This window comes from Agrococcus sp. Marseille-P2731 (genome assembly GCF_900117395.1).
GTDB lineage: Bacteria > Actinomycetota > Actinomycetes > Actinomycetales > Microbacteriaceae > Agrococcus.
Map to the genome: position 1 here is coordinate 228,346 of NZ_FPEG01000002.1, position 56,864 is coordinate 285,209.

Below are 56,864 nucleotides of genomic sequence, written 5' to 3' on the forward strand. Positions count from 1 at the left end.
CGGCGGCAGCCGTCGTCCCGCCGGAGGCCCGCGGCGAGCTGGTGTGGGAGCAGGCGCAGAAGCTCGCGTCGAAGGGCGTCTTCGACAACCTCGTGACGGTCGACATGCCCACCGGCGAGGAGCCGCTGGAGACGACCTTCGACGGCGTCGACAGCAACGAGACCCGGCTGGTGCTGCTGGACCCACGGCGCTGGACGCTGCTCAACGGCAAGGACTCCGCGAGCCGGGAGGACATCACCGCCCTGCTCGGGCTCGGTGACCACCCGCTGCGGGTGGACAACGCCGCCAGCTGCGTCATCGCCTGCGTCAACACCCAGCGCCGGGACATGGCGTTCAAGCGCGCCGCGGAGGTGCTCGCCTGGCGTGAGGTCATCAAGCAGCTCTCCGCCGACACCGAGGACGACCTGAAGGAGGCGAACGCCAAGCACGACGAGGCGCTGAAGAAGCTGCGCCGCGACATCGAGCGGGCCTACCAGCACTACGCCTACCTGGTCCGCGCCGGCGAGCTGCACGTGGAGTACAAGCGGTTCGACGAGGACAGCCGCACCGCGCTCAACGGCGGCCACGTCTGGACCGCGCTCGTCGACGCCGGCCGCGCGACCCAGCCTGCCGGGCTGGGCGCCGGCTACCTGGCCGCGCTGCTCGGCGAGTTCGACCGGGCACTCACCCCGCGGGAGATCGTGCAGGCCTTCTACAAGAACCCGGCCTTCCCGCTGGTGCCCTCCACTGACGAGATCCGCCGCGTGCTCTACGAGCTGATCACCGGCGACTGGGAGCTCGTTGACACCGACGGCAACCGCCTCGCCGTGGCGGGCCCCGCACAGATTTCGATCAACTCCATCAACCAGACGCTGCGCCGCCGGCAGCCCGACCTTGTGCCGCCCGCCCCGACTCCCGGCAGTGGCGACCAGCACGGGGACGGCCACCAGCCTGGCGGTGATGGTCAGCCCACCGGAGGCGACGACGACCAGCTTCCGTTGCCCGGTGGGAGCCAGTTGCCCGGTGGTGGCGGCGGCGGCCAGCAGCCGGGACGCACACCCCCGGCGCCGCCCGCCCCCGGGCCGACGGTCTACAAGCGGTACCGGATGCAGCTGAGCAACAAGAGCATCACCGGTGCGGACGCCCGTGAGCAGGCCTGGCAGCTGCTCCAGGAGCTGCGGAAGGTCATTGACCCGGCGAACCCGGCCGATCACCAACTGCTCACCCTGGACCTGACCCTGGTCACCGCCGACGGGCAGCAGGGCGCCATCGAGGCGAAGGCGCAGGCGTTCGGCGCGCAGGTCATCGTCGAGGACGACGACTTCTGACCGACGGCTCCTTGCGACTGTGGCCGGCCTCCCAACGGGGACGCCGGCCGCAGTCGTTCCTCGGCGCTGACGCGGGAGCGGCCTCGGTCAGAAGAGCCCGAGCTGTCCGATGGAATCGTCGGGCCGCAGGCTGCGTCGATGACGGCACGTGAGCGCGCGCGAGTCATCGCCCGCGAGCGTGCGTTGCTGGTCGTGGGCTACTCAATGCGCGATGAGCACATCAACGTCGCCATCACTCGCTGGCTTAACGAGAGGGAGGAGCGCGAGATCACGATTGTCGATCCCGGATTCTCTGACGGCGAAAAGGGCTCGTTCCCCTACCGACTGAAGAACGCGGCAGTCAAGTGGATCTACGAAGACCAGCGCGAGGACCGACTCATTGCCCTTCGCGTTCGGCGCGAGTACGCACGAGACGCGCTCTTGAAGAGAGGCTTCTGGGAGGGAGACCTGTACCCGCAGTCGCCGCAGTATGGGCGTCCGCGTTAGTCCTCGGAGCGGAAGATCCACCAGTGAACGTTGTCGAGAGCCCCCTTGACGGTCGACTCGGGGTTGCCCTGCGATCGACCGTTGTCGTTAATGCCCCGCTATTGCTCTGGCACGTCAGGCGAGTAAGCCGCTGCCCAGTAGCGCAGCGAGCCGGCGCCCTCACCGGTGTCGTGCAGCTCCACTCGTACTGGACGTCCGGTGATCCAAACGTCGAAGTTTCGCACCTCTGACGCCGCTTCGGCATCCTTCATAGCATTCAATAAGTCAAGTGCCTGATCCATGCGGTCACACTAGCGCCACGAGGAGATGACGCTAGAGCAGCACCATCCCGCACTCTGGACAGCGGCACGCGCCGTGCTGTGGCTTGCCGAGCGGCTCACACAGCACCAGACACTTCGGGCAGCGCGGGTGCCCGATGCTGTCGAAGGCATCCCGCTCTCGTTTCACCGTTCCAGTCTGACCGAATGCGCCCGTTCTTGCTCCTCGCCACTGCGACGCCCGCTCCGACCGCGCCCGCCCCGACCGGGGACGCAGGCACTGACGCCTGGGTCACACCGGTCGTGGCGCTGCTGTCGGTGCTGCTCGGCAGTGCCGTCGCCCCCTTCTTCATAGAACTCTGGAAGCGCGTCCTGGACGATTGGAGGATGGTGCGAGCCGAGCGAAGGGCCGGTGTCGAGCGGATCCTGGCTGCGGCTCTCGACCTGATGGACGCGGACCGCGAGGATCACGAGGCGTTCAGCAGAGCGAAGAAGCGTCTCATCACCGCGATCCACACTCTCGACCTCGGCGACGAGGAGTGGGGGAAGACTTCGGGTGTCCAGGGCCGTCTGCTCGCGTGCGTCAGCCTGGCGGATGGGGCCGACCCTGCTATCGATCCCTATGTGAATCTCTATGGCGACCTCATGCGACTCCGGCGCATCATCGCGAAGCCTGACAGGTCTGTCAAAATCACCGATGAGATCCATGCCTCGCTGAGGAAGTCGCTGGAAGAGGACACGGCGAAGATCACCAGCGACAGCAAGGCCTAGTGACAGGTGGCGCACGATGCCCGCGCTCCAGATGTACCGAGTCACAGGGTTGGAGACAGTACGGCTGCGGGCGGGAGCCCGTAGCTGGAGTAGATCCGTTCAGTGTGTAGTGCTCTAGCCCGGGTGCAAGCGCGTCGTGTCGGTCCTGGTTGCCGGTGAACAGCTGCCTGTAGGCCCATTCGGTAGCGAGCGTGCGGTTGAAGCGCTTCGCCTTGCCGTTCTGCCATGGGCAGTGGGGCTTGATGAACAGCTGGGCGGCGCCGAGCGAGGCGACCGCGTCGATGAACGCCCGGGAGTGGCGGTAGGCGAACGCGTTGTCTGAGATGACCTGCTCGATGCGTTCGATCCCGCGGCTGGCGAAGTAGGCGGCGGCGCGGCTGAGGAAGGCGGCAGCGGTGGCGCCCTTCTCGTCGGGGAGGACTTCGGCGTAGGCGAGGCGGCTGTGGTCGTCGACGGCGGCGTGCACGTCGCAGTAGCCGATGCCGTGGCCGCGGACCTCTTCGGACCGGCCGTGGACTCGCCAGCCGCCGCCGTCGGGGATACGACCGAGCCTCTTCACGTCGACATGGACCAGCTCGCCCGGGCGGGACCGTTCGTATCGGATCCCGCTCGCCCGGCTCGCGCGGATCGGCTGGCCCGGGATCTGGTCGCAGGCCGACAGCGGCGGGACGCCGTGCCGCTCCAGGATCCGAGAGATCGTGCGGGGAGGGACTCCGGTCGCCGCCGCCAGCCGCAACGGCCGCCCCTGCCGCAGCGCGCGCGCCTCGAGCGCGGCGACCTCACGATCATGAGTCGTGCGGTGCGGAGACCATTTAGGGCGCCTCGTCCGGTCGAAGCGCACCTCGGCGCCGCCGGCGCGGAATCGCCGGGCACGATGGTGGATCCCGAGTTCCACAGCGCACTGCTCGGCGTCTCCGTCAAGCCCCTCCGCACTTGGCGCGATGACCGAAGCCGATGCGCTACGCGCGCATGGTCAAGTACAAGGACGGTGAGGTCACGGAGCAGGACGACGAGGACTGAGGCATGCCCGGCCTTCAGGTGCGCCGTGGTTATGGTTCCCCCGTGAGCTACTCCGCCGCATGCGATGCGGGCGGCAACCGAGGCCCTTGCGGGCGGCGCGCGGCAGATAGACGGGTGGCTCGATACGCTAACTGAGCGCGACGAGGAGGGCCAGCAACGTGACGGACGGAACGGTCATCACGATCGCGTGTGACGAGTCGGGTTCAGAGGGAGAGAACCTGATGAGCGCGGCACACCCCGTATTCGTGCACGCGAGTGTGAACGTCTCGCGCGAGGAGGCGTTCGACATCGTGGACAGGCTGCGGGCCGCATCGGGTAGCAGGGCCTCAGAGCTCAAGTCCAAGGCTGTTCTCCAGCCGAGCAATCGGTACGCGCTATTGACAGAACTGCACCGACTCGGGATCCAAGGGAACATCGCGATCGTCGACAAGGCCTTCTACGTGACCGCGAAGATGGTCGACCTGCTCCTTGAGGAGGATGCTCATGCTAAGGGATTGCCCTCGATGGCATTCGTCGGCTTGGGGCGTGAACTGGCTTCGTCCCTGCACGCCGAAGCCCCGGCCGCAGTCGGGCATGAACGGTGGAGCACTGTCCTCACGGAGTTCAACAAACTGATCCGTTCCTATGCTCGTGCGAACTCGATGCCCCCAACAGTGCATCCGTTTTTTGATGCGCTTGACCGTGCGACCGAGAATTGCAGCAACGAGGCACTCCAAGGGGTATTGGCCACTCTGGCAGACGTCCGACACCACGCGTACGGTCACGAAGGTCCAAGTCTCGACACCTTCAAAGAGATGGATCCGATGCTGCCTACGCTCGCCGCGGTTGCGCGCACCTGGCGCTGGAGGATCGGCGATGTGCCGTTCGAGTTCGTCTGTGACAATTATCCGGCGCTGGATGAACGGATGCGCGAGTGGATCGTCCTGGCGGCCAGTGTCGATCTTCCGATACCGGGGAGTCCGTGGAGGCCAGCTCAATTGCGCGCGATCAGGATGGCGGACTCGAGGTTCGATGCTCGAATCCAAGTCGCTGACATCCTTGCCGGGGTGGGTCGCGAGATCAGCCGATTGGCCTTCGAGAATGAGTTCGATGATGCACTGCAGGTGGCGGCGCACGAGCTGCTCGACGTCAACGTAATGTCATCGGACGGCTCCCCGCTCGACACGCTCGTCCGGCGGCGACCGCACAAGTACATCGACCAATGGAACGACAGCGCGTGAGTTCCTAGTTAGTGGAGCTGCCCTGCCGTTGCGGTGGCGGCGTCCGCGGCGCAAGCCTCCGGGGCACCGTTCCGCCCGTCTGTAAAGCTCGAGACATGACGGCGGAGTTCGATTCGGAAGAGATCGTCGCGCGGGTCGTGGCCAAGCCGACCGTCAGCCATCCAAGTACGGCCGTGGCGAGGTTGAGCGGGTCACGCGGCTCGAGATCGCGAAGCTCGTGGATCGCCCCGTGCAGAACTTCTTGCTAGACGGCACGGGCTCATCGTGACTGCGGCAGCGCTCGAGCGGCGCGTCACTACAGGCGCCGGAGAGACGTGGGTCAGCGGGTCCCCTTATGGTGCTGCCCGCGCTGCGCGCGGGCCCTTTGTTGCTCTCAACGGTTTCAAAGCGCTGCTCCCAGACCTGTGTCGAGCGCGCCGCACGCTTCCGCAGATGTCCCTGACGCGGCCCTGCTGGTCGACGCGGTCGTAGCGGAGCCGGAAGTGGCCGAGCCAGCGGCAGACGGCGAGACCATGTCGTTGTCGGTCTAGGTGGCGACAAGGTCACCGTGCTGCAGGGGCACGTGGGCGACGCTGGGCTGCCGCAGCGAAAGTGCGCGGCGCGTGCGCCACCGCGCGGCGCCTGCCGGGCTTCCTCGCCGTAGGTGAGCGGATCGCACAATGTCGGCATCTCGTCTCCTGTCGAGTGAAAAAGAGGTCCGCATCCCGTCTCCGCGGCAGCCTGGGTGCTCGAGCTCCGTCAAGATGTGGGAGCCGGTGGGGCGAAGCGAACTCGTCTCATGAGAGGCAGCCGGGTTCTACAGCGAGGAGAAGCAGTGGCGCAGTACTGGGTTGACGACGTGAGTGGCTGCCCTATCGGAGGGCCGTTCGATCCCTGGCGGCCGAACTACTTCCGGGCCAACGGCGAGCCGCCTGAGGACACCTCGAAGATGTATCCCGGACTCAGCGCGTCGACCGTCAGCGAGGTAGCGATCGCGACCGTGAACGACGAAGACACACTTGACGACGTGCTGAGTGACTTCGGCAAGCGCGGGCCGGTGGAGCAACTGGTGATGGCCCATGCCTACTTCAGCGAATGGCGCAAGCGCGCGCCGTTCATGCCCGACTCGATGCAGGGCATCCCGCTGAGGCCGGCGAGGACGTCGGCCGAGCCGCTCGAGGAGTCCGTGGGCGACTGGAACGTGGGCCTGGCTCCGGCGCTGAAAAAGTTCGCGAAGCTATTCAAGAGGTGAGTTCGCCGTCGGGCCCAGATGACGTCGGTTCGCGCTTTGCGGGTCATCGACCGGTCCGGCGTCACGGCGGTCATCCCGGCGTCCGATGTCAGGTGCTCGATCGTTCCGCCGAGCTGTGCGTCCTAGAACCGGATCCAGAAGGGCCAGGACCGCTAGCGCGGCTGGCGCGTGAAGTCGGCGTCGCGCAGGAGGAAGCGGGATGTCGAGGTGGGCGGCGCGGCGACTCGGCGCCCGAGGTCTCCGCAGCTCGTGACCCACTCGGCGTCGCTGCCCGCCCCTAGCGACTCGCGCGCGAGGCGATCCGCTCGCGCGTCCCCGGTGCCGCGCACTGCCTGCTGCTGCGGAAGGCATACTTTGGCTCGAAGAAGTGACTTCGATTTGGATCGATGAGCCAAGCGAGAACGAGGTCTTCGTCCTCGGATCGGCTAAGGACAGGTACGCATTGCCGCTACTACGACAATAGGGGCGCCCGGGATTGTCGGACGCCGCCTGTACCGTTGTCTGAGTTCAGACACCCGGCCATGGAGCGCACTGTGTTCAACTCGAAGTTGCGGAAGCGCGCCGTTGAGGGCTTCAACGAAGCCGTCGAGCGGTATGCCGCTTCGACCGGCAAGTTCGAGACCGCAGTAGAGGGTCTCTACGACTTGCGCGTGGAGGCGGCGCAGCAGGTGCGGGTTGTCACTGATCATATCAACGCCCTCGCGAACGCTCCCCGCGCGTTTGCGGTGTCGCTCGAGAGGACCGCGACGGAGATCCGCTCGTTCGAGGGCAAGCGGAACGAGATCAAGAGGGCCGAGACTCAGGCAAAGCGCAACGCCAATGGCTCGGCGGCGGGGGCGTCGCTGAGCGCGTTGGGTGTAGCAGTGGCAACGATGGGGCCCACCGCGGCAATGGGCGTCGCGACGACCTTCGGGGTGGCGTCAACAGGCACAGCGGTTGCAAGCCTCTCCGGTGCAGCGGCGACGAACGCGGCCCTCGCTTGGCTCGGCGGCGGCGCGCTCGCCGCTGGCGGCGGCGGTATGGCGGCAGGCAGCGTGTTGCTTGCCGCGGCTGGGCCTGTCGGCTGGACCATCGCGGGAGCAGCTGCGCTGATCTCGGTCGGCGTCGGGACGGCCGCCGCGGTGAAGAACAAGAAGGCGGCCGAGGATGCGAATGAGGAGCGACTTGACGTTGAGGCCGCAATTCGGCGCTTCGATCGCACTGGTGCCGAAATCGACGCGCTGCGGCGAGTGACCGCAACCCAAATCGCGCAAGTATCCGGGTTGAGCCGTCGAGTCCCCATTTCGGACTACGGGTCCTTCACCGACGGAGAGAAGCAGCTAGCGGCGGCGCTGGTCAACGCGAACCTGACCCTCGCGCAATTGATCAATAAGGAGATCGCTGTTGACGCCGAAGGATAGCGCTACTGGGAACGCGGTCGCGCAGGGCATCGCCGGGCAGGTCAACTACCTGGAAGCAACGCGGCTCGCGGAGTTCGTGTCCAACTTGGAGCGGATACTCGTTAGCGAGACTGAGGGGCTGGCTACAGCCGCCTCGCGAGAGGCCCGGGCGCTCCTCGACCTCGACCTCGCACGGATAAGCGTCCAGGGCATCATCGAGGCTAACCGCGGTGGCACGACAGGTCTCCATGGTTTCATTGCGGAATATGCGGAAGCAGGAGTCGCAAACGCTGAACGCGCGATAGAAGGTATCCGCCCACTGACCCGCGTGCTCGCCGACAATGGGCGCGCCGATTTAATTTCCTGGGGCATCCCGGTCCAGATGAAGTTCTACGCGAACCCGCAGAACGAAGTCCTGCAGTCCGTGCACTACCGGGACATGAAAATGATGTTCCCGAAGGACCACTTCGAGGTCTTCGACCGAATCATGCGCGGACAGACCCTCGTCGAGTTTGATGGCTCGGCGTTGTCCGCGAAGAAGGTCGATGCAATCCGCGAGTTCATTGAACAGGAAAGCGCCGCACGCGGGGAGCCGTACTCCAGCTGGATGAGGCCCTCGAAGCTGGCCTACGCCGAAGTCCAACGGGGTGCGATCAGCGAAACGCTGGACGAGAAGTCCGCCGACCTGCGGCAGAGGGCGGAGGATCAGCGCCAGCAGATCAAGGATGACTCTGCATCGAAGCGGGCAAGCGCAGCCCAGCAGGCCGCGCCGTCCTGGGGCGAAGCGGCAAAGGTCGCCGGCACGGCGGTAGCAGTACAAGGCACGCTCTCGTTCTGTGCGTACGTCTATCGCCGACACCGCGAGGGGACCAGGATCTGGGAGTTCGACAGCAACGACTGGCGTGAGGGAGGCATCCAGACCGCCAAGGGCAGCCTCAGGGGCGGGGTCACCGGCCTCGCAATCTACGGGCTCACGCAGGTCTGCCGGATGGGCGCGCCTGCGGCGGCCGCCGTTGCTTCGGGAACGATCGGTCTCGCGACTGCTGCGGCAAACCATCGTGCAGGGAAGCTCGATGACGATGAGTTCACCGACGTGGTGTTCTTCAACGCAATCGAGGCGACCGGCGCTGCGCTAGGCGCAGGCCTCGGCCAGATCATCATCCCGATCCCAATCATCGGTGCTGTCGTCGGTTCCATCGCTGCGAGCGTGGTCCTCGTTCAGGGCAAGAAGTTCCTAAGCGAAGCCGAGAACGCAGCGATCGAGGCGCGCTCCGCGGAGATCAACGAGTACGTGGATGGCCTCGATGCCGAACTTCAGGCCGAGTACGTCCGCATCATCGCAGCGCACGACTACTATCGCGATCTTCAAAGCCGTGCCTTTGATGTCACCGCGAATGTCGAACTCCAGCTCCTCGGCACGGTCGAATTTGCCCGTTCGGTCGGCGTGGCTGAGGAGCAGATTCTCCACACCATCGAGGAAGCGGATGCTTACTTCCTCACTGCCCCGGGGTCTGACACAGTGCGTTCCACGCCGGAGGTCGAACTTTCGGAGTAGGGCAAGCCCGCGAGTCTGGAGGTCGGCCCGAGTGTCACACCACCCAGCATGATCTTCACACCCTGCGTGCGCGCCCGCCTTGCCGTCCCCGACAGAGGCCCGGCTGCGGCGCGAGCGGCAGTCCGTAGAGCCCGACGGCGACCACCGCAGCGAGGATCGCCCCGCCGATAGCGAGGGTGAAGATGACTCGGCGGGGCCGTTGTGGGATGGTCGGCAGGGACATCAGGCGATCTCCCGCTTCGCGTCGGGCTGCTCACCGCACCGCAAGCACGCAGTTCGCCGATAGGACGTGTCGGGCACTCACGGAACGACCGTCGTCGCTACGGCATCCCGCCACGACTGTGCCGCCGATCCAGACGCCGAGCAGTTGCTGCCCGATGTTCGAGGGCATCCGTCGGCGCGGACCTCACGCGCGGTCACGGTTCCTCACCTTTCCTACGTCGCGTCGTCAACGCCGCATTCTCCCGCAGATGCTGATTACTGTGACCCCAACAGACGTCCGTACCAACGAGAGCACACGAGTGCGCACCGACATCTTCGAGAAGACTCCCGGCATCCTGCTCAACAACCGGGAGGTGGCAGCGATGCTTGACCTCAGCGTCAAGACCGTCCAGCGGCGGCGCCAGCGAGGCACCGGGCCGCGCGCGATCCAACGCGAGGGGACCGTCCGCTACCTAGTGCGGGACGTCCCAGACTGGGTGAAGCAGGGCCCTGGGTATGCTGGCCCAATCGCTCGCTAGGCAGCTGGTGCGCAATCCGGTTCGAACCGACGCCTGAAGGGCGCGTTCGCGGGCGCGGGATCTTCCGCGACTTCAATGGTCGTCATGAGGCAAGCGCGACAGCTGAGGGGCGCGCTGCCGCCGCAGGATCACCCATACGCCCTCACCGCCGACCAGGCGGACGCGTTCCGTATGGGCCTCCCAAGATGGCTCGCCTCGCGCGACAAGCCGGGGCCCAGTCCCGACCGCCGCGTGGCCGACATGATTGACCTCACGGTGGTCTGCACCTCCGGCAGTCACCACTGGTACGACGGGCTCGATGAGCTCTGGCAGGTGACGTCTCCCGCGCCCCGCAGCCCCGCGGTTCGGCCGGGCATGCTTCCTGCTCAGAGGGTTTCGATGAGTTCCGCGTGCCGGCGCATGATCTCCCTCGGGGGCGCTGCCGGGGAATCGCGGCTCGATTTTCCTCGAGCAGCGAATCGATTGTCAATTCGCTCGCACTAGACTCCTAATGGCTTCGTGGGCGGTATGTGCACCGTGGCAATCAGGAGGCGAAGTTCCTTGCCGTCGCGTCTGTATCGATTGATCTTCCAACCTTGGACGGCCGAAGCTTCCTCCGCCTCGAAGCCCGGGACTGCCTTCAGCACCGGTAAGTGACGACTATAGGCGGCAACGCGATTCTGCTGTCGGAACAGCAGGAGAAGAACAGCCGCAGTATCAGCGGAGTTGAGGTAGCTGAAAAGCTGAGGGTCCAGGGCCTCGCGAACCACTCTCGACCCAGTGGCCCACTTAGTTTCGGCGATGAAGACGCGCGCTTCGCTAGAGCCATCATCCAGGGCCTTTGCCCTCACTTGAATATCGGTCTTGCCGCGCCTCGAGAAGACCTCGCGGTCTGCTCCCGGGAGTGATGCATGAAGGGTCGCGGCCAGGAGATCGCTCACACGCTCTTCGTCAAGAGCGCTGAACGCCGCGGGATAGCGCTCGACTGCGTTGGCCCAAACACGTATAGCCCGTTGAAGCTCCTCGAAGCTCGCTTCGGCCAGTCGGTCCCGAAACAACGGAGTCGTGACACTGCGTGTCGATTCTGGGTCGATCGATTCAGTCGTCGGTGTCACTTCCGGCGTCTTGAGCCTCCACTCGTTGGGGAACGCGACGCCGGTGGTCACGCTGGAGAATGCGGCCAGTTTCAGCCGTCTCGATTCGAGTGCCTCTTGGGCCAGCTTCGGTAACTTCACGTCGAAGTAGTCAGCGGTCTCTGCTCGAATTGCATCGACTATGGGAATAATGAGCGCTTCGCGATCGTCGTAGATCTTCTGTACTGAAAGCTGGCCGGCATGCACCTGCTCGAGTTCTTCATGCGTTAGGTCGATAGGCGTATAGAGCGCCCAATCATCGTCTCCATCAATCGGACGGACGATCCAGACTGCCTCACCCGCCGCCAAGTAAGGGTGCTCGGAGTCGCGGTCGATGACAGGTACGGAGCACTCGGACGGCCACCTGATCAGCAGACCGGCGGCTCCGAGGATCTGGCGCCTAAACCAAAATCGGGTAAGCGCGGGCCTCGAGCCGTCGTCGTGTGCTGGGCCCCAAAACTCGCCCTCTTGCACACTCCCGTGCCCACCGCCCGCCAGTTCCGGAGACTGTGGCCGGACTGACGCCAAGAGAACGTGCAGCGAACTTTCGATGCGCTCCAGGTCGACGAGCGTCTTGGTGGCGTGGATCGACGAGATAGCTAGTTGCCCGAACTGCGCCAACGTCGGGCCTAGCGGGCGGTGGTCTGCGATGAACTGGGTGAACGGCGGATTCGCCAGCGCATCCCCTAGTAGGTCTGAGATCATGGAGTCAGGAGTCCGCACAGGAACAGTGTGCCCGAAGCCCTTGGGAACCGAACCCACTCGTCAGGAACTCGACGCGTTCGGCGCTCGAAGTCGTTCGTGCGCTTGGCGGCATCAATGCGCAGGAGAAGTCAAGCCCTCGCAGCGCCGCGCGAGGTGTCCATGCTGGAACGGACGCTGAAGCAGTGTGCCGCTGACGTGCTCGCCCCCTTCGACCGGCCCGGCACCTCGAAGGGGCCGACGAAGGCGATCGATGGCGGCCTCGAGCATCTCTGCGGCTCCGTCCTGGGCTGCCGCAACCAGGCCAACTACATCGCCCAATCCCTGCTCGAAGCTGGCGGCTTCGGACCGCCGCTAACCCTGACTTGCGATGAGCCCCTGGTCATCATCTCCGAGATAGCACAACCCGCACTTACTGCATAGAGCAATCTGAAGGTCAACGTTCAGAGGCGATCGCGCCTGGGGGGAAGTCTTGCCACTCTCCGCTGTGATTCGACGTCTCCCGCATCAGCGGCCTGACGGAACCAGTCCCAGGAGGCGAGAGTCTGGCCGTTCATCTCTAAGAGATGGCCAAGGTTCACCATGGAATCGACCTCGCCGCTCTTGGCGGCGCTAATCAAGCAGTCGAGCGCCACCGCGAAGTTCCCGGACCTAGCCTCCAAGATCCCAAGCGCGTCCATGGCCTCCCTGTTTCCTGCATTCGACGCGCGCCGCAGCCAGACCCGGGCCTCATCCCGCCGCCCCAAGGTTGCCGCCACTCGGCCTGCATTGAAAGTGGCGATCGTGTCGTGTTCCTCTGCCGCCTTGATATACCAATGCAGTGCGACCTCCAGCTGGCCATCCTGCTCTGCCATCGCTGCTCGGTTGACCATGGCTGGCAGATACCCCATCGCCGCCGATCGCTCGAGCCACATGATCGCGTCGGAGGCGTTGCTCCTAGCTCGCGCAATAGTTCCTAGGCTGAACATGGCGCCCGAGTGTCCAGCGGAGGCTGCTCGGCGGAACCAATCTTCAGCTGTCGTGGTGTCGGACTGAGTCTGCGCTCGATGAGCCAGCTCGTGCATCGCGCCTGAATGCCCGCGCTCCGCTGCCTTCGAAAGGTGGTGCGCCGCTCCGGGCGCTTGCTGTCGCAACGCAGCGTCGACGCCGCGAGCATAAAGGCCAACTGCTTCTGCATCGTTGGATGGAATGCTAGGCATAATCAAGTTCACATGATCAACGTCGCGAAACTGCGCAGACATCCATTTCCCCTCAATCAGCCGGTCGGCCCATTCGGGTGGGCGCGCTTCCCACGGACACTAGCGCGAATATCTGCCTCGCTTGACCTTCGACTTCGTCTTACCCGATGTGCGTTGCTCGATGAGTCCTTGCGCAGCGCGTCATGGCCGTGGTGGTCAGTCTTCGTGTCCACGCCGTCAGTCTGGTGCTTGTCATACGGCAGCGCAGGGGCGTCGCGATCAGGCTGAGGCAGGTCGAGAACGCCTGGAGCTTACGCTTGCCATCGTCAGTGATTGACAGCATGTCGTGCCCTATCGCTAGACCGGCTCGTCGGTCGTTATCGACCGGCATCCACATGACCCCGTGCTTCTCGTAAGCACAGCGATCGGGTCACACTGCTTGTCGTCGTGGTGGCCGAGCCGCTCTAGACCGCAGAGTCTGCCATGCCGTAGCGAATGTCCTCGCCAGCCCGACAACGGGCATAGAGCCTTGTCAACGTCCCTTCGCAGCTCGCAAGGGCGGGCGAAACGCGGTGGGCAGACCCGCGTTGACCAGGGGGGCAAGCGAAACGCGGTTGCAGTTTGTCGCGTCGTGGGATCCGCAAGCTCCGCCCGGTCGGTTTGTGCTGAGCGGCGACCGAGGTGGCCACAAGCCGATAGATCGCCGCGATCTTCAGCGACGAGGGATCGTGCTGCCCAAATACTGCACTCGCTTCGCGGGAAGTCGCGGGCTGAGGGGCCCAGCGTGCGGCTGCACGGCTTTGTCAGCCAGATCGGGCGCTCGCCGGCCATGCCGGTCGCGAGCGCTTGGTCAATCGAGCTTGCGAGCGTGTTCTAGCGCGGCCAGCCGTTCGGTCACCGATTGCGGACCGACCATCCGTCGAGCCGGTGCAACGCGGAGACAGGGCTGTATTCGGCGCTGCCCTGCAGGCGAGGAGGGCGGTCGCTGTCGATTCCGAAGAGAGGCCCTCGTGCTGCGCATCGGCCGAAATAACGAGCGGAGAAGGTGTCCAAGAATGTGTCCACTTTGAGCGGGATCGGGCGGGATCGTGTAGGCATGGGTGGGGGAGAACGGGCCCGAAACCGGCGGAAAGTAGCGGAATATGACAGTCGAACAGCAGGCAGGGGGTCGGGGGTTCGAGTCCCCCCAGATCCACCAAGAACTCCCGTCTGACCGGGGGATTGGCATCTCCACCGAAGCGAACGCAGCGCGGATCGACACCTACGCGCGTTCGCATGGCATGCTGCCCGCGACATGGTCTCGCTCGGCATCCACCTCAGACATCGGCGCGGTTGGCTGGAACGGGTTGCCCGTGCCCGGTAGGGGCTGTTGTCGATCTGCTTCCACCAGCGACGACGAGCCCCCTGCCCCTCTGCCGAGGTGGCGGGGAACTGCTCGTGCTCACGGAGACGCCGAGGCGCGCACGCGCACCGGGCGGGCTCCAGCGCCAGGCGCGCGCCTAGGATGGAAGCGTGGTGCGCGATGACATGCCCGAGGCGACGGCGGATGTCTTGGCGCTCGAGAGTCAGGTCTGCTTCGCGCTGTCCGTAGCGTCGCGCAGCGTCGTGGCCGCGTACCGGCCGGTGCTCGAGCCTCTCGGCCTGTCCCACCCGCAGTACCTCGTGATGCTGGCGCTCTGGGGTTCGCGCTCGCTCTCGCTGCGCGAGCTGAGCGAGCAGCTGCGTCTCGAGCCGGCAACGCTGTCACCGCTCGTCAAGCGGCTGGAAGCCGCCGGTCTCGTCGCGCGGACCCGGCGAACAGACGACGAGCGCGTGCTGGACATCACCCTCACGACGCAAGGCTCGCGTCTCCGAGAGCAAGCGCTTGCGGTGCCTGCCGAGATGATGGACCGCCTCGGGCTCGACCGATCGGAGCTCGAGCAGTTGCATCGACTGATGACGCGACTGATCGCGACGGTCGACCGAGCGGCCGAGTAGCTCCGCGAGACCCCTCGTCAGCCGTTGGCCGCGACTGCGAAGCCGATGATGGCGGCGGTCGTCCCAAGGACGGTGAAGCCGGCGGCGCAGTACGCGACGACTCTCCATGCGAGCTTGTCGGCAGACGTGAAGTTCTGAGGGTCGCGGTCGTGCGGCCATCGCGGGGCGTCTGCGCTCGGGTGCTCCATGAGCGACTCGTCTCCTTGGTTGCCGTCGAAATGCTTCGTGCCCTAAGCATATCAGGCGCGGTGCGCACTCTCCTTCGATGGCCACGGCCTCGCCCGGTGCGAGCGGGGTGAGGACCTCGGAGATCGTGGTCAGCACCTCGTCCAGGAGGTCGAAGCGGGCGCGGGCGAGCGCACCATCGACGGTCTCGGGCCCGGGGTGCTCCGCGGTCTCGCCACTGCTCGTCGGTGGGACGGTGGCCGACGCTGCCGGCCTAGCCGGGTTCCTGGCGGAAGGGCACCGCCATCCGCTCAGTGCTGCGAGCGAGAGGCCGGGTACCGCGGATCCCGGGCGTAGTCCTGCTCGCGGAGGTCCAGCGCGGCGGCCACCTGCGATGGAGCATCGTCGCCGACGAGGAGGCGGAGGCGCGGATCGTCGACGGCGACGGCGTGCGCGAGGATCGCCGAGGCGGCGTCGGCTGCGCCCGTCCCGCCGCTGAGATCGCTCGCGGGCCACGGCACCTCGGTCGTCCCGAACAGGCTCTGCCGGAGATCGTCGTAGGCACGGGAGGAGTCGCTGAATCGCATGCTGCTGCCAGCCCAATCGGTGTCGAGCGCGCCGGGCTCGACGAGGGTGAGGCGGATGCCGAACCCGCGCACCTCTGCTGCCATGGCCTCGCTGAACGCTTCGAGGCCCCACTTCGTGGCGTTGTAGAGCCCGAGCATCGGCATGGTGCCGACGGCGCCCACGGTCGAGATCTGCACGATGTGCCCGCTGCCCTGGGTGCGCATGATCGGGACGGCCGCTTGGCTGAGCCACAGCGGGCCGAGCAGGTTGGTGTCGAGGATCGCCCGGGCCTCGGCCTCTGTCGCTTCCTCGATGGCGCCGATCAGGCCGAAGCCGGCGTTGTTGACGAGGACGTCGAGGCGTCCCGACGCTGCGGCAGCCAGCTGCACGGCCTCGTGCGCGGCATCCCGGTCGCGGACGTCGAGCCTCTGCACCGCGAGTCGCTCGTGGTCGGGGAGCGAGTGGTCGCCGCGCACGGTGGCGACGACGGAGTGGCCGGCGTCGAGCGCGCCGAGGGTGAGCGCACGACCGAGGCCTCGGTTGGCGCCGGTGATCATCCAGGTCTGCGAATCGGTCATGGGACCACCGTAGCCAATACTGGACGGCGCGTCTCGTTTGAGTCGGTACGATCGTCGCATGGCCCGAGCCCGGACGCGAAGCAAGGTGCACGAGGCTGTGCTGGCGCTCGCTCGCGAGTCTCGCGTGGCGACGATCACGATGGAGGGCATCGCGGCTCGCGCGGGCGTCAGCAAGCAGACGCTGTATCGCTCCTGGCGGAGCACGGGAGCGATCCTGTTCGATGCGCTCCTGGCGCGCAGCCTCGACGACTCGGGCGCGGTGGCGGTGCCCGACTCCGGCGACCTCGCCGCCGACCTGCAGCTGCTCGTGTCGTCGATGGTCGAGGAGCTCACCGAACCGACGCAGGAAGCGCTGCTTCGAGCTGTCACGGCCGAGATCCAGATGGACGAGTCGCTCGGGGAGCTGTTCCGCGAGTCGCTCCTGGCTCCTCAGCTGCGGGGCGTCGCTGCTCGCTTCCGGGTCGCCGGCGTCGAGGATGCGGATGCGGCCGCCGAGCTGCTCGTGGGCGCGGTCTTCCACCGATGGTTGCTGCGCACGCGCGAGTTCGATGGGGCATGGGTGGCGGCGCACGTCGCGCGGGTGATCCGGGCGGTCACGCCCGGCGCTCACAGGCCCGGAGCATCGATCACCGGCGTGTCCCCGGAGTCGTAGACGGGCAGCACGTGCTGCTCGAGCTCCCCGTCCGTCATCGGTCGAAGGCTGCCCGCGAGCGTCGCGATGTCCTCAGCGGTCGCGGGCGACGTGCCTCCGGCTTGCTCTGCATCGAGCTGGCTGGCGGCGTTGATCGCGATGAGCCGTCCGTCGTCGTAGGAGACCGTGGCGGTGCCGTCTGCACGCGCCCATCCCGCGTCGGTCGCCACGCACCACGGCGGCAGCGCATCCGTCGTCGTTCCGTCGGATTCGCCCGGCCGCATGATGGCGTAGCACCAGTCGTCGCTCGCGGGCTCGTCGACGCTCGCCTGCACCAGGATCGTCGCGACAGCACCGGCATCGCTTCGCACCCACGTCATCGCAGACGCGCCGGTCGGGTGGATCCGTGGATTGCTCCAGCCTTCGTGGTCGGTGACGACGGGATGCGCGCCGTCCTCGAGGAAGGAATCGATGGCCTCCTGTCGGTGCTGCGCCGCCATCTCGGCGCGCTGAGCCTCCGCGGCTTCCGCTGATGTCGGCGCGAGCGCGATGACCGCGAGCACGGAGAGCACGGCCGCAGCGCCCACCGCGCGCAGCGGCCACGGTCCGGTGAAGACACCGAGGGCGAGCGCGCACAGCGCGCAGACGAGCAGGTGCGGCGGCAGCCCTGGCAGCCAGGTGAGCGGCGTGAGGGCACCGCTCACGATCCCGTAGGCGCCCACGCCTGCGAGCAGCAGGGTCACTGCGACGCTGCCGAGGACGTTGCGGCGACCGGTCATGGCTGCGGACAGCGCAACCAGGGCCGCGGCCAGCAGCACCGCAGTGACGGGGACCCCGATGAGCATGATGGGCAGCGCGTACAAGCCCAGCATCACCAGAGACGACATCGCGTAGTCCGCGACGAGCATCACCACCGCCGCCGCGGCGATGAGGCCGAGGTTGCGACGCGCAGGCACGCGCTCGCCGCTCGGAGAGGGAACCGCGGCCGCGAGGCGGACCGCTCCTGACTCCTCGCCAGTCATAGGACGGTGCGGCGGATGCGAGGCATGACTGATGCTCCCATCGAGGCCGTCGAGAAGCGAGCGAAGACGCCTCGGTCGCGGCGCGCTACTCCTCGACGGCGATGGTGGTGATCACCGGGTTGCGTCGATGGCGCCGGGTGAGCCATCGAGCCAGGGTCCGCGTGATGACCTCTTCGACGTCGTCGCGGTCCTTGGCGGGCTTGCTGGCCACCACGGCGAGCGCTTCCTCGATCGGCTTGCTCGCGGCCTGCTCCCATCCGGGCTCCGCGACGAATCCGCGACTGAAGAACTCGAGGGGCTCGGTCAGCTTGCCGGTGTCGGGCTGGATGATCGCGAGGACGGTGATCGAGCCCTCCTCGGCGAGCACGCGGCGCTCCGTCAGCGCGTCCTCGGTCGCGACGCCCGTGGTGCCGCCGTCGACGAGCACGAGGTCTGCGGCGACCCGTCCGCTCACCCGTGCCTTGCCGGCGACGAGATCGATCGAGACGCCATCCTCGACGACGAAGACCTGCTCCTCGTCGATGCCGGTCCGCACCGCGATCGCGGCGTTGGCCGTCAGGTGGCGCCACTCGCCGTGCACGGGCAGCACGGCGGTCGGCCGGAGGATGTTGTAGCAGTAGGCGAGCTCGCCGGCGCTCGCGTGCCCGGAGACGTGGACCTTCGCGTTGCCCTTGTGCACGACGTTGGCGCCCCAGCGAGTGAAGGCGTTGATGATGCGGTAGATCGCGTTCTCGTTGCCCGGGATGAGCGAGCTGGCGAGCAGGATGGTGTCGCCCGGGCCGATGTCGATGACGTGCTCCTTGTTGGCCATGCGCGACAGCGCGGCCATCGGCTCGCCCTGCGAACCGGTGCAGATCAGCACGATGTCGGTCGCCGGCAGCTTCTCGAGCACCTTCATGTCGACGACGAGGCCGTCGGGGATGCGGAGGTAGCCGAGGTCGGCGGCGATCCCCATGTTGCGGACCATGGACCTGCCGACGAAGGCGACCTTGCGGCCGTGACGCTCCGCGGCATCGAGGATCTGCTGGATGCGGTGCACGTGGCTCGCGAAGCTGGAGACGACGATGCGGCGCGGCGCGGTGCGGAACACCTGATCGATCGCCGGCGCGAGGTCATCCTCGGGGATCGTGAAGCCGGGCACGTCGGCGTTCGTCGAGTCGACGAGGAACAGGTCGACGCCCTCGTCGCCCAGCCGCGCGAATCCTGGCAGGTCGGTCTTGCGCCCATCGAGCGGGAACTGGTCCATCTTGAAGTCGCCGGTGTGCAGCACGAGCCCAGCGGCCGTGCGGATGGCGACGGCGAGCCCGTCGGGGATCGAGTGGTTGACGGCGAGGAACTCGAGGTCGAAGGGGCCGGCATCGATGCGATCGCCCTCCTTCACCTGCCGCGTCCGCGGCTTGATGCGGTGCTCCTCGAGCTTCGCGGTGATGAGCGCGAGCGTCAGCTTCGAGGCGATGACGGGGATGTCGGCGCGCTCCTTCAACAGGTAGGGGACACCGCCGATGTGGTCCTCGTGGCCGTGCGTGAGGACGATCCCCACGACGTCGGCCAGCCGCGAGCGGATCGCCGAGAAGTCGGGCAGGATCACGTCGATGCCGGGCTGGTTCTCCTCGGGGAAGAGGACACCGCAATCGACGATGAGCAGCTTGCCGTTGTGCTCGAAGACGGTCATGTTGCGGCCGATCTCGCCGAGCCCGCCCAGTGGCGTGATCCGCATGCCGCCCTTCTTCAGGGGCTGGGGCGCGGGGATCTCCAGGTGGTGTCGTGCGGGCTTCGAGGTCTTCGGGTGTCTCATGTCTGCTCTCGATCGGGGGCGCGGTGCGAGCCGCGGGGAAGTCGTTGTCGCTCGGTCGAGCGGAAGGCTCGTGCGTCGCGGGTTCGGGCGGCGGGCGCTCGTGGCACGCTCGGCCGAAGCGCCGATGATCCGCGCGCCTCATCGCCCGACCCTACCCGGGATGACCCAGGTGCTGGCGTTCCGGTCTCATCCGATGGTGTTGTGGCACGCTCTTGCCGAGGGCGACGAGCAGCAGCGCGGCCGCCGTCCACGCCGCACGAGAGGCCGCCCATGCTCCGCTTCCTCATCTCCGTCACGAACGCCGCAGCGGCCGTGACCACCCTCACCGCAGACGGCACATCGTGACCGTCGCTCAGGCATTCGCGGCACGCCTGCACGATGAGCTCGGCTTCCCCGGCGTCGAGCAGGAGACCGGGTTCCGCCTCCTCGAGATGCGACCCATCGGTGACCACGTCGTCGTCATCGGTCGAACGCTCGGCGCTGGCATCACCGTCGGCTTCGCCGTCCACGCGCCGAGCTTCGTCGCGCTCTTCAGCGGCTACGTCGAAGTCGCGGCCAGCGCCTTCGCCTCCGAGCTGCGAGAGCCCGGAGGCTGCGGCGAGCCGCCGCCCCCGCACGTCGCGGCGGAGCTCCAGGCGCGATATCCGGGATGCCAATGGATCACGCCGGTGCAGTCCCTGCACTCCGTGCTGACTGAGGGGCGCTGACGAACCCACGAGCACCTCGCTGCGGGCGCCGTGGCGCGGGCCGCCGCAACCCGCACCACGACAGGCAACACCGTCGCTCAGGCGGCGGTGACGCTCACGCTCCAGGTGACGCCGAAGCGGTCGGTGAGCATGCCGAAGCCCGCGCCCCACGCCGACGCGGCGAGCGGCTCGACGACGACGGCGTCGACCGACAGCGCATCCCAGTAGCCCTGGAGCTCCTCGAGGGTGGCGGCACCGATCGAGACGAACAGCGCCTGATCGGTCACCGTGGTGCCGTGTTCTCGGTGCGTCGCGCCGCCGCCGGCGATCGACCCTCCGGTCTGGCCGGGAATGTCGTAGCCCATCACGCGGAAGCCGCTCTCGGCAGCGACGAGGCCGAACACGACCTTGTCGGCACCGGGCAGCTCCGCAGGCATGCCGAAGTCTGCGTAGGTGTTGATGACGGTCTGGCCGCCGAACACGGACTGGTAGAACTCGAGTGCCTGCCGCGCGTCCCCGCGGAAGTTGAGGTGGGTGGTCGTCTGGATGGTCATCGCTGCTCCTCGGTGTGATCGGCCTGCCTGGCTCGATGCGTCCAGCGTCGCAGTCGTGTAGGTCGACTCCTGTCCTAGACCGCCCCTAGGGTCAGAGCATGACGACGACCTCGCGGTTGCTGCAGGTGCTCTCCCTGCTGCAGGCTCGGCGCGACTGGCCAGGGTCGCTCCTGGCATCCAGGCTGGCCGTCAGCGACCGCACGGTGCGACGCGACATCGACCGCCTCCGCGAGATGGGGTATCGCATCCAGGCCACCATGGGCCCGGACGGCGGCTATCGGCTCGATGCGGGCAGCGAGCTGCCGCCGCTCCTCTTCGACGACGACCAGACCGTCGCGATCGCCATCGCGCTGCAGTCGGCACCCACGCTCGGCGCGGGGATCGAGGAGGCCGCGATCCGCGCCCTCGGCACCATCCGCCAGGTCATGCCCTCGCGGCTCCGCCACCGCCTCGACGTGCTCGAGGTCACGGCGATCGGCCGGCCGGGGGATGCCGCGCCCATGACCGTCTCACTGGACGTCTTGGTCGCGCTCGCGAACGGCATCCGCGACCGGGAGGTCTTGCGCTTCGACTATGCGGCCCGCGACGGAGCCGCCGGCGATGCACGGCAGCCCGTGCAGCCCCGCCGCGCGGAGCCGCACCACCTCGTCGCCTCGCACGGGCGCTGGTACCTCGTCGGCTGGGATCTGGAGCGCGAGGACTGGCGCCTCTACAGCGTGGATCGCGTGCATCCGCGCGTCCCCAACGGCCCGCGCTTCACGCCGCGGTCGGTGCCGGGCGGCGATGTCGGTGCGTTCGTCTCCGCTCGCTTCAAGGGGTCGAGCACGAACGAGTGGCCGTGCCGCGGCACCGTCATCCTGCAGCTCCCCGCCCGCGACGTCCTGCCCTTCGCCGGCGACGGCACGGTCACCGCGATCGACGACGAGACCTCCGGTCTCGAAGCTGGCTCCTGGTCATGGGGAGCCTTGGCCGCGTCGTTCGGGAGGTTCGAGGTGCCCATGCGGGTCGTCGGGCCTCCCGAGCTCGCTGCCGCGTTCGCCACGCTCGCCGAGCGGTATGCGGCGACGGCGCCGGGCGCCTCCACCCAGCCCTGAGCAGCGGGACCGTTCGGCGCTGAGGCCTCGCGCGGTGTGCGCCTCGCTGCGTCAGCGGGGCTCGGTCTCGGGCGCCTCGACCGGCTCCGCCCGAGCGCCCCGGCGCCGCAGGCCGCCAGAGGCGACGTAGGCGATGAGACCCACGATGAGGGCGATCCCACCGAAGAGCCACACGTGCGGCTCCTGCTGCGTGAGGAGCAGGATGCACGAGCCGATGCCGAGCACCGGCACCCAGCTCCAGACGCGGAAGTGCTCGTGCTCGACGCGGTCGCGACGCAGCACGAGCACGGCGATGTTGGTGCTGAGGAAGACGAACAGCAGGAGCAGCACCACCGTCTCGGCGAGCGTGCCGAGGTCGCCGATGAACGTCAGGCCGATCGCGATGGCGGTCGTGACCACGATGGCGACCCAGGGCGTGCGGCGGCGCGGGAGCACGCGGCCGAGGACGGAGGGGAGGAGGCGCTGCTCGGCCATGCCGTAGGTGAGCCGGCTCGCCATGATCATCGTCAGCAGCGCACCGTTCGCGACCGCGATGAGGGCGATGAGGCTGAAGATCCAGCCGGGCACGGGCAGCCCCGTCGCGGCGAACACGTCGAGCAGCGGCGAGGTCGATCCCGACAGCTCGTCGGAGGGCAGCGCGATGGCGCTCGCCAGGCCCACCAGCACGTAGACGACGCCGGCGACAAGCAGCGAGCCGATGAGCGCTCGCGGGTAGACCTTCGTCGGGTTCTGGATCTCCTCGGCCACGTTCGCCGAGGTCTCGAAGCCGACGAACGAGTAGTAGGCGATGATCGCCGCGGCGAGCGTCGCTACCGCCGGGTTCGTGTCCGCAGGGAACTCACCGACGCGGGCGAGGTCGCCGCCGCCGCCGCTCACCATGAGCGCGACGGCGACGATGATGAGCAGCAGGCCCGAGAGCTCGATGATCGTCATGACCACGTTGCTCGCGAGCGACTCGCGGATGCCGCGGGCATTGAGGGCGGCGACGAGCACCAGGAACACGGGTGCGACGATCATCGCGGCCACCGGCACGAGCGACTCGAAGTAGCCCGCGAACGCGAGCGCCAGGCCGGCAGCGCTGACGACGCCCGCCGCGAGCATGCAGAAGCCGACGAGGAACGACACGATCGGGCTCTTGAAGGCGCGCAGCGCGAAGACCGAGGCTCCACCGGCGCGCGGATACTTGGTCACGAGCTCTGCGTAGGAGCCGGCGGTGAGCAGCGCCAGCAGCAATGCGACCAGCAGCGGGAGCCACATCGCGCCTCCGACCTCGCCGGAGAGCTCGCCGGTCAAGGCGTAGACGCCGGCACCGAGCACATCGCCGAGGATGAACACGAACAGCAGCGGGCCGGTGATGCCCCGCTTGAGCTTCGAGGGGGCGTGCTGATCGGTGGCGGCTTCGGACGCCGGTGCATGCGCGTGGGACATCGCATCAGGCTAAGCGATCCGTGGGCAAGGATCGCTTGGAGCCAGAGCAGGTGCACAGGCGACGTACGTCGTCGCGTTCGCTGCAGCGCTGCGTGCTCCGGTCGCTGTGCAAGGGTGGGCGATATGGACGACATCGCGAAGAGGCCGGTCTTCTGGTGGGTGCTGTTCGGCTTCGCGCTGACCGTGGTCGCGCTCAGCGCTCTGCTCCTGATCTTCGACGACGGCAATGGCTCGCTGTGGTTCACGATCATCGGCTCATCCATCACCATGGCGCTGTGCGTTCAGCAGCTGCGCGCCATCCGGCGCCGCGGGCACCGGCCGCCGGAGTCGTGAACGACCGGCGGCTCACCGGTTGCCGATCGGAGCGAGACGATAACTTTACCAAGCGTCCGCGTGCGCGATAAAGTTATCGCGTGCGCACTGCTCAGACGAACCCCTTCAGCCCGGGCGCCGACATCGTGCCGGATGTCTGGGCGGGCCGGACGGAGCAGCTGAGCGACTGGCGCGATGTCGTGCGTCCTCGGCTGATCGCGGGTCTGCCCGAGCGCGGTCGCACGATCCTCGGGGAGCCCGGTCTCGGCAAGTCCTCGCTCGTGCGCCGCATCGCGCAGCACGCCGCAGCAGCGGGGGACTGGGTCACCCCGCAGCTGCGCATCCCCTCGGGATCGGATCCGCTCAAGCTCGTCGCCTCGGCCGTGCTCGCGCTCGCGGAGGAGGCGGGTCTGCCGTCATCGCGGGAGCGACGCATCGCGCAGGCGCTCGCCCGCGTGCAGACGGTCGCGGCGAGCGGCCTCTCGCTGACGGTGCGGGCCCAGGAGGGCCCGGAGCCGCACACCGCGCTCACCGCGCTCCTCGTCGAGGTCGGGCGGGCCGCGGTGGCGCGCGGCACCGTCGCGCTCATCCACATCGACGAGGTGCAGAACATCGCCGACGAGCACGCGCTCTCGCAGCTGCTCATCGCGCTCGGCGACGCGATCACGCACGAGGAGGCGGTCGAGCTGCCCGGCGGCGCGAAGGTGCGCCGCTCGCTGCCCATCGCGGTCTACCTCACGGGGCTCCCCGACTTCGAGGATCGAGCCGGGGCCCACAAGGGCGCGACCTTCGCCCGCCGCTTCAAGACCACGGTGCTCACGGCGATCGACGACGAGGACATCACCGCCGCGCTGCACGGGTTCGTGCTGCCGGGCTGGGAGGTGCCGGACGGCGACGGCGGCACCACGCGCATCCGCATGGAGGACGACGCGGCGGCCGCGATCGTCGACCTGTGCCGCGGAGAGCCCTTCCTGTTCCAGCTCGCGGGCGAGCGCGCCTGGTACGCCAGCCGCGCTGCGGTGATCACCCGCGAGCAGGTCGTGAGCGGATGGCGCGGGGCGCAGCGGGAGGCGGCCGCGCACGTCGAGCGCATCCTCACCCGGCTGCCGCAGCGCGAGCGCGCGTTCCTCGAGGCGATGGCCGCCCTGCCGGCTCGCGTGCGCAAGCTCGGCCGCATCGCCGCGGAGGCCGGGTACGCGAAGACGACGGATGCCGGGCCCACCTCGCAGCGCCTCGACACGGTGCGCGGCATCATCGACCGCGGCAAGCTCTACACGTTCCGCCATCGGGCTGTCGAGGCATACCTCACGAGCGATTGGCCGCGCGCGGAGTGATCGCGCGGTCGGAGGGCCTCTGCGGCTCGACGCGCTGCGATCAGCCGCCGCCCATGAGCGAGAGCCCAGCGGCGACCGCGAAGCCGACCACTGTCGCGAGCCCCGCGCTCTCACGAGCCTTCTCGCGCGCCTCCGGGATCATCGCGTCGATCAGCATGACGAGCAGCGCGCCCGCGGCGATGCCGTCCACGAGGGCGACCGCGAAGCCGGAGGCGGCATCGGCGACCGCGCGGCCCGCGAGCGCCGCGATGACGCTCACCACCGCGACCCCCGACCACAGGAGCAGCACGAAGCGCTTCGAGCGACCGTCGCGCAGCATGTCGGCGGATGAACCGATCGACTCCGGCAGGTTCGACACGAAGATCGACACGAGCAGGGCCAAGCTGACGCCTCCGCCGGTGGCGAGGCCGATGCCGAGCACCGCCTGCTCCGGCACCCCGTCGAGCAGGGCACCGATCGCGAGCGGGAGGCCCGCCGCGCCGCCTCCGCGGCGACCCGACCAGCGCTCGACGAGGCGGTCGGCGGTGAAGTAGGCGAGCGCGCCGATGGCGAGCCCGACCCCGACGCCGAGCGGCCCGCCCTCCTCGAACCCGGCCTCCGCCAGCTCGAACGAGACCGAGGCGACGAGCGCACCGGCTCCGAAGGCGAGCACGATGCCGATCGTGCGATCCGACCAGGATCGGGCGATCGCCAGCACCGCGCCGAGCATGAGCGAGCTCGCGGCGATGCCGCCCCACAGCAGTGCCTCCAGCACTCGTCCTCCTCGAGTCGGTTGCCCCCGAGCGCGCAGGCGCGCGTCGCATGATCGTCGAGGCGATGTCCGTGCGGCAATCCTAGGGATGTCGATCCCCGCCGATCGCGTCCAGCGCGTGACCTGGTGGCGGATCTGTGGGAGCGTCGCCGTGAACGCCCGAGCGAAGGAGCCAGGATGCCGCGGACAGTCGTCTTCAACATGACGGTGAGCATGGATGGGCGCATCACCGGCCCGGCGGGCGAGGGCGACATGGAATGGGTCGTGCCCCACGTGCTCGAGGACGTCGTGCGCGACCAGCTCGACGGCGCGATCCGCTCGGCGACGACCGCGCTGATGGGTTCGGGCAACGCCGAGGGCTTCGCGATCGTGTGGCCGCCCGTCGCCGACGACGAACGCGCGGATGCGCGCGATCGGGCGTTCGCGCGCTGGCTGGATGAGACGGAGAAGGTCGTGTTCAGCTCGACGGGCACATCCACGTGGCGCGACGCGCGCGTCGTCAGCGGTGATGCCGCCGCGATCGTGCGCGACCTGCTGGCAGAGGCCGGTGGGGACATCCTCGTCTTGAACAGCGTCAGCCTCATGCAGGCGCTGCTCGAGGCGGACCTGATCGATCGGATCGACCTCGTCGTCGTCCCAGAGATCCTGGGCGGCGGACGCATGCTCTTCGAGCAGCCGCTCCCGGCCTCCAGCTGGTCGCTCGAGGAGCTCGGCCGGGGCGAGACCGGTGTGCTGGCGCTGCGCTTCCGGAGGCGTCGCTAGCGGCCTCTCGACTTCGAGCGGTCAGCGATATATCGTTCAGTATCGCCGAACACAGATGAGCGGCGGGAACGCTGACCGAAGGGGAATGCCATGCACGGCACGTTCGATGCAGGATTCGATGCTGAGGGATTCGGCCCGAGCGGCGGGCCGCGACGACGGGGCGCTGGCCCCGGTGACCACATGTGGGATGCGATGGAGCAGTTCCGCGAAGCGTTCATGCCGCCCCGCCCCCCGCGTCCGCAGCGGATGGGCCGCGGCGACGTGCGCGCAGCGGTGCTCGCGCTGCTCGCCGAGCAGCCCATGCACGGCTACCAGATCATCCAGCAGATCGAGGAGCGCTCTGGCGGCGCGTGGAAGCCGAGCCCCGGTTCGGTCTACCCGACGCTGCAGCTGCTGACCGACGAGGGGCTGCTGACGGCGACCGAGGCCGACGGGCGCAAGACCTACGCGCTCACCGAGGGCGGCCGCGCCGAGGCCGGCGCCGCAAAGGAGCGCCACGCGCCTTGGCTCGGCGCCGAGGGCGAGCAGCAGCCGCAGCAGGGCCGACGCGACGTCGCGAAGGCGGGCTTCGAGCTCGCGCAGGCGGCGGCGCAGGTCGCGCGCTCCGGCAAGCCCGAGCAGGTCGACCAAGCCATCAGCGTGCTCGACGAGGCGCGCCGTAGGCTCTACAGCATCCTCGCCGAGGGCTGACCCGGGTGCCGACGGCACGTCGGGCACCGGTTCATCGCACACAAGGAGAGCCGATGCCCGACGATCCGCGCACGCGCGCCCGCTACCGGCGCATCGTGCGCTTCGCGGCGGCCCAGCTCGCCCTCCTCTGGTGGTGCGAGGTGGCGCTGCCGCGCATCGGGCTCGGCGCGCTCGCCGCTCGTGGCCGTGGGGCGCGGCTCCAGCGCCTCGCCCGCCGCTTCCACGCGCTCGCCGCCGACCTCGGCGGCCTCATGATCAAGGTCGGCCAGTTCCTCTCGTCGCGACTCGACGTGCTGCCGCCCGAGATCACCGAGGAGCTCGCCGGCCTGCAGGACGAGGTGCCGCCCGTGCCCTTCGCCGACGTGCGCGCGCTCGCCGAGGCCGAGCTCGGCATGCCGCTCGAGCGGGCCTACGCATGGGTCGACGAGGTGCCGCTCGCGGCCGCATCGCTCGGGCAGGTGCACCGCGCCCGACTGGTCGACCTCGATGCCGAGCACCTGGGTTCATCGGATGCGGTGGTCAAGGTGCAGCGCCCGGGCATCGGCGCGATCGTCGACGTCGACCTCACGGCGCTCCGCCGCGTCGGCGGCTGGCTCAGCCGCGTGCGCCTCGTCTCGCGACGCGTGGATGCGCCCGCGCTCGTCGAGGAGTTCGCGCGCACGAGCCTCGAGGAGATCGACTACCTGCACGAGGCGGCGAGCGCCGAGCGCTTCGCCGCCGCCTTCGCGGGCGACGATCGCGTGCGCGCGCCAGATGTCGTCTGGGAGCGCACCACGCGCCGCGTGCTGACGCTCGCCGACGTCGCCTCGATCAAGATCACCGACGTGGATGCGCTGCGTGCGGCGGGCATCGACCCCTCGGCGGTCGCGCACGCCTTCGCCGCGGTGATGTTCGACCAGCTCTTCACCCACAGCTTCTTCCACGCCGACCCGCATCCCGGCAATCTCTTCGTGACGCCGCTCGGCGGTGCCGCCGGGAGCCGCGATTGGCAGCTGACCTTCATCGACTTCGGGATGATGGGGGAGGTGCCCGCGAGCACGCGCAGCGGGCTGCGCCGGCTGCTCATCGCCGGCTCGCAGCGCGACGGCGCGGGGCTCGTCTCCGCGATCACCGAGCTCGGCGCACTGCTGCCGACCGCCGACACCGCGGCGCTCGAGCGCGCGATGACGCAGGCCTTCGCGCGCTTCGGCGGCATGGGGTTCGCCGAGCTCAAGCAGGTCGATCCCCGCGAGTACCGAGCGTTCGCGAGTGAGTTCGGCGAGGTCATGCGATCCCTGCCGTTCCAGCTGCCGGAGGACCTGCTCCTGATCATCCGCGCCGGCTCGCTCACGTCGGGGGTCTGCAGCGCCCTCGATCCGAGCTTCAACGTCTGGGACGCGGCAGAGCCCTATGCCGCAGGGCTGCTGCGCGACGAGGCCGGTGGCGTCGCGCGCTCGATCCTCGACGAGGGGGTCGCCGTCGCACGCATCGCAGCGCGCCTGCCCCGCCGACTCGACGCCCTCGCGACGCGCGTCGAGGAGGGGCGGCTCGAGGTGAGCACGCCGCGGCTGGCGGCGCGCGTCGACCGCCTGCAGCGGACGATCGGCAGGCTCTCGTCGGCGGTGGTCTTCGCCGGGCTGCTGCTGGCGGGCGCGCTCGTGCGCCCGGACGACGTGGTGCTCGGCACCGTGATCATGGTGGGCTCGGCGCTGCCGCTGCTGCAGGCGGGCCTCGGCGCGCTGCTCGATCGGCGGCGCTGAGCGCGAGCGGCGACGCGCTCAGCCGGCGAACGCGCGCACGGGCATGCCCGTGACACCGGGCTCGACGACGAAGAGCGCACCCGACTCGGGCTCGGCCTCGACGTCGATGTCCTCCTGCGAGGTGGTGATGAAGAGCCGATCGAGGTCGTCGCCGCCGAACGTGCAGGCGGTCACCTTCGTCACCGGCAGCTCGACGCGACCGTCGAGCACGCCGTCGGGCCGGTATCGCAGCACCGCGCCGCCGTTCGCGACCGCGACCCAGACGCATCCCTCGGCATCGACCGTGAGCCCGTCGGGCGCGCCGTCATCGGGGAGCGTCGCGAAGGCGCGGCGACCGGTCAGGCCCCGCCGCGCGTCGTAGTCGAAGACCGCGATCGCGCCCGTCTCGGTGTCGTCGTAGTAGGCGAGCGAACCGTCAGGGCTCCACTCGAGGCCGTTCGAGATCGTGACGCCCGCGAGCACCCGCTCGACCTCGCCCAGCGGATCCAGGCGGTAGAGGGATGCGGCGCCCTTGGTCTGGTCGTAGGCCATCGAGCCGCAGTAGAACCGACCGTCGGGGTCACACCCGCCCTCGTTCATGCGCACCGTCGGCGACGACCACAGCTCCCGGAGCGCCCGCACGGAGCCGTCGGGCTCCTCGAGCGCGAAGCCGCGCTCGACGCCGATGACCGCTCCGCCGCCGAGTCGAGGCCGCACCGCCGCCGCGACCGTGCCGACGTGCCGGCGCTCGACGCGACCGCCCTCGCCGAACGAGAGGATGTCGCCGGCGAGCATGTCGACCCAGCGCAGGCCGCCCCAGCCCTCGGACCAGCAGGGGCCCTCACCGTGATAGGCGATCGGGTCGGTGATCTGCTCGGCGCGCATCCCCGGGTCAGCGCTCCTGCGCGAGCGGCTCGATCGTCAGGAAGAGCCCGCCGTAGGGCGGCAGGCTGACGCTGAAGCTGTGCAGGTCGTCGACGGTGCCGATGCTCTCGCCCTTGGCGGCGTCGATCACCTCGCACTGCGTGGGCAGCGCCTCGGAGTGCACGGTGCCCTCGACCTGATCGCGCGAGAAGTTGAGCACCGTCACCTGCATCCGCGCATCCTCGGCGCTCTGGTCGCCGTCGTCGAGGCGGTGCACGAGCACGAGCATGCCCGGATGCGCGACGTGCGGCACGTCGAGCTGCGTCGCCGTCGCGATGCCCTCCTCGCGCCGGATCGTCAGCACCTCGGCCAGCCCGTTGACGAACGAGTCGGGCTGCTCGATCTGCACCGGCAGCGAGCCGTAGAGCGAGCGGCCGCGCGGCATGCCCGCCGCCGAGGTCACGGCGTCCGGGGATGCGTCGAGCAGGTCGTGCGCGCCGCGCTCGATCCAGCGGGTGTCGCCGGAGTCGATGAGCTCGGCGACCTCGTCGGCCGGCACCGTCAGCATGCCGGTGAGATCCCAGCCCGAGAGCGCGAAGACGCCCGGCTGCCAGGCGTTGTACTTGGCGAGCAGCAGGTGGGCGTCGCGGATGCCGGGGATCGCCTCCTCGGTGATGTCGTCGAGGTGCTCGAAGCCCTGCGTCGCGGCGATGAGCGAGGTCGTGGTGCAGGCGATGCCGTTCTGCGTGAAGACCCGGTTGTAGTCGGCGGTGCCCGTCAGCGCCTCCGTCAGCTCTGCGCGGATGACCTCGGCGAGCTCGCCGCCCGTGATCTCCTCGTGGCGGAAGGGGTAGACGTCGTCGCGGTGCCGCGTCGCCCAGTGCACGAGCTCGTAGGTGAGCTCGTCGTGGTTCTGCAGGCCGTGGACGAGGCCGACGGGCTCGACGCCCAGCTCGAGCGAGGTCATGAGCGTCAGGCGGAGGAACTCGGTCTCGCCGGTCGCCAGCGCGTGGTGGTAGCCGGGCCGGCTGACGAAGTCGTAGGACAGGTCGGCGCCGACCGCGCTCGTGTCGCGGATGTCCTCGATCGTGAGGTTGAGCTCCTGGAAGGTGAAGCCGCCCACCTTGCGCACCATGCCGGCGATGATGTGGTTCGCCGCCTGCGAGAGCGGGTGACCCTCGGACCACGCCGGCAGGCCCTCGGCGCTCTTCTCGACGCCGAGGAAGCCGTTGGCGTCGAGGCGCAGCGCACTGGTGCCGAGGTCGCCGAGCGAGTGCAGCGCGTCGCCGATCACGAGGCGCATGCCGGCGAACGTCGGGTCGAGCCAGTTGATCGAGGGCTGGCCCTGCTTGAAGTAGTGCAGGTAGACCCAGCGGCGCTGCACCCCGTCGACGCCGAGCACCGGCGCCGTGGCGCTCCAATTGGTCTCCTTCACGCCGGGCATGTAGAAGATGACGCGCTGCAGCTCGCCGATGATGTAGCCGCGGTCGCTCAGCTCGCGCTCGCTCGCGGCGTCGAGGTTCTCGGCGTCGCGCCCCTCGCGCACCTCGGGCAGCAGGTGCCAGTCCTCCGGCGGGATCTCGACCATGTGGTAGATGCCGGGGTAGTCCTTGAAGGCCATCTCGGCGAGCCGGAAGTCGGCGCCCTTGCCCGTGTGGCCTGGAACGATGTCGTCGATGACGCTGCCGCCATGCGCATCCGCCACGTCGGAGAGGCGTCGGAATGCCTCCTCGTCGCCGAACGCGGGGTCGATCTGCGTGCTGATGCGATCGAAGTGGCCGTCGACGCTGGGCGTCTCGCGCCAGTCGGTGATGCCGCCGGCGCGCTTGACGGGGCCGGTGTGGAGGCCGGTGATGCCGATGTGCTCGAAGGCGGCCCACAGCGCGTCGTCGCCGAGCGCCTCGAGGAAGGACTGGCCGGGCCGCGTGATCAACGAGATCGGGTAGGCCGTGAACCAGACGTCGGTGACGCCGATCGCCCGGCGGGCGTCGGGCCGGGCGTAGGGGTTGCGCCACATCGACGGCTGCCCGGAGAGCTGCCGGCCGAGCACGTCGGCATCCTTGAGCATCGACTGCCGCACGAGCCACTCGACGTAGGAGGGGTTCGAGGCGTTCGCCGTGCGCGGATCGTTGCTGAACCGCCTCAGGCTGCCACCGCGGATCTGATCTCGCGGGCGCAGGCGTCGGGGACGAGCGGGGTATCGCTGCTCGTCGTAGGAGATCTCGGTGCTGTGCTGGTCGGGCGCATCCACGCCTGCAGTCCTATCACGCCCGCGCCCGCTGCCGGTGTGCACCGGGCCGGTGCGGGCTGGGTCAGCAGAGCTCGCGGCGGGTGATGTCGTGCGACAGGGTGGTCTGGCTGCCGAGCAGCCAGACCCCGGGGCCGCCGAGCCGCGTGTGGGCGTCGAGGATGTGCGGCGACAGGCAGGTGCTCGGCGTGAGGTAGAGCGGGGCGCCGCGCATGCCCGCCACGGCGCCCGCCGCGAGCGCATCGGGGAAGTCCTGGCCGCTCGCGACGTAGAGCGCCGGAGGCGTGGCACCGAAGGCGCGGTTCACGAGCGCTGCGGTCTCGTAGCGGTTGCTGCCCTGGATGCGCGTGAGCGTGCGGCCCTCGCGCAGCGCCTCGCTCTGCTCGGCGCTGACGCTCGGGAGCCCGCCGACCAGGATCACGCGGCTCGTGCCGAGGGTGTCGAGCACCCCGAGCGTCGCCGGGTCGGCCGCCCGGCCCGCGAGGCCGTTCACGATGAGCACGGGTGCCGCAGCGCGCGCGGCCGCTGGGGCAGAGGCGAGCGCGTCGGCGAACAGGCGGCCGCTCGCGACATACGCGGTCGGCGCGCCGTCGGGGAAGGCGAACGCTGCGATGGCGGCACTGGTCTCGTAGCGGTTCGCGCCGCCCAGGCGCCGCACCGGCGCGATCTCCGCGAGCTCCTCCTCGACCGCCGCCGAGACCGACGCGGTGCTGCCGGTCAGCACGATGCGCGTGGGGCGCAGCCGCTCGAGCTCTGCCCTCGTCGCATCGGGCAGCCAGCCGTTCGCGGTCAGCAGCAGCGGAGCGCGGCGGTGCGCGGCAGCCGCCCCGGCGCCGAGCGCGTCGGCGAAGCCCTGGCCGCTCGCGACCCACACCTCGGTCGCGCCGCTCGGGTGGCCCTGGCGGGAGACCAGCGCCGCGGTGTCGAAGCGATTGACGCCGGCCAGGCGGGAGGGTGTCGGCATGGTGAGCGAGGCGTCGGTCATGATCGTCGCGCCGCTGGCCCGCAGGGCGGTCTCCATGTCGACCCAGCTGCACCGGTTGATGCCCACGTCGTAGCCGGAGGCGGAGATGATGCCGAGCGCGAAGACGCCGCCCTCGGGGCGTGCCCGGAAGGCGGGCCCGCCGCTGTCACCCGGCAGGCACGCGTAGCCGGCGCTCGTCGCCGGCGCGCTCGACGTCGCGCGGTAGATCGAGCAGGCCCAGTAGCCGAAGTCGAAGCAGCCCGCGGGCTCCGACGTGCGGGTCGCGGTGCGCTCGCCCTGGCGCGCGCCCGAGAAGTCGACGCGCTGGCCGGGACCGATCAGCGTGGCACCGTGCACGGGCGCCTCGCCGGAGCCCAGGCAGGCACTGCCGCGCCACATCGTCGGCCGCGCGGCGGCCGTGCGGATGACCATCGTGTCGATCCGGCTCGAGCTCGTCAGGAGGTTCTGCGAGACGGTGCCGATGGGTGCGCCGCTGCCCGTGCCGCAGAGCGCCGAGGCGTGGCCGCTCACGACGGCCATGCCGTTGCCGCCGCTGCGGCCGGGGCAGTGGCCGGCGCTCATGACGGCGGGGGCGCCGTCGGCTAGGCGGACCGCGAAGCCCGTCGTGCAGGCGAGGCCCAGGAGGCCGCCGCCTGCGCCGACGCGCACGGCGTTGCCGCCACCCCAGCCGTCGGTGTCGTGCAGGCGGCTGACGGCGGTGTCGGCGCGGTCGGCGATGAGCTCGATCGGCACCGCGAGCGCCTCGAGGCCGAGCGCGGTGACGAGCTCGGCGGCGGCCGGCGCTGCGGCCTCGCCCTCGGTGGCCTCCGGCAGTCGCTGGATCGAGCCGCGCGCAGCGGGCGCCTGCCGCGCGAGCGTCGCGGCGTCGACCCCGATGCGCAGCGAGCCCGCGCGGTGGTCGATGGCTGCCGAGACGACGCCCTCGGCGGCCCCCGTCGTGGCGAGCACGCGGTCGAGGCTGTCGCAGAGGACCCGCAGCGGCTGCTCGGCACGCCCCACGACCACGACGTCGGCTGCCTGCACGAGACCGCGCGCGTCGGCGGGGAGCGCCGGCATGACGGCCGCTGCGAGGCGAGCGGCAGCGCCCGGCTGCGTCTCGACGACGTCGAGGCCCACGACCTCGCCGGCGGCGTCGTGGCGAGGCTCGGCACCGGCCAGCTCGCTCTCCCCGGCGGTGAGCAGCGCATGCTGGAGCGTGCGCATCGCGGCGGTCCGCGCGACGGCGGGGTCGCCGGCGGGATCCACGTCGACGGGCACGATCGCCGAGCGCATCAGGCACGCGTCGATCGCGGTCGGCGTCGATGCCGCGGGCGCGGCTGCGCCGATCTCGGCAGCGGTGCCGGTCGACGCCGACGCGCTCGGCAGCGGCGCCACGAGCAGGCTGCCGAGCACGGCGGCTGCGCTGACCAGCGCCAGCGCTGCCTGCCTCCAGGGCGATCGGGAGTGCCCGGACAGCACGGGCGAGGCAGGGCGCTCGGGCACCGCAGGGCGCTCGGGCACCGCAGGGCGCCCGGGCAGGGCGGGTCGCACGGGCATCGTGACTCCTCTGTGCGCGCACTCCACCGTGCAGCGCTGCGTCCGCAGGTTACCCGCCAGCGGCGATCGACCGTGGGGGCAGCGGTCGCGCTGTGGAGAACGTTGCGAAACCGATACCGGCGCCAGCGCGGCGGCCCGATGCCAGACTTGGCCCATGCGGGTGGCGGATGCGGTGGTCGCGCACGTGCGCGGAGACCGATCGGCGGCGCACGACGCGCTGCGCGCGATCGTCGCCCAGCTCGCGGGCGTCGACGACGCATCCGCCGTCGTCATCGCGCAGCGCTGCCCCGACTGCGGCGGCGCGCACGGGCGACCGGTCGTCATGGCGCCGGCGGCCGCGCGGGGCATCGGCGTCTCGCTCTCGCACGTCGGCCCTGCGAGCGGGGCGCGGCACGTGGTCGCGGCCGCGCGGGGGCTGCGCGTCGGCATCGACGCCGAGCCGCGCGAGGCGCCGGCAGCGCGCGTCGAAGCGCTGCGGGCGCTGCTCACCGGCCCCGCGGACCCGCTGCGCCGCTGGACCCAGGTCGAGGCGGTGCTGAAGGCGGACGGGCGGGGGCTGCGCGTCGACCCGGCCGCGGTGCTGCTCGAGTCGACCGGCGACGGCCTGACCGCATCCGCGCCCGGCAGCGCACGGCGCTACGCCGTGCACGACGTCGTGCTCGAGGGCGATGCGCTGGCCGAGGCCGGTCTGGTCGTCAGCCTGGCGCTCGAGGTGCAGCGCCGCTGAGCGCCCGGTCAGCGCGCGCGGCGCGCGCGCCGGCCGCCCGTGCGCGCGCCTGCGGCCGGCAGCGGCGGCAACGCGGTCTCGAGCAGCCAGGCGTCGAACAGCGCGTCGAGCGGCTCTGCGGCAACCTTGGCGGCGAGCGCGCGGAAGTCGGCGGTCGTCACGGTCGAGTGGGGGTGCAGCGCCGTCCAATCGTGGAGCAGCCCGAAGAACCGCACGTCGCCGAGCGTGAGCCGCAGCGCGTGCACGAGCAGCGCGCCCCGCTTGTACACGCGGTCGTCGAACATCAGCGTCGGGCCGGGGTCGCCGAGCACGAGGTCCTGCGGCAGGCGTCGCAGCCGCTGGTGGTGCTCGCGGGCGAGCGCATCGGTCGTCCCGGTGCCCGCGGCCTCTGCCCAGAGCCACTCGGCATAGCAGGCCAGGCCCTCGTTGAGCCAGATGTGCTGCCAGCCGGCCAGCCCCACGCTGTTGCCGAACCACTGGTGCGCGAGCTCGTGGGCGATGAGCCGCTCCTCGCCGCCCCTGCCGTCGATGAGGTTGGCGCCGAAGACGGCGCCAGCGAGCGACTCGAGCGGGATCTCGAGGTCGTCTGCCGTCACGACCACCGTGTAGTCGTCGAAGGGGTAGGGGCCGAAGCGCTCGACGAAGCAGGCGAGCATGCGCGGCAGCGGATCGAGGTCGGCGCGCACGCGGTGCTCGAGCGCCGCCGGGTAGTAGGCGATGACCGGCACCTGCGCGTCGGTCGTCGCGCTGCGCATGTAGCGGCCGATCTGCACGGTGGTCAGGTAGGTCGCGGCGGGCGTGCGGCACTCGAAGGTGCGGGTCTTGCGGCCCGACCGCGTCGACTCCTCGATGAGCGCTCCGGTCGCGACGACCCGGTAGCCCTGCTCGGTGGTGACGCGGATGCGGTAGGTCGCCTTGTCGCTCGGGCGGTCGTTGCAGGGGTACCAGGTGGGGGCGCCGGTCGGCTGCGAGGCGACGATGGCACCGTCCTCCAGCTCCTCCCAGCCGACGAGGCCCCAGGGCGTGCGGCGCGGCGCGGGGGTGCCGGCGTAGGCGATCTCGAGCTCGAACGCCTGGCCTGCCGCGATGGGAGCGGACGGGCGCACGACGAGCCTGCCGGGGCGCTGGGCGTGCGCGGTGCGCCGCTCGCCGTCGAGCGAGACCTTGCTGACGCGCAGGCCGACGAGGTCGAGCGAGATCTCGGTGAGCTCGTGCGCGGCCCGGCCCGAGATGCGCGCGACGGCGTCGAGGCGGTTGCTCGCCATGCGGTACTGCAGCTCGAGGTCGTAGTGCCGGGCGCTCCAGGCGAGGTCGCCGGAGCCGGGTGCGTAGGGCTCGCCACCGCGGGGCGCGCCCTTCGACGGGCTCACGTGCTCACCGCGTGGTAGTCGGCGACGGTGACCTCGCGCCACGGGCCGATCGGGTTGCCGCTCCACCGGCTGCGGTCGGGGACGAGCTCGCCGCGCATCACGAGCGACGCCGGGCCGACGGTCGCGTGCTCGCCGATGCGCGCTGCCGGCAGGATCACGCTGTGCGGCCCGAGGGTCGCGCCGCGCTCGAGCTCGACCGTGTCGATCGACATGATGCGGTCGTGGAAGAGGTGGGTCTGCACGACGCAGCCGCGGTTCACGGCGGATGCGTCGGCGAGCGTCACGAGGTCGGCCTCCGGCAGCCAGTAGCTCTCGCACCAGACGCCGTGGCCGATGCGCGCGCCGAGGCTGCGCAGCCACCAGACGAGCGCGGGCGTGCCGGCCGCCGACTGCGCGAACCACGGGGCCGCGACCATCTCGGTGAAGGTGTCCGCGACTTCGCTCCGCCACACGAACGAGGACCACAGCGGTGTGTCGCCCGCCTTGATGCGGCCGATCAGCAGCCACTTCGCGGCCGTGCTGATGCCGGCGGCGATGGCGCCGGCGCCGAGCATCACGACGCCGCTCAGGAGCACCGCTGCCAGGCCGCCCCAGGCATCCACGATCCAGAGCAGCGCGCCCATCACGCCGATGCCGATGCCGACGGTGACGAGCACGGGCACGATGCGGCCGAGCTCCCACAGGGCGCGGGCGATGCGCAGCCACGGCGAGGGGGCGTAGGTGCGCGCCGCGTCGACCTCGACCGGCGTGCGGCGCAGGCGCACGGGGGGCGAGCCCAGCCACGACGAGCCCTTCTTCGCCTTCCGCGGCGCTGCCGAGAGCACCGCGACGAGCGCGTCGTTCGGGATGCGGTTGCCGGCGCTGGCCATGCCGGAGTTGCCGAGGAAGGCGCGCTCGCCGATCTCGGCGTGGGCGATGCGCACCCATCCGCCGCCGAGCTCGTAGGAGGCGACCAGTGTGTCGTCGGCGAGGAACGCGCCGGTGTGGACCGTCGTCATCTTCGGGATGAGCAGCACGGTCGAGATCTCGGCGTCGCGCCCGACGCGGGCGCCGAGCAGGCGCAGCCACGCCGGTGTCGCGAGCGAGGCGTAGAGCGGGAACAGGATCGTGCGCGAGAGGTCGAGCAGGCGCTCGGTCGCCCACACGCGCCAGCCGCTCGCGCTGTGCACCGGGAAGACGCCGGCGGTCAGGCCGACCGCGAGCAGCCGCACGACGAGCACGATGAGCCCGGCGAGCACGACGCCCGCGACGAGCGTCGCCGGCACGAGCGCAGCGAGCGAGCGCAGCGCTGCCTCGCCCAGGTCGTCGGCTCCGCGGATGCCGGCGGCGAGCACCGCGGCGCCCGCGAGCAGCGCGAGCAGGGGGATGAGCGAGAGCGCGATCGCGGAGAGCCCGTAGGCCCAGGCCCACTGCCTCGAGCGCGCCGGGCGCTCCTCAGGCCACCACGACCTCGCCGAGCCGACGCGGCGGGCGGGGGAGCCGGACCAGCGCTCACCGGAGCGCACGCGCCCGAAGACGGCAGAGCCGGGCTCGACCACGGCGCCCTTGCCGATGCGGGTGCCGGGCGCGAGCGTCGAGCGCGCCCCGACGGCGCTGCGGGCGCCGATGCGGATCGCGCCGACGCGCACGAGGTCGCCGTCGATCCAGTAGCCGGTGAGGTCGACCTCCGGCTCGATCGAGGCGCCCCGACCGACGCGCAGCATGCCGGTCACGGGCGGCACCGAGTGCAGGTCGACGTCGTCGCCGATGCGTGCGCCGAGCGCCCTGGCGTAGAGGGTGACCCAAGGCGCGCCCGCCAGGCTGACGGCGCCCGCCTGCTGCGCGACCTGCTCGGCGAGCCACAGCCGCAGGTGCACGCTGCCGCCGCGCGGGTAGTCGCCCGCCTGCAGGCCGGCGAGCAGCGTGCGGGCGGCGACGACGGCGATCGCCATCCGGCCGAAGGGTGTCGCGAAGAGCGCGAGGCCGGCGACGAGCACGAGCGGATGCGCGCTCGGCAGCGCGTCGAAGCCGCTCCACGCCTGCAGCAGCGTCGAGGCGGTGAGCGCCGCGAGCAGCCAGCGCATGCCGCTCAGGATGAACAGCGGCACGCCGAGCAGCGTCTGGATCCACTGCGTGTTGCGCGGCGTGCGCACGATCTCGTGCGTCGATGCCAGGCCGCGCGCGGCGGTCGTGGTCCGTGCCGCGAGCGCTGCCGCCATGGCGCCCAGGCGCGGGTAGGCGTAGATGTCGGCGACCGTGAACTCCGGGTCGCGCTGGCGGATGCGCGTCACGAGCTGCGCCGCGGCGAGCGAGCCGCCGCCGAGGGCGAAGAAGTCGTCGTCCTCGTCCGTGGCCGGGAGCCCGAGCACCGCCTGCCAGTCGGCGGCGAGCGACGTCAGCCCCGGGGCGCCGGAGTCGTCGTCGAACGCGCCCTGCTCCTCGAGCGGCCACGGCAGCGCCCGCTTGTCGACCTTGCCGGAGGTGCGCACCGGCAGCTCCGGCAGCAGCGCGAGCACGGGCACGATCGCGGCGGGCAGCGCCTCGCGTAGCCGCTCGTTCGCCGCCTGGCGGTCGAACCCGGCCACGTCGCAGCCGAGGTATCCCACCAGCACCTGGTTGCCCGCATCCGTCTGCTGCACGACGACGGCCGCAGCCCGCACGCCCGGCAGCGCGCTCAGCGCCGCCTCGATCTCGCCCAGCTCGATGCGGCGCCCGCCGACCTTCACCTGGTCGTCGGCGCGGCCGGCGAAGAAGAGGCCGTCGCGATCGAAGCGCACCAGGTCGCCGGAGCGATACGCGCGCTGCCAGCCGAGGGAGGGGAGCGGGGCGTACTTCTCGGCGTCCTTCGCGGGATCCAGGTAGCGCGCGAGCCCGACGCCGCCGATGATGAGCTCGCCCGTCTCGCCGTCGGCGACGGGCGCGCCGGCTTGGTCGACCACGGCGAGGTCCCAGCCGTCGAGCGGCAGACCGATGCGCACGGGCTCGCCGGGCACGAGCCGCGCAGCGCACGCGACGACGGTCGCCTCGGTCGGGCCGTAGGTGTTCCAGACCTCGCGGCCCTCGGTCGCGAGCCGCTCGACGAGCTCCGGCGGGCACGCCTCGCCGCCGAAGATCAGCAGCCGCACGTTCTCGAGCGAGGACGCGGGCCAGAGCGACGCGAGGGTCGGCACGGTCGAGACGATGGTGATGCCGCGCAGCGTCAGCCACGGACCGAGGTCCATGCCGCTGCGCACGAGCGATCGGGGCGCGGGCACGAGGCACGCGCCGTGCGCCCAGGCGAGCCACATCTCCTCGCAGGAGGCGTCGAAGGCGACCGAGAGCCCGGCGAGCACCCGGTCGCCCGGGCCGATCGGCTCGTCCTGCAGGAAGACGCGGGACTCGGCGTCGACGAACGCGGCGGCCGAGCGGTGGCTGACGGCGACGCCCTTCGGCGTGCCCGTCGAGCCGGAGGTGAAGATGACCCAGGCATCGTCGTCGGGCGTCGGCTGGGTCGGGATCGGCAGCCCCGCGGTGCTCGGATGCGCGGGAGCGCCCTCGAAGAGCGCGGTCGCGGGGGCGTCGTGGTCGTGCGCCCCTCCGCCGGCGGGCAGTGCGGCCGGGGCATAGCGGCCGCCGGCGGTCACGACGCCGCGCACGCGCGCCTCCCCGAAGACGAGCTGCGCGCGCTCCTCCGGGTCGTCCGCGTCGACGGGCACGTAGGCGGCGCCCGCTGCCATGATGCCCAGGATCGCGATGTACAGCTCCCGGGTGCCGGAGGGCATCCGCACCCCGACGCGGTCGCCGCGGCGGACGCCCTCGAGCGAGAGGCGGGCTGCGGTGCGGATCACGGCGGCCATGAGCTCGCGGTAGGAGAGGGCGCCTTCGGCGTCCTCGAGCGCAGAGGCATCCGGATGCGCGAGCACGCTCGTGCGCAGCACGTCGAGCAGCGTCCGCGGCGGCGGCGCCAGGTGCCCTCGTGCCAGGACCCCCACTGTGGTCTCGCTCACGTCGCCCCCCTGGGTTCCTGCACGCGCAGAGGCGCCGCGAACCTCGAGGGTATCGCGGCGCCTCCTGGCTGCCGGCGAACGGCAGGCGTCGATCAGATGAAGATCAGGGCACGTCTGAGCGGTCGGCAGCGCTCGCGGGCGCGCCGGTCGCGTCGGCGTCCGCGTCGCTCGCGCCGCGCGAGGTGCTCTGGGTGACGATCGCGCCAGTGCGGGTGAACTCCTCGTCGACGCCGGCGACGTCGTCAGCGGTGCCGTTCTTCAGGGTGACGAGGCTGACGACCACCGCGACGATCAGGTTGAAGAGGAAGCCGGGCAGGATCTCGTAGAGCGTGAAGAACTCGATGCCCGTGCCCTTCTCGATCGCGTCCCAGATGAAGACGGTCGCCGCGCCGACGATCATGCCGGCCAGCGCACCCCAGTTGGTGAGCTTGCGCCAGTAGAGGCTCAGCAGCACGATCGGCCCGAACGCGGCGCCGAAGCCCGCCCAGGCGAAGCCGACGAGGCCGAGGATCGTGCCGGACCGGTCGAGCGCGATGATGCCGGCGACGAGGGCGACGAGCAGCACGCAGCCGCGGCCCAGCAGCACGAGCACGCGCTGCGAGGGCTTGCCCTTCGAGAACACCTGGTAGAGGTCCTCGACGAGCGCCGAAGAGGTCACGATGAGCTGGCTCGAGAGCGTCGACATGATCGCCGCGAGCACGGCCGCGAGCACGAGGCCGGCGACGAAGGGGTGCAGGAGCGCCTGCGACATCGCGAGCACGACGGTCTCGGGGTTGATGTCGAGCGTGCCCGCCTGCTGCATGTAGGCGATGCCGATGAAGCCGGAGGAGACCGCGCCGATGAGGGAGACGATCATCCACGAGATGCCGATGCGACGAGCGGGCTTCGCCGCCGCCACGCTCTTGAGCGCCATGAAGCGCACGATGATGTGCGGCTGGCCGACGTAGCCCAGGCCCCACGCGAGCGAGGAGACGATGCCGAGGATGACGAGGCCGTTCAGGTCGGCCGGGAAGAGCCCGGTGAGCTCGACGCCCGAGTCGGCGATGCCGTCCTGCACGCCCTGCAGGCCGCCGACCGTGAAGAACGCGATGACCGGCACCGTGATCAGCGCGATCAGCATGATCATGCCTTGCACCACATCGGTGAGCGATGCGCCGAGGAAGCCGCCGAAGAGCGTGTAGAGCAGCGTGACGCCGGCGACGAGCACCATGCCCCAGACGTAGTTGAAGCCGTAGGACGACTCGAAGAAGACGCCGCCGGCGACCATCCCGGAGGAGACGTAGAACGTGAAGAAGATGAGGATGATGAGCGCCGAGACGATGCGCAGCAGGCGCGAGCGGTCGCGGGTGCGGTTCTCGAAGAAGCTCGGGATGGTGATCGAGTTGTTCGACACCTCCGTGTAGGCACGCAGTCGCGGGGCGACGAGCTTCCAGTTGAGGTAGGCGCCGATCGTCAGGCCGATGGCGATCCACCCCTCGATGAGCCCGGCGGCGTAGATGGCGCCCGGCAGACCCATGAGCAGCCAGCCCGACATGTCGGAGGCGCCGGCGGAGAGCGCGGCCGTGAAGGGGCTCAGCTCGCGCCCCGCGAGCATGTAGTCCTCGTGGCTCTTGGTCTTGCGCGCGGCGTAGACGCCGATCGCGATCATGGCCGCGAAGTAGAGGCCGATGGCCAGCAGCTGGAATGTGATGTCGGACATCGGTGACTCCTCAGGTTCGACTGATGCCCAGCCTACTCAGGGCAGAACCACAGCGCGATCTGGGCGAGTCACGATCAGGCATCGATCGCGCCGTCAGCGGATGACGATCGTGCCCTCGCCGACCGCCACCTCGAGCTCGAATCCGTCGGCCTCGGAGCCGACGACCTGCAGCGCACCGCTCCCGTCGCCCACCTCGATGCCGAGCGCCGCGAAGCGCGCCGCCTCCGCCGCGGGGTCGCGCGCCAGGCGCCGCAGGGCGACGAGCTCGATGGTCGGCAGTGCCGCCTCGAGCGCCGGATGCGGCGTGGCGCCCCAGTCGATCAGGAACGGCGGGCGGCGCTCGTCCTCGGGCAGCGCGAGGCGCCACGCGAGCTCGCGCCCGTCTGGCGTCGCGCGCGAGAGCGGCTCGGGATCGCCGTAGGCGAAGCCGGCGGCGCGGGCGTCGACGACCGCTGCTTCCAGCGACGCCGGTGCGATGGCGAAGCTGACGACCTGCGAGTCGACGCCCTCGGCCGCGAGGCGATCGATGCCGAACCTCGGCACCTCGTCCGCCGAGAAGCCCGCCTCGGCGTCAGGCCCGATGAGCTCGAGGTACTGGCGCGTTCGGGCGCCACGGTGCGTGAGCGCGACCAGGGCGTTCGCGGTGCCGGTCGGGTGCCTGCCGCCCGCCGCGGCGCGCACGCCGGTCGCCCGCTCGAAGCCGTCGACGATCGCGCCGAGCTCCGGCCCGGCGAGCACGACGTGGTCGAGCACCGTCGGCACGCCCATCAGACCACCTCCGGCTCGCCGAGCGACAGCATCAGCCGATTCGCCCAGTTGAAGAACGCGGCGCCGCTGAGCTGGTCGACGATGGCGGCGTCGTCGAGGCCCGCCGCGCGGAGGCGCTCGACGTGCTCCGCGCCGAACGACGACGGCGTCGTCGTCAGCGCGGCCGAGGCATCCGCGATCGCGTCCCAGCGCTCGTCGACGCGAGCGCCGACGCCCTCGTCGAGCAGGCGCTGCACATCCTCGGTGCGACCCGACAGCCGCGACGCCGCTCGCGCGTGCACGGAGGCGCAGAAGACGCAGCCGTTGACGCGGGAGGTCGCGGTGGCCGAGAGCTCGCGCTCCCAGCGGGGCAGCCCGCCGTGCTCGTTGCCGAAGATGTCGAGATCGGTGAGCGTGCGCGCACGCAGCGCCTCCGGGTCGCGCGCGAGCAGCCGGAAGTAGGGGCTCGCAGCCCTCCCGGGCTCGACGAGCGCCTCGCGCTGCGCCTCCGTGAGGTCGCGCTCTGCGACGGGCGGCGCCCACGGCACCCAGCCGAGGCCTCGCTGCGTGAACGCGTCGGGGCGGCGGAGGTCCGGGTGGTCGGTGATGTGCGTCATGCGGTGGCTTCTGCGGATGCGCGGGTGGCCAGCTGGGCGCCCGCGGGCGTCGCCGCGAGCACGCGGAGCCCGTGCACGAGCCGCAGCTGGAAGGAGAGGAAGGCGACGAGCTGGCTGAGCGACACGATCGCGTCGGCACCCCAGCCGGCCGCGACGAGCGCGCGCAGCGCTTCGGGCCGGGCGTCGCGCGGGTGCAGCACCAGCAGGTGCGCGTGCTCGAGCGCCGCGGCGAGCCGGGGACCGATGACGCCGCGCTCGATCGCGGCCGCGGGGCCGGCGACCGCCTCGCTGCGCAGTGCGCTCTCGCGGTAGTCGCCGTAGGGTCCGGATGCGCGGCCCGCCTCGGCCGCACGGCGCACGGCCGCGACGAGCCCGGGCTCGGCCTCGTCGGCGAGCAGCTCGAGGTAGAAGGCCGCGGCGCGCGAGCGCTCGTCGTGCAGCAGCGCGGCGTAGGCCGCGACCGCGTAGCGGTCGACCAGCCGCAGCTCGCCCGGCTGCGCAGGCTCGAGCAGGGCCAGGAAGCTCTGCTGCGCGTGCTCCCTGGCGTCGGGGCGCGCCCTGCGGATCGCGTCCAGCGGGGAGCCCGCGGCGATCTCGGCGAGATGGTCGATGACGTCACGCGACATGGCGTGCCTCCTCGGTGGTGCGCGCGCGGCCTGGGGCTCCGACGCGCCAGCCGAGCGCCGGCGCGACCTCCGTGGCGAAGAGCTCGAGCGAGCGGTGGGTGATGGATGCGGCGGGGTCGACCGAGTGCGCTTGGATCGAGACCTCGGTGGCGCCGGCGGCGATCACGTCGGCGGCGAGCGACTCGGCGACCTCCTCGGCGGTGCCGAGGTGCGTCTCGCTGCGCACGAGCAGCTCGTCGAGCGGGAGGGAGCCGGGTGCGATGCGGTGCAGCTGCTCGATCTGCCGGCCGATGCCCGCCTCGGCGCGCGCCCGCACGGCGCGCCGGTCGGCGCGGTCGACGACCACGACGCTGCGCGAGGCGAGGATGCGCGGCGCGACGCCCGCGGGGAGCGCCTCGAGGTAGGCGTCGACGAGCGGGCGCTGCACCTCCCACACGCGCGGTGGCACCTCGCCGACATGGCCGGCGGGGACCGGCTGCACGCGCGAGAGCATCAGGCCGTCCCCCTGCGCGCCGATCGCCCTCGCGCCCTCGGGTGAGAAGGTCGCCTGCCAGATCCGGCGCTCGAGCCCCGCGGACGGCGGCGGGTAGATCGCGACATCCGCCGTGCCCGCGAGCAGCGAGCGCAGCCGCACGAGCTTGGCGTCGTAGATCGCCCTGCGGTGCTCGGGATCCTCGCCGAAGGCGCTGAGCGTGTGCGGACTGCCGCCCGTGCCGAGCCCGAGCTGCGCGCGGCCACCGGAGATCGCGTCGAGGACCGCGGCATCCTCGGCCGCCCGCGCCGGATGCTCGTGGGCGAGGGTGAGGATCGCGGTGCCGAGCCCGATGCTCGACGTGCGCGCGGCCGCTGCCGCGAGCAGCACGAAGGGCGACGGCAGGCCGCCCTCGGCGCCGTCGAGGTGGTGCTGCGCCACCCACGCCGACGAGAAGCCGAGCCGCTCGGCGAGCTCGATCTGTCCGAGCGCGATGCGGTAGCGCTCCGCGGCATCCGCATCGTCGAGCACGCGGGTGAAGAATCCGATCGTCGGCGCCATCACGCCACCTCCAGCTGCCCGGTGAGGGTTGCCCGAGCGTGCTGGCCGCGGCGGGCGTCCCGCAGCCACTCGGGTGCCGGCACTGCGTCGAGCAGCGCCTGCGTGTCGTCGTGCTGGGGGCTCGAGAGCACCTGCTGCGCCGTGCCCGTCTCGATCGCGCGGCCGCGGCGCAGCACCGTGACGGTGTCGGCGATGCGGCGCACGACCGCGAGGTCGTGGGTGATGAACAGGTAGGTGAGGCCGAGCTCGCGCTGCAGGTGCTCGAGCAGGTCGAGGATCTGCGACTGCACCGTGACGTCGAGGGCGGAGACCGCCTCGTCGAGCACGACGACCTCCGGCTCGATGATGAGCGCCCTGGCGATCGCGACGCGCTGCCGCTGCCCGCCGGAGAGCTCGCGCGGCAGCCGGTCGGCCATCTCGGCGGGCAGGGCGACCTGCCCGAGAGCCGCGGTGACGCGCTGCGCGAGCGCGGCGCGCGCTCGCACGCCGCCGTGGCCGGCCGGCAGGTTCTGCAGCGGCTCGCCGATCGTCTGCCCGATCGTGCGCCGTGGGTCGAGTGCGGCATAGGGGTTCTGCGAGACGAGCTGCACGGCTCGTCGCAGCCGTCGGCTGCCGCGCTCGGCGAGCACGTCGAGGTCGCCGATCCGGATGGTGCCGGCCGTGGGCGCGTGGAAGCCTGCGAGCGCTCGGCCGATCGTCGTCTTGCCGGAGCCCGACTCGCCGACGAGGGCGTGCGTGGTGCCGCGCGCGATCCGCAGCCCGACCTCGTCGACCGCGCGGAGCGCATCCGCACCCCTGCCCGCCCCGCCTGCCCTGCCCGCCGAGCGCGCGCCGTACTCGTGCACGAGGCCGTCGATCGTCACGAGCGGCTCGGTCGCCACGAGCGGCACCCGCGGCGAGGCGTCGGAGAGCGCCGGCGCATCGGCGAGCAGCACTGCCGTGCAGTCGCTCTGCGGGTCCCGGAGGACGGCACGCGTGTCGCCGTGCTCCTCGAGCCGGCCCGCGCGGAGCACCGCGATGCGGTCGGCGCGCTCGGCGGCGACCGCCAGGTCGTGGGTGATGAGCAGCACGCTCGAGCCCAGCTCGCCGCGCAGCTCGTCGAGCAGGTCGAGGATGCGCCGCTGGACGGTGACGTCGAGGGCGCTGGTCGGCTCGTCGGCGATGATCAGGTCGGGCTCGAGCGCCACGGCTGCCGCGATGAGCGCGCGCTGCCGCATGCCGCCGGAGAGCTCGTGCGGGTACTGCGTCGCGCGCAGCTCGGGGTCGTCGAGCCCGACGCGCTCGAGCAGCTCGACGACGCGACGCCGGATCGCCTCCCTCGTGCCCCAGCGGTGGATGCGCAGGGGCGCGGCGACCGATGCGCCGATCGTCTGCACGGGATTGAGCGAGGTGCCCGGGTCCTGCGGCACGAGCGCGATGCGTGCGCCGCGGAGCTGCTGGAGCGCGCGCGGTGGCAGGCTCGTCACATCCACCGGGCCACCCGCCAGGTGCAGCCGCACGGCGCCGCGCTCGACGCGCCCGCCGCTCGGCAGCAGACCGATCGCCGCTTGCCCGATGGTGGTCTTGCCAGAGCCTGACTCGCCGACGAGCGCCAGCACCTCGCCGCGCTGCAGCTCGAGGCTGACGCCGTGCACCGCCGTGCGCGGCCGGCCGCGCGTGCGGTAGGAGACCGCCAGGTCGTCGATCGTGAGCAGGGCGCTCATGCTGTTGCCTCTCTGATCGCTGCCGCGACGCGATTGGCCGACAGGACGACGGCCGCGACGACGAGCCCCGGCAGGGTGGTGAGCCACCAGGCGGTGGCGACGTAGTCGCGGCTCTCCGCGATGAGGAGGCCCCACTCAGGCGTGGGCGGCGGCGCGCCGTAGCCGAGGAAGCCGAGGGTCGCGATCTGCAGGATCGCGCTGCCGAGCTGCAGCGCCGCGAGCGCGAGCACCGCGCCGAGCGAGTTGGGCAGCACGTGGCGCCACAGCACTGCGAGGAACGAGCCGCCGGAGCCGAACGCGGCCTCGACGTAGTCGCTGCGGCGCACCCGCACGACCTGCGAGCGCGCGAGCCGGGCGAAGACCGCGATGGAGGTGACCCCCACGGCGATGGCGGCGTTCCAGACCCCGAAGCCCAGCAGCACGATGACGCTGAGCGACAGGAGCAGGCCGGGGATGGCGAGCAGCACGTCGACGACGCGCATCAGCGCCTCCTCGACGACGCCGCCGACCGATCCCGCGAGCACGCCGATGCCCGTGCCGGCCACGAGCCCCACGAGCACCGCGACCGCGGCGCCGGAGAGCGAGTTGCCGGCGCCGAAGATGACGCGCGCGAGCACGTCGCGACCCGTTGCGTCGGTGCCGAAGGGATGTGCGGCGCTCGGCGCCTGCAGGGCATCGAGGGCGACGCCGGCGACCGGGTCCTGGGCGGTGAACAGCCACGGCACGATCGCCCACGCGAGCGCGACGACGAGGACCGCGACCGCGAGCACGAGGGTGAGGGCCGGCAGCCGCCGCGCGGGCGTCGCGTCGACGCGGCGGGGGAGCAGGGCGGAGGTGATGGCGCTCATGCGCGCACCGCCCTGCGCAGGCGCGGATCGATGGCCGGCGCGACGAGGTCGACGATCAGGTTGATGGCGACGAAGCCGATCGCCGAGACGACGACGATGGCCTGCAGCACCGGGATGTCGCGGGTGGCGACGGCCTCCTGCGTGAGCCTGCCGAGACCGCTGCGGGCGAACACCGTCTCCGTCACGACCGCTCCCGCGATCAGCTCGCCGAAGAGCACGCCGGCGATCGTCAGGGTCGGCAGCAGCGCGTTGCGCGCGACCTCCCTGGGCAGCAGCCACGCCGTGCCCGCGCCGCGCGACCGCGCGACCGCGATGAAGGGCTCCGCGACCACGTCGTCGATGCTGCGGATGAGCACCTGGGCGAGCGGCGCGGCGATCGGCACAGCGATGGTGAGCACCGGCAGCACCAGCGCCTCCGCCGGGCTCGCGCTGATGACCGGCACGAGTCCGAGCTGGAAGGAGACGACCTGCAGCAGCACGATGCCGAGCCAGAACACCGGGATCGAGACGAACAGCGGCGGCAGCGAGCGGAACGCGCGCCGCAGCCACTCGGCGCCGCCGAAGGTCGCCACGACCGCGATCCCGACGGCGAGCAGCGCGGCCGTGACGAGGCCGAGCGAGGCGAGCGTGAGCGTCGAGGGCAGCGCCGTGACGATGAGCGCCTCGACGTCGGCGCCGCTCTGCAGCGAGGTGCCGAGGTCACCCGTCAGGAAGCCTGCCGCCGACTGCCACAGCTGCAGCCACACGGGCTGGTCGGCACCGTACGCCGCGCGCAGCTCCTCGAGCTGGGCGGCGCTCAGCCCGAGCTCGGGGCTGGCGTAGCGGGCGACGATGGCGTCGCCAGGCAGCGCCTGCAGCAGCAGGAACGCGAGCACGAAGGTCGCGACCACGACGAGCGCCGCCTGGCCCGTGCGCCGGAGGGGGTAGGGGAGCGCCACGTCAGTCCTCGAGCCAGACGCCCGCGAAGCTCGGGCGGCCGACCGACTCGGTCTCGAAGCCGTGCACGACCGGCTGCAGGCCGTAGACCTGGGGCTCCTCGAAGAGCGGCAGCACGTAGGCCTGCTCGGTCAGGTGCGCCTGCACCGCGGCGGAGGCTGTCACGCGCCCCTCGGCGGTGGGCTCGGAGGCGACCTGCTGCAGCAGCGCCTCGAGCTCGGCGTCGATCGGCTCGCCGTCGGCATCGCGGTTGGCGAGCGTGTTGCGGTTGTCGATCGAGTACTGGCTCTTGATGACGTCGAAGTCGGCTCGGCCGACCATCGAGTGGTAGATCTGGATCTGCTCGATGTCGCTGGAGGCAGCCGTCTGCGCGGCCTGGTCGCCCTGGAACAGCTCGAGCTCGACGCCGATCTCGCGCAGCTGCTGCGAGATGAGCGTGATTACGTCGCGCGAGCGCGGCTGCGGCAGCGCCTCGTTGACGACCAGGTGCAGCCGCTCGCCGTCGCGCGTGCGGATGCCGTCGGAGCCGAGCGTCCAGCCCGCCTCGTCGAGCAGCGCGTTCGCCCGCTCGCGGTCGACGGCATACGCATCCGCCTGCTCCTCGTAGCCGAGCGCCGTGCGGCTGAGCGACGAGGTCGCGAGCGGGTACTCCGCCGAGAAGATCGAGTCGACGACCTCCTGGCGGTCGATGCCGGCGATGATCGCCTGCCGCACTCGGATGTCGGACAGCAGCGGGTGGTCGAAGCGGAGGCTCAGGCCGTTGTTCACGCCGTTGGTCTGGGCCGCGACGACCTCGAGGCCCGCCGCGGTGACCTGCGCCTCGTGCTGCGGCTCCACCTGCCGGGCGATGTGCGCCTGGCCAGAGGTGAGCGAGCCGATCCGCACGCTGTCCTCGGGGGCGATCACGACGTCGACGGCGTCGACGAGCGGCCTGCCCTGGTGCGCGGCGGAGGGCGGCGCCCAGTCGTAGTCCTCCCGCGCCGCCAGTCGGATGCTGGTCCCGAGCTGCTCGGACGCCACGGTGAACGGTCCAGCGCCGATGATCCGCTGGGCGTTCCCGGGGCCGAAGCCCTCGCTGTCGAGCTCGAGCGACGCATCCGCCAGCAGCCCCGAGTTGATGGTCGAGACCGCCTGCGCGAAGCCGGGAGCCGGGGCGCTGAAGTGGAAGCGCACCGTGTCGTCGTCGACGACCTCGCCGCGCTCGTAGTTGTTGATGGCCTCGCTGACGATCAGCGCCCGATCGGTGTCGCCCTGCCCGAAGAGGTCGAGGTTGGCGACGACGTTCTCGGCGGTGAGCGGCGTGCCGTCGGAGTAGGTGACGTCGGTGCGGAGGTCGAAGGTGTACTCGGTCGCGTCCTCGTTCACCTCCGGCAGCGCGGTGGCGAGCCACGGCTCGAGCTCGAGCGTCTCCGGGTCCTGGTGCAGCAGCCGTGCCGTCAGGTTGTTGACGAGCGCACCGTTCGGGTAGAAGCCGGCGCTCGGCGGGTAGAGCGAGGTGTAGGCCTGGTGCTCGAGGTAGGTGAGGGTGCCGCCGGCCGTCGGGCCGTCGCTGCCGGGCTGCGGCGCGCTCGCCTCGCTCGCCGAGCACGCGGTGAGCGCGATGGCGGATGCGAGGGCGAGCGCGAGCGCTGCCCGGTGCCGGTGGGTGGTGCGGTTCACGATGGCCTCCATAAGTTGTGCTTGGTGCTGCTCTTAGCCAAGCCGATGGAGTCCGTGGCCGCACGCTCCGGTGCAACACGGCGTCACACGCGCGCGAGGGCCTCCCGCGCCCGACGCGCAGCCTGCACCAGGCCACGCAGGCTCGCGACGGTCTCGTCGTAGCCGCGGGTCTTCAGGCCGCAGTCCGGGTTCACCCAGAGCAGCCCGTCGGGGATGCCCTCGGTCGCCGTGCGCAGGAGGCGATCGAGCTCCTCCGCGGCGGGCACGCGGGGCGAGTGGATGTCGTAGACGCCCGGCCCGATGCCCCGACCGAAGCCGTGGTCGACCAGCGCGCCGACCACCTCCATGCCCGAGCGCGCGGCCTCGATGCTCGTGACGTCGGCGTCGAGGCCGTCGATCGCGTCGACGACCGTGTTGAACTCGGAGTAGCAGAGGTGCGTGTGGATCTGCGTCTCGGGCCGCGCGCCAGCCGTCGCGAGCCGGAAGGCGCGCACCGACCAGTCGAGGTAGTCGGGCCTCGCCTCGCGCCGCAGCGGCAGCAGCTCGCGCAGCGCCGGCTCGTCCACCTGCACGATGCGGATGCCTGCCGCCTCGAGATCGGCGATCTCGTCGGCGAGCGCGAGCGCCACCTGGTCCGCCGTCTCCCCGAGCGGCTGGTCGTCGCGCACGAACGACCAGGCGAGGATCGTCACGGGGCCGGTGAGCATGCCCTTCACGACGCGGTCGGTGAGCGACTGCGCGTAGGCGATCCACTCGACGGTGAACGCCGCTGCTCGGGACACGTCGCCCCACAGGATCGAGGGGCGAGTCGCGCGCGAGCCGTAGGACTGGACCCATCCGTGCTGCGTCGCCGCGAAGCCCTCGAAGTGCTCGGCGAAGTACTGCACCATGTCGTTGCGCTCCGGCTCTCCGTGCACGAGCACGTCGAGCCCGAGCTCCTCCTGCAGCTCGATGACGCGGCGCACCTCGGCCCGCAGCGTGTCGCGGTACTCCGCAGCCCCGAGCTCGCCCCTCGCGTGACGCGCACGCGCGGCGCGGATCTCGCTCGTCTGCGGGAACGATCCGATCGTCGTGGTGGGCAGCGGTGACAGGCCGAGCGCCTCCTGCTGCACGGGCGCGCGCTGCGCGTAGGCCGCGCGTTCGCGCGCGTCGGCGGGCAGGGAGGCCAGTCGCTGCCGCACCGAGCCATCGCGCACGCCGGGCGCGGCGGCGCGATCCAGCACCGCGCTGCGGGCGGCCCCGAAGGCCGCCTCGTCGACCGTGCCGGCGAGCGCGGCGGCGAGCACCACGACCTCCTGCACCTTCTGATCGGCGAAGGCCAGCCAGGATCGAAGCCTCGGCGGCAGCGACCCCTCAGCGCCCAGGTCGTGCGGCACGTGCAGGAGCCCGGTGCTCGTCGCGACCGAGACGGGCCCGCGGGTCGCGAGCTCCTGCAGCTGCTCGAGGGCGGCGTCGAGGTCGGTGCGCCAGACGTTGCGCCCGTGCACGACACCGGCGATGAGCGGCGTCGCCGCGGTGTCGGGCGCCGCGCCCCGGACCAGGTCGACCGCGAGCGCGTCGACGGCGTCGGCCAGCGGCTCGACGCGGCCCGCGGCATCCCCGTGGCCGACGTGCAGCAGCACGGAGAGCCCCGCGGCGCGGACCGCCTCGGCACCGGCGCGCGCGACCGCCTGCAGCTCCTCCAGGCTCGCGCTGTCGAGGTCGGCGATCAGCGCAGGCTCGTCGAGCTGCACCCAGGTGGCCCCCGCCTCCGCGAGCGCCTCCGCGAGCGCGCGGTAGGCGGGCACGAGCCGGTCGGCGAGGTCGATGGGACGGATCCCCGTCGCCTTCGCGAGCGCGAGGTACGTCGCGGGGCCCACGACGACCGGGCGCCCGTGCACGCCTGCCTGCCGAGCCTCGATGAAGCGGTCGACGATGCGGCGGTCTGCGAGCGCGAACATCGACTCGGCGTCGAGCTCCGGCACCAGGTAGTGGTAGTTCGAGTCGAGCCACTTCGTCATCTCGAGGGGGGCGTCGTCAGCGTCACCGCGGGCGAGCAGCCACTCGCCGGCCAGGCCCTCGGGCAGCCGCCCACGGAGCCGCGGCGGGACGGCGCCGAAGGTGAGCGTGGCGTCGAGCACGTGGTCGTAGTGGGCGGCCTCCACCGGGATCGACGCGTCGTCGGCGCGCAGCCCGAGCGACCGCAGCCGCTCGAGGTCCTCGAGGCGGTTCGCGGCGGCAGCGGAGTGGAAGGCCGCGTCGTCGAGCGTGCCGCGCCAATGCGCCTCGAGGGCTCGCTTGAGCTGGCGGTGACGGCCGATGCGCGGGTAGCCGAGGATGGTGCCGCCCGGGAAGGGCTGCGGAGTCGTGCTGGTCATGATGCTCCTGTCGTTGCGGTGCTGCTGAGGGGCAGTGCGCCGACGCCCTCCAGGACGTCGATCGCCGGTCGGTGGTCGTTGAAGGTGTAGAGGTGCACGCCCGGCGGGTCGTGCTCCGCGAGGGCCGTGATGAGCGCGACCGCCGCGTCGACGCCGATGCGCACCGCATCCTCCGGCTCCGCGCGCTCCAGCCGCTCCGCGAGCACGCGCGGCAGGCCCTCGCCGGCGAGCTCCGCCGAGCGCACGAGCCGCCGGTGCGAGGTCGGGATGGTGACGCCGGGCACGATCGGGATCGTGACGCCCCTCGCGCGGGCGAGCTCGACGAAGCGGGCGTAGTCGTAGGGATCGAAGAAGAGCTGCGTGATGGCCATCGTCGCGCCCGCGGCCTGCTTCGCGAGCAGCGCGTCGATGTCCGAGCGGTGCACCCCCGCACCGGGGTGACCGTTCGGGAATGCCGCGACGGCGACCTCGGTGGCCGCGCGCCGTGCAGACAGGGAGGATGCGCGCAGCCCCGGCAGCCGCACCTCTGCGTAGGGCACGCGCTCGGACTCGATGCGCTGGATGAGCTGCACGAGCTCGGAGGCCGACTGCAGCGAGGTGCGCGGCATGGGGGCGCCGTCGCGCGGCGGGTCGCCGCGCAGCGCCAGGAAGCGCGTGACGCCCGCGTCGAGGAACTGCCGCACGAGCGTGGCGGTCTCGGCCACGCCGAGCCCCGTGCAGGTCAGGTGCGCCATCGGGTTCGCGCCGCCGTCGAGCAGGCGCTGCAGCACGGCGAGCGAGTGCCGAGAGGTGGAGCCGCCGGCGCCGAAGGTGACCGAGACGAACTCGGGCGCGAGCGCGACGAAGGCGTCGACCGCAGCGTCCACGCGCTGCGACGCGGCGGGATCCCGCGGCGGGAACAGCTCGAACGAGTAGCGCAGGCTCATGCCGGGACCCCCTCGAGGGCCTGCACGAGATCGGCCACGATGTCCTCGGCGCGCTCGAGGCCCACCGAGATGCGCACGAGCCCCGGCGTGATGCCGAGCTCGCGCCGCTCGGCCTCCTCGAGCTTGCCGTGGATGGTGCTGCCGCTGTGGATCGCGAGCGTGCGCACATCGCCGATGTGCGTCATCTGGCTCACGAGCCGCAGCCCGTCCAGGAAGGCGCGCGCCGCCTCCACCCCGCCCGCGAGCTCGATCGAGACGATCGAGCCCGCGCCGTCGGGCAGCAGCCGCGCCACGACGGCCGCCTGCCCGTCGTCGACGCCGGGGTAGTGCAGGCGGGCGACGGCGGGGTGCGAGCGCAGCGCCGTCGCGACCGCGAGGGCGTTGGCGACGTGCCGCTCCATGCGCAGCGAGAGCGTCTCGATCCCGTGCAGCAGCAGGAAGGCGCTCGTGGCGGGGAAGCTCGGGCCCTGCTCGAGGACGACGACCGAGCGCAGGTAGGCGACGTAGGCGGCACGACCGAAGCGCTCGGCGAACGACGGTGCGCCGTGCGGCCGCGCGGTGTGCAGGTGCGGGAAGCGCTCGGGCGCCGCCGACCAGTCGAAGGTGCCGCCGTCGACCACGGCGCCGCCGATGACCGAGCCGTGGCCGCTGAGCCACTTCGACGTCGAGTGGATGACGACGGCGGCGCCGTGCTCGAAGGGGCGGCAGAGGAACGGGGTCGCCACGGTGTTGTCGACGACGAGCGGCACGCCCGTGCGCCGCGACACGCGACCGAGCAGCGCGAGGTCGGCCACCTCACCGAGCGGGTTCGCGATCGACTCCGCGTAGATCGCGCGAGTCTCCGGTCGCACCGCGGCGATCCAGGTCTCCTCGTCGGCGCCGAGCGCGACCGCCTCGAACGCGATGCCCTGGCGCCGCAGCACGCCGCGCATCATCTCGCGCGTGCCCTCGTAGAGCCGGTCGGTCGTGAGCACGTGGTCGCCGGCCTGGGCGAGCGCGGCGAGCGCCGCCGCGATGGCGGCCTGCCCGCTCGCCACCAGCACGCCGTCGATGCCGCCCTCCAGATCGGCGATGCGCTGCGCCGCCACGACGTTCGTCGGGTTGTCGTTGCGGGAGTAGGCGCGCTGCGCGCTGCGCCCCGCGAACCGCTCCGCCCCGTCGTCGAAGCTGTCGAAGACGTAGCCGGCGCTCTGGTAGATCGGCGTGACGCGGGCGCCGGCCTCCGCGTCGACGATCGCGCCGGCGTGGATCTGCCGGGTCTCGAAGGCCCACGCGCGCTCGCTCATCGGCCGGCTCCTGCTGCGATGGGCGACAGCGCCGACGCGATGCGGTCGACCGCCTCCTCGAGCACGGGCGCGGGGGTGGCGAACACGAGGCGGACGTGCTGCTCGAAGCCGACGCCGCACCGAGCGCCGTCGGTGAGGGTGACGCCAGCGCGCTCGCGCAGCAGGGTCGCGGGGGCGTCGGTGCCGAGCGCGAGCTCGTGCAGGTCGAGCCACGCGAGGTACGTCGCCTCGGGCGGGTGCCAGCGCACCCCGGGCAGCCGCTCCGCGAGCAGCGCGCCGAGCAGGTCGCGGTTGCGCTCCAGGTAGGCGCACACCTCGCGCAGCCACGGCCCGCCCTCTCGGTAGGCGGCGGTCGAGGCGATGACGCCGAGCGTCGAGGCGCCGTGCACGACTGCGAAGCCGAAGCGCTCGTAGACGGCCTGGTCGGCCGCGTTCGAGGTGATGAGCTGCGCGGCCTTGAGCCCGGGGATGTTCCAGGCCTTGGAGGCGCTCGTGCCGGTGATCGCATGGTCAGCGGCGGCGGGCGAGACGGAGGCGTAGGGCACGTGCTCGCGGCCGTCGAAGCGGATGGAGGCGTGGATCTCGTCGGCGAAGACACGCGCGCCGTGCCGGTCGACGAGCTCGGCGATCTGCTCGAGCTCTGCGCGCGGCAGCACGGTGCCGGTCGGGTTGTGCGGGTTGCACAGCACGAGCGTTCGCGCTCCGGCGGCGAACGCGCGGTCGATGCCGTCCAGGTCGTGCTGCCACCGACCGTCCACCACGACGCCGGGCACCTCCACGGCCTCGCGACCGAGGGTCTGCAGGTAGGTGAGGAAGGGCATGTAGGCGGGCGTGGGCACGATGACGGCCGAGCCCGCCGGGGAGTACTCCTCGACGGCGACGCCGAGCGCGGCCATCACGTCGGAGACCGCGTGCACCCGCTCGGGGTCGACGTGCCAGCCGAACTGCTCGGCCTGCCAGTCGGCAGTCGCCTCGCCGAGCGCCGCGGCGGTCGCGGGGGAGAGGTAGCCGAGCACGTCGTCGTCGATCGCGCGCCGCAGCGCCTCGCGCACGGGCGGCGCGGTGCCGAAGTCCATCTCCGCCACCCATGCCCCGATCGTCCCGGGGTGCAGGCTCCACTTGCGGCTCGAGGGCCGCTCGAGGTCGACCGTGCTGATCCCGTCCCACGCGTGCTCGCCGCGACAGTGCGCCGTCATCGAAGCCCCCCATCTGTGCCCTCGCCTCAGCGTCGCACCGGGGTGGCGCCGGCGACCAGGCCGCCGGTAACGCGGCGACACACGGGGGAGCAGCGCGGCGCGGGGGCCGGGGTCAGGGCCTCAGTCGTCGTGCCCGGCGCGGCGCAGGCTCCAGGCCAGCGACCACAGCGCCGCCACGACCAGGAGCGTCCCGCCCGCGGCCCACGTGCCGGCCGTCAGACCGACGACCACCTCGAAGATGAAGGCGGTCACCCCGACGACGAGCGCCGAGACGACCACGAGGGTCGCGAGCAGGAAGCGGTTGCCGACCTGCACGACGTCGGCCTTCATGCGCCGCGCGAAGTGGAGGCGGTGCACCACCACGGGCGTCATGCCCAGCAGGGTCGCGAGCGCCGCGATCGCCACGAGCACCAGGTAGTGGGCGACCTCGACAGAGTCGAGCTCGGCGAAGCCGCTCTGGAACGCGACCGCCAGGAGGAAGCCGGAGATCAGCTGGGTGCCAGTGAGCACCACC

47 protein-coding genes and 2 pseudogenes (2 of these 49 only partly in view) are annotated in these 56,864 nt (G+C 71.1%); 19 read left to right on the plus strand and 30 right to left on the minus strand.

Annotation, left to right across the window (positions count from 1 at the left end; translation table 11 throughout):
- Positions 1-1,307: the 3' portion of a DUF499 domain-containing protein gene (locus tag BQ6202_RS05015; RefSeq protein ID WP_072313384.1), read on the plus strand. 1,654 nt of this gene lie to the left of the window's left edge; only the last 1,307 of its 2,961 coding nucleotides appear in the window; the start codon falls outside the window, past its left edge; it ends in the stop codon at positions 1,305-1,307.
- 138 nt (positions 1,308-1,445) lie between these two features.
- On the plus strand, positions 1,446-1,793 hold the full coding sequence (locus BQ6202_RS05020; RefSeq protein ID WP_072313385.1) for an SIR2 family protein: 348 nt from the start codon (positions 1,446-1,448) through the stop codon (positions 1,791-1,793).
- A gap of 98 nt (positions 1,794-1,891) precedes the next feature.
- On the opposite strand, the gene BQ6202_RS14725 is transcribed toward BQ6202_RS05020, so the two are convergent.
- The gene (locus BQ6202_RS14725) at positions 1,892-2,074 is read right to left on the minus strand and encodes a hypothetical protein (RefSeq protein WP_143143646.1); all 183 of its coding nucleotides are present in this window, start codon (positions 2,072-2,074) and stop codon (positions 1,892-1,894) included.
- A gap of 183 nt (positions 2,075-2,257) precedes the next feature.
- On the opposite strand from BQ6202_RS14725, the gene BQ6202_RS05025 reads away from it, so the two are divergent.
- The gene (locus tag BQ6202_RS05025; RefSeq protein ID WP_072313386.1) at positions 2,258-2,821 is read left to right on the plus strand and encodes a hypothetical protein; all 564 of its coding nucleotides are present in this window, start codon (positions 2,258-2,260) and stop codon (positions 2,819-2,821) included.
- Between the two features lie 41 nt (positions 2,822-2,862).
- Here the strand turns inward: BQ6202_RS05025 and BQ6202_RS05030 are convergent.
- Positions 2,863-3,737: pseudogene (locus BQ6202_RS05030) on the minus strand (integrase core domain-containing protein); the annotation flags it as partial.
- 262 nt (positions 3,738-3,999) lie between these two features.
- Here BQ6202_RS05030 and BQ6202_RS05035 point away from each other — a divergent pair.
- From BQ6202_RS05035 to BQ6202_RS15260, 5 genes are all read left to right on the plus strand, one after another.
- Complete coding sequence (locus BQ6202_RS05035) at positions 4,000-5,061, plus strand: DUF3800 domain-containing protein (RefSeq protein WP_072313388.1); 1,062 nt, start codon at positions 4,000-4,002, stop codon at positions 5,059-5,061.
- 814 nt (positions 5,062-5,875) lie between these two features.
- The gene (locus BQ6202_RS05040) at positions 5,876-6,292 is read left to right on the plus strand and encodes a hypothetical protein (protein ID WP_072313389.1); all 417 of its coding nucleotides are present in this window, start codon (positions 5,876-5,878) and stop codon (positions 6,290-6,292) included.
- A gap of 533 nt (positions 6,293-6,825) precedes the next feature.
- Positions 6,826-7,692: a hypothetical protein gene (locus BQ6202_RS05045; RefSeq protein WP_072313928.1), complete on the plus strand. Its 867-nt coding sequence runs from the start codon at positions 6,826-6,828 to the stop codon at positions 7,690-7,692.
- Positions 7,676-9,226 (plus strand): hypothetical protein, encoded by a 1,551-nt coding sequence (locus tag BQ6202_RS05050; protein ID WP_072313390.1) that lies wholly within the window; start codon positions 7,676-7,678, stop codon positions 9,224-9,226. Before BQ6202_RS05045 ends, BQ6202_RS05050 begins: the two co-directional genes overlap by 17 nt.
- A 470-nt stretch (positions 9,227-9,696) precedes the next feature.
- Positions 9,697-9,966, plus strand: a complete 270-nt coding sequence (locus BQ6202_RS15260; protein WP_442855765.1) for a helix-turn-helix transcriptional regulator — start codon at positions 9,697-9,699, stop codon at positions 9,964-9,966.
- A gap of 479 nt (positions 9,967-10,445) precedes the next feature.
- Here BQ6202_RS15260 and BQ6202_RS05065 read toward each other — a convergent pair whose 3' ends face one another.
- Complete coding sequence (locus BQ6202_RS05065; RefSeq protein ID WP_072313393.1) at positions 10,446-11,801, minus strand: hypothetical protein; 1,356 nt, start codon at positions 11,799-11,801, stop codon at positions 10,446-10,448.
- A 141-nt stretch (positions 11,802-11,942) separates the two neighbouring features.
- Between BQ6202_RS05065 and BQ6202_RS05070 the strand changes: the two are divergent.
- Positions 11,943-12,203, plus strand: a pseudogene (locus BQ6202_RS05070) (hypothetical protein); the annotation flags it as partial.
- 20 nt (positions 12,204-12,223) lie between these two features.
- Here the strand turns inward: BQ6202_RS05070 and BQ6202_RS14730 are convergent.
- Positions 12,224-13,021, minus strand: a complete 798-nt coding sequence (locus BQ6202_RS14730; RefSeq protein ID WP_143143647.1) for a tetratricopeptide repeat protein — start codon at positions 13,019-13,021, stop codon at positions 12,224-12,226.
- A gap of 1,464 nt (positions 13,022-14,485) precedes the next feature.
- Between BQ6202_RS14730 and BQ6202_RS05080 the strand changes: the two genes are divergently transcribed.
- Positions 14,486-14,935 (plus strand): MarR family winged helix-turn-helix transcriptional regulator, encoded by a 450-nt coding sequence (locus BQ6202_RS05080; protein ID WP_072313929.1) that lies wholly within the window; start codon positions 14,486-14,488, stop codon positions 14,933-14,935.
- 17 nt (positions 14,936-14,952) lie between these two features.
- On the opposite strand, the gene BQ6202_RS14875 is transcribed toward BQ6202_RS05080, so the two are convergent.
- A complete protein-coding gene (locus BQ6202_RS14875) occupies positions 14,953-15,123 on the minus strand; it encodes a hypothetical protein (protein WP_159433615.1) in 171 nt (56 codons plus the stop codon).
- A gap of 288 nt (positions 15,124-15,411) precedes the next feature.
- Complete coding sequence (locus tag BQ6202_RS05085) at positions 15,412-16,245, minus strand: SDR family NAD(P)-dependent oxidoreductase (protein WP_072313395.1); 834 nt, start codon at positions 16,243-16,245, stop codon at positions 15,412-15,414.
- A gap of 58 nt (positions 16,246-16,303) precedes the next feature.
- Between BQ6202_RS05085 and BQ6202_RS05090 the strand changes: the two genes are divergently transcribed.
- A complete protein-coding gene (locus BQ6202_RS05090; protein ID WP_072313396.1) occupies positions 16,304-16,897 on the plus strand; it encodes a TetR-like C-terminal domain-containing protein in 594 nt (197 codons plus the stop codon).
- Here BQ6202_RS05090 and BQ6202_RS05095 read toward each other — a convergent pair.
- Positions 16,852-17,832, minus strand: coding sequence for a hypothetical protein (locus BQ6202_RS05095; RefSeq protein ID WP_143143648.1), 981 nt, complete (start codon positions 17,830-17,832; stop codon positions 16,852-16,854). The genes BQ6202_RS05090 and BQ6202_RS05095 overlap by 46 nt on opposite strands.
- Positions 17,833-17,983: 151 nt before the next feature.
- On the minus strand, positions 17,984-19,615 hold the full coding sequence (locus BQ6202_RS05100; RefSeq protein ID WP_200792220.1) for a ribonuclease J: 1,632 nt from the start codon (positions 19,613-19,615) through the stop codon (positions 17,984-17,986).
- A 419-nt stretch (positions 19,616-20,034) separates the two neighbouring features.
- On the opposite strand from BQ6202_RS05100, the gene BQ6202_RS05105 reads away from it, so the two are divergent.
- Entirely contained in the window at positions 20,035-20,400 is a 366-nt protein-coding gene (locus BQ6202_RS05105) for a hypothetical protein (RefSeq protein WP_072313399.1), read from the plus strand.
- A gap of 77 nt (positions 20,401-20,477) precedes the next feature.
- Here BQ6202_RS05105 and BQ6202_RS05110 read toward each other — a convergent pair whose 3' ends face one another.
- Entirely contained in the window at positions 20,478-20,933 is a 456-nt protein-coding gene (locus tag BQ6202_RS05110; RefSeq protein ID WP_072313400.1) for a VOC family protein, read from the minus strand.
- Between the two features lie 98 nt (positions 20,934-21,031).
- Here BQ6202_RS05110 and BQ6202_RS05115 point away from each other — a divergent pair, with 98 nt between their 5' ends.
- Positions 21,032-22,027, plus strand: coding sequence for a helix-turn-helix transcriptional regulator (locus tag BQ6202_RS05115; protein ID WP_072313401.1), 996 nt, complete (start codon positions 21,032-21,034; stop codon positions 22,025-22,027).
- A gap of 51 nt (positions 22,028-22,078) precedes the next feature.
- On the opposite strand, the gene BQ6202_RS05120 is transcribed toward BQ6202_RS05115, so the two are convergent.
- Positions 22,079-23,455 carry an APC family permease gene (locus tag BQ6202_RS05120; RefSeq protein WP_072313402.1) on the minus strand — a complete coding sequence of 459 codons (1,377 nt, stop codon included), beginning with the start codon at positions 23,453-23,455 and terminating at the stop codon, positions 22,079-22,081.
- A gap of 123 nt (positions 23,456-23,578) precedes the next feature.
- Between BQ6202_RS05120 and BQ6202_RS05125 the strand changes: the two genes are divergently transcribed.
- Together BQ6202_RS05125 and BQ6202_RS05130 are read left to right on the plus strand one after the other, a co-directional pair.
- Positions 23,579-23,788 carry a hypothetical protein gene (locus tag BQ6202_RS05125; RefSeq protein ID WP_072313403.1) on the plus strand — a complete coding sequence of 70 codons (210 nt, stop codon included), beginning with the start codon at positions 23,579-23,581 and terminating at the stop codon, positions 23,786-23,788.
- An 80-nt stretch (positions 23,789-23,868) separates the two neighbouring features.
- On the plus strand, positions 23,869-25,101 hold the full coding sequence (locus tag BQ6202_RS05130) for an ATP-binding protein (protein WP_072313404.1): 1,233 nt from the start codon (positions 23,869-23,871) through the stop codon (positions 25,099-25,101).
- A 40-nt stretch (positions 25,102-25,141) separates the two neighbouring features.
- On the opposite strand, the gene BQ6202_RS05135 is transcribed toward BQ6202_RS05130, so the two are convergent.
- The gene (locus BQ6202_RS05135) at positions 25,142-25,855 is read right to left on the minus strand and encodes a ZIP family metal transporter (protein WP_072313405.1); all 714 of its coding nucleotides are present in this window, start codon (positions 25,853-25,855) and stop codon (positions 25,142-25,144) included.
- A gap of 174 nt (positions 25,856-26,029) precedes the next feature.
- On the opposite strand from BQ6202_RS05135, the gene BQ6202_RS05140 reads away from it, so the two are divergent.
- The 3 genes from BQ6202_RS05140 (at position 26,030) to BQ6202_RS05150 (ending at position 29,043) form a co-directional block, all read left to right on the plus strand.
- On the plus strand, positions 26,030-26,614 hold the full coding sequence (locus BQ6202_RS05140; RefSeq protein ID WP_072313406.1) for a dihydrofolate reductase family protein: 585 nt from the start codon (positions 26,030-26,032) through the stop codon (positions 26,612-26,614).
- A 90-nt stretch (positions 26,615-26,704) separates the two neighbouring features.
- The gene (locus tag BQ6202_RS05145; RefSeq protein WP_072313407.1) at positions 26,705-27,304 is read left to right on the plus strand and encodes a PadR family transcriptional regulator; all 600 of its coding nucleotides are present in this window, start codon (positions 26,705-26,707) and stop codon (positions 27,302-27,304) included.
- A 53-nt stretch (positions 27,305-27,357) separates the two neighbouring features.
- Positions 27,358-29,043, plus strand: a complete 1,686-nt coding sequence (locus BQ6202_RS05150; RefSeq protein ID WP_072313408.1) for an ABC1 kinase family protein — start codon at positions 27,358-27,360, stop codon at positions 29,041-29,043.
- An 18-nt stretch (positions 29,044-29,061) separates the two neighbouring features.
- On the opposite strand, the gene BQ6202_RS05155 is transcribed toward BQ6202_RS05150, so the two are convergent.
- The 3 genes from BQ6202_RS05155 to BQ6202_RS05165 all read right to left on the minus strand — a co-directional run bounded on the left by BQ6202_RS05155 (position 29,062) and on the right by BQ6202_RS05165 (position 34,655).
- On the minus strand, positions 29,062-29,907 hold the full coding sequence (locus BQ6202_RS05155) for an SMP-30/gluconolactonase/LRE family protein (protein WP_072313409.1): 846 nt from the start codon (positions 29,905-29,907) through the stop codon (positions 29,062-29,064).
- Between the two features lie 7 nt (positions 29,908-29,914).
- Positions 29,915-32,137 (minus strand): maltose alpha-D-glucosyltransferase, encoded by a 2,223-nt coding sequence (gene treS, locus BQ6202_RS05160; RefSeq protein WP_072313410.1) that lies wholly within the window; start codon positions 32,135-32,137, stop codon positions 29,915-29,917.
- Positions 32,138-32,198: 61 nt separating this feature from the next.
- Positions 32,199-34,655, minus strand: coding sequence for a cell wall-binding repeat-containing protein (locus BQ6202_RS05165; protein WP_072313411.1), 2,457 nt, complete (start codon positions 34,653-34,655; stop codon positions 32,199-32,201).
- A gap of 154 nt (positions 34,656-34,809) precedes the next feature.
- Between BQ6202_RS05165 and BQ6202_RS05170 the strand changes: the two genes are divergently transcribed.
- Entirely contained in the window at positions 34,810-35,382 is a 573-nt protein-coding gene (locus BQ6202_RS05170) for a 4'-phosphopantetheinyl transferase family protein (protein ID WP_072313412.1), read from the plus strand.
- Positions 35,383-35,390: 8 nt separating this feature from the next.
- On the opposite strand, the gene BQ6202_RS05175 is transcribed toward BQ6202_RS05170, so the two are convergent.
- From BQ6202_RS05175 to BQ6202_RS05250, 16 genes are all read right to left on the minus strand, one after another.
- The gene (locus BQ6202_RS05175) at positions 35,391-36,752 is read right to left on the minus strand and encodes a M1 family metallopeptidase (protein WP_072313413.1); all 1,362 of its coding nucleotides are present in this window, start codon (positions 36,750-36,752) and stop codon (positions 35,391-35,393) included.
- Positions 36,749-40,717 (minus strand): Pls/PosA family non-ribosomal peptide synthetase, encoded by a 3,969-nt coding sequence (locus tag BQ6202_RS05180; protein WP_072313414.1) that lies wholly within the window; start codon positions 40,715-40,717, stop codon positions 36,749-36,751. Before BQ6202_RS05180 ends, BQ6202_RS05175 begins: the two co-directional genes overlap by 4 nt.
- 103 nt (positions 40,718-40,820) lie before the next feature.
- Positions 40,821-42,416, minus strand: a complete 1,596-nt coding sequence (gene putP, locus BQ6202_RS05185; protein WP_072313415.1) for a sodium/proline symporter PutP — start codon at positions 42,414-42,416, stop codon at positions 40,821-40,823.
- Between the two features lie 93 nt (positions 42,417-42,509).
- Positions 42,510-43,184 (minus strand): VOC family protein, encoded by a 675-nt coding sequence (locus tag BQ6202_RS05190; RefSeq protein ID WP_072313416.1) that lies wholly within the window; start codon positions 43,182-43,184, stop codon positions 42,510-42,512.
- Entirely contained in the window at positions 43,184-43,780 is a 597-nt protein-coding gene (locus tag BQ6202_RS05195; RefSeq protein WP_072313417.1) for an alkylhydroperoxidase domain protein, read from the minus strand. Before BQ6202_RS05195 ends, BQ6202_RS05190 begins: the two co-directional genes overlap by 1 nt.
- On the minus strand, positions 43,777-44,406 hold the full coding sequence (locus BQ6202_RS05200) for a CMD domain protein (RefSeq protein ID WP_072313418.1): 630 nt from the start codon (positions 44,404-44,406) through the stop codon (positions 43,777-43,779). Before BQ6202_RS05200 ends, BQ6202_RS05195 begins: the two co-directional genes overlap by 4 nt.
- On the minus strand, positions 44,396-45,439 hold the full coding sequence (locus BQ6202_RS05205; protein ID WP_072313419.1) for an LLM class flavin-dependent oxidoreductase: 1,044 nt from the start codon (positions 45,437-45,439) through the stop codon (positions 44,396-44,398). Before BQ6202_RS05205 ends, BQ6202_RS05200 begins: the two co-directional genes overlap by 11 nt.
- Positions 45,439-47,142 (minus strand): dipeptide ABC transporter ATP-binding protein, encoded by a 1,704-nt coding sequence (locus BQ6202_RS05210; RefSeq protein ID WP_072313420.1) that lies wholly within the window; start codon positions 47,140-47,142, stop codon positions 45,439-45,441. Before BQ6202_RS05210 ends, BQ6202_RS05205 begins: the two co-directional genes overlap by 1 nt.
- Complete coding sequence (locus tag BQ6202_RS05215) at positions 47,139-47,990, minus strand: ABC transporter permease (protein WP_072313421.1); 852 nt, start codon at positions 47,988-47,990, stop codon at positions 47,139-47,141. The genes BQ6202_RS05210 and BQ6202_RS05215 overlap by 4 nt, the downstream gene beginning before the upstream one ends.
- Entirely contained in the window at positions 47,987-48,928 is a 942-nt protein-coding gene (locus tag BQ6202_RS05220; RefSeq protein WP_072313422.1) for an ABC transporter permease, read from the minus strand. The genes BQ6202_RS05215 and BQ6202_RS05220 overlap by 4 nt, the downstream gene beginning before the upstream one ends.
- 1 nt (position 48,929) lies before the next feature.
- Complete coding sequence (locus BQ6202_RS05225; protein WP_072313930.1) at positions 48,930-50,585, minus strand: TIGR04028 family ABC transporter substrate-binding protein; 1,656 nt, start codon at positions 50,583-50,585, stop codon at positions 48,930-48,932.
- 83 nt (positions 50,586-50,668) lie between these two features.
- The gene (gene metE, locus BQ6202_RS05230) at positions 50,669-52,942 is read right to left on the minus strand and encodes a 5-methyltetrahydropteroyltriglutamate--homocysteine S-methyltransferase (RefSeq protein WP_072313423.1); all 2,274 of its coding nucleotides are present in this window, start codon (positions 52,940-52,942) and stop codon (positions 50,669-50,671) included.
- Positions 52,939-53,868, minus strand: a complete 930-nt coding sequence (locus tag BQ6202_RS05235; RefSeq protein WP_072313424.1) for a methylenetetrahydrofolate reductase — start codon at positions 53,866-53,868, stop codon at positions 52,939-52,941. Before BQ6202_RS05235 ends, metE begins: the two co-directional genes overlap by 4 nt.
- Positions 53,865-55,154: an O-acetylhomoserine aminocarboxypropyltransferase/cysteine synthase family protein gene (locus tag BQ6202_RS05240; protein WP_072313425.1), complete on the minus strand. Its 1,290-nt coding sequence runs from the start codon at positions 55,152-55,154 to the stop codon at positions 53,865-53,867. Before BQ6202_RS05240 ends, BQ6202_RS05235 begins: the two co-directional genes overlap by 4 nt.
- The gene (locus BQ6202_RS05245) at positions 55,151-56,350 is read right to left on the minus strand and encodes a MalY/PatB family protein (RefSeq protein WP_072313426.1); all 1,200 of its coding nucleotides are present in this window, start codon (positions 56,348-56,350) and stop codon (positions 55,151-55,153) included. Before BQ6202_RS05245 ends, BQ6202_RS05240 begins: the two co-directional genes overlap by 4 nt.
- A 120-nt stretch (positions 56,351-56,470) precedes the next feature.
- Positions 56,471-56,864, minus strand: partial view of a DUF6328 family protein gene (locus BQ6202_RS05250; protein WP_072313427.1) — the 3' portion only. The gene runs 83 nt beyond the window's last position; 394 of the gene's 477 nt are visible here — the last part of the coding sequence; its start codon lies beyond the right edge, outside the window — the gene reads right to left on this strand; its stop codon occupies positions 56,471-56,473.

What these genes read in the sequence shown, in the direction of transcription:
- BQ6202_RS05020 (WP_072313385.1), top strand. Translation starts at nt 1,446, where the DNA reads ATGACGGCACGTGAGCGCGCGCGAGTCATCGCCCGCGAGCGTGCGTTG.
- BQ6202_RS14725 (WP_143143646.1), bottom strand. Translation starts at nt 2,074, where the DNA reads ATGGATCAGGCACTTGACTTATTGAATGCTATGAAGGATGCCGAAGCG.
- BQ6202_RS05025 (WP_072313386.1), top strand. Translation starts at nt 2,258, where the DNA reads ATGCGCCCGTTCTTGCTCCTCGCCACTGCGACGCCCGCTCCGACCGCG.
- BQ6202_RS15260 (WP_442855765.1), top strand. Translation starts at nt 9,697, where the DNA reads ATGCTGATTACTGTGACCCCAACAGACGTCCGTACCAACGAGAGCACA.
- BQ6202_RS14730 (WP_143143647.1), bottom strand. Translation starts at nt 13,021, where the DNA reads ATGTCTGCGCAGTTTCGCGACGTTGATCATGTGAACTTGATTATGCCT.
- BQ6202_RS05080 (WP_072313929.1), top strand. Translation starts at nt 14,486, where the DNA reads ATGCCCGAGGCGACGGCGGATGTCTTGGCGCTCGAGAGTCAGGTCTGC.
- BQ6202_RS14875 (WP_159433615.1), bottom strand. Translation starts at nt 15,123, where the DNA reads ATGGAGCACCCGAGCGCAGACGCCCCGCGATGGCCGCACGACCGCGAC.
- BQ6202_RS05085 (WP_072313395.1), bottom strand. Translation starts at nt 16,245, where the DNA reads ATGACCGATTCGCAGACCTGGATGATCACCGGCGCCAACCGAGGCCTC.
- BQ6202_RS05090 (WP_072313396.1), top strand. Translation starts at nt 16,304, where the DNA reads ATGGCCCGAGCCCGGACGCGAAGCAAGGTGCACGAGGCTGTGCTGGCG.
- BQ6202_RS05100 (WP_200792220.1), bottom strand. Translation starts at nt 19,615, where the DNA reads ATGCGGATCACGCCACTGGGCGGGCTCGGCGAGATCGGCCGCAACATG.
- BQ6202_RS05110 (WP_072313400.1), bottom strand. Translation starts at nt 20,933, where the DNA reads ATGACCATCCAGACGACCACCCACCTCAACTTCCGCGGGGACGCGCGG.
- BQ6202_RS05115 (WP_072313401.1), top strand. Translation starts at nt 21,032, where the DNA reads ATGACGACGACCTCGCGGTTGCTGCAGGTGCTCTCCCTGCTGCAGGCT.
- BQ6202_RS05120 (WP_072313402.1), bottom strand. Translation starts at nt 23,455, where the DNA reads ATGTCCCACGCGCATGCACCGGCGTCCGAAGCCGCCACCGATCAGCAC.
- BQ6202_RS05125 (WP_072313403.1), top strand. Translation starts at nt 23,579, where the DNA reads ATGGACGACATCGCGAAGAGGCCGGTCTTCTGGTGGGTGCTGTTCGGC.
- BQ6202_RS05140 (WP_072313406.1), top strand. Translation starts at nt 26,030, where the DNA reads ATGCCGCGGACAGTCGTCTTCAACATGACGGTGAGCATGGATGGGCGC.
- BQ6202_RS05145 (WP_072313407.1), top strand. Translation starts at nt 26,705, where the DNA reads ATGCACGGCACGTTCGATGCAGGATTCGATGCTGAGGGATTCGGCCCG.
- BQ6202_RS05150 (WP_072313408.1), top strand. Translation starts at nt 27,358, where the DNA reads ATGCCCGACGATCCGCGCACGCGCGCCCGCTACCGGCGCATCGTGCGC.
- BQ6202_RS05155 (WP_072313409.1), bottom strand. Translation starts at nt 29,907, where the DNA reads ATGCGCGCCGAGCAGATCACCGACCCGATCGCCTATCACGGTGAGGGC.
- BQ6202_RS05165 (WP_072313411.1), bottom strand. Translation starts at nt 34,655, where the DNA reads ATGCCCGTGCGACCCGCCCTGCCCGGGCGCCCTGCGGTGCCCGAGCGC.
- BQ6202_RS05170 (WP_072313412.1), top strand. Translation starts at nt 34,810, where the DNA reads ATGCGGGTGGCGGATGCGGTGGTCGCGCACGTGCGCGGAGACCGATCG.
- putP (WP_072313415.1), bottom strand. Translation starts at nt 42,416, where the DNA reads ATGTCCGACATCACATTCCAGCTGCTGGCCATCGGCCTCTACTTCGCG.
- BQ6202_RS05190 (WP_072313416.1), bottom strand. Translation starts at nt 43,184, where the DNA reads ATGGGCGTGCCGACGGTGCTCGACCACGTCGTGCTCGCCGGGCCGGAG.
- BQ6202_RS05195 (WP_072313417.1), bottom strand. Translation starts at nt 43,780, where the DNA reads ATGACGCACATCACCGACCACCCGGACCTCCGCCGCCCCGACGCGTTC.
- BQ6202_RS05200 (WP_072313418.1), bottom strand. Translation starts at nt 44,406, where the DNA reads ATGTCGCGTGACGTCATCGACCATCTCGCCGAGATCGCCGCGGGCTCC.
- BQ6202_RS05205 (WP_072313419.1), bottom strand. Translation starts at nt 45,439, where the DNA reads ATGGCGCCGACGATCGGATTCTTCACCCGCGTGCTCGACGATGCGGAT.
- BQ6202_RS05210 (WP_072313420.1), bottom strand. Translation starts at nt 47,142, where the DNA reads ATGAGCGCCCTGCTCACGATCGACGACCTGGCGGTCTCCTACCGCACG.
- BQ6202_RS05215 (WP_072313421.1), bottom strand. Translation starts at nt 47,990, where the DNA reads ATGAGCGCCATCACCTCCGCCCTGCTCCCCCGCCGCGTCGACGCGACG.
- metE (WP_072313423.1), bottom strand. Translation starts at nt 52,942, where the DNA reads ATGACCAGCACGACTCCGCAGCCCTTCCCGGGCGGCACCATCCTCGGC.
- BQ6202_RS05235 (WP_072313424.1), bottom strand. Translation starts at nt 53,868, where the DNA reads ATGAGCCTGCGCTACTCGTTCGAGCTGTTCCCGCCGCGGGATCCCGCC.
- BQ6202_RS05240 (WP_072313425.1), bottom strand. Translation starts at nt 55,154, where the DNA reads ATGAGCGAGCGCGCGTGGGCCTTCGAGACCCGGCAGATCCACGCCGGC.
- BQ6202_RS05245 (WP_072313426.1), bottom strand. Translation starts at nt 56,350, where the DNA reads ATGACGGCGCACTGTCGCGGCGAGCACGCGTGGGACGGGATCAGCACG.